At 70.3% G+C, this 55,910-nt stretch carries 53 protein-coding genes and 5 pseudogenes (1 of these 58 running past the window's edge); 31 read left to right on the top strand and 27 right to left on the bottom strand.

What is annotated here, in order from left to right; all coding sequences use genetic code 11:
* On the bottom strand, positions 1-1,014 hold the 5' portion of the coding sequence (locus ACIRL2_RS47390) for an ABC transporter permease (RefSeq protein ID WP_395861813.1). It extends 585 nt beyond the left edge of the window; 1,014 of the gene's 1,599 nt are visible here — the first part of the coding sequence; the start codon lies at positions 1,012-1,014; its stop codon lies beyond the left edge, outside the window.
* Positions 1,011-2,012, bottom strand: a complete 1,002-nt coding sequence (locus ACIRL2_RS47385) for an ATP-binding cassette domain-containing protein (protein ID WP_402241360.1) — start codon at positions 2,010-2,012, stop codon at positions 1,011-1,013. Before ACIRL2_RS47385 ends, ACIRL2_RS47390 begins: the two co-directional genes overlap by 4 nt.
* A 68-nt stretch (positions 2,013-2,080) precedes the next feature.
* On the opposite strand from ACIRL2_RS47385, the gene ACIRL2_RS47380 reads away from it, so the two are divergent.
* A complete protein-coding gene (locus ACIRL2_RS47380) occupies positions 2,081-2,617 on the top strand; it encodes a GbsR/MarR family transcriptional regulator (RefSeq protein ID WP_395861809.1) in 537 nt (178 codons plus the stop codon).
* 836 nt (positions 2,618-3,453) lie between these two features.
* Here ACIRL2_RS47380 and ACIRL2_RS47375 read toward each other — a convergent pair.
* Entirely contained in the window at positions 3,454-3,612 is a 159-nt protein-coding gene (locus tag ACIRL2_RS47375; protein WP_402241357.1) for a hypothetical protein, read from the bottom strand.
* 189 nt (positions 3,613-3,801) lie between these two features.
* Between ACIRL2_RS47375 and ACIRL2_RS47370 the strand changes: the two genes are divergently transcribed.
* Positions 3,802-7,017 carry a tetratricopeptide repeat protein gene (locus ACIRL2_RS47370; protein WP_402241355.1) on the top strand — a complete coding sequence of 1,072 codons (3,216 nt, stop codon included), beginning with the start codon at positions 3,802-3,804 and terminating at the stop codon, positions 7,015-7,017.
* A gap of 121 nt (positions 7,018-7,138) precedes the next feature.
* On the opposite strand, the pseudogene ACIRL2_RS47365 reads toward ACIRL2_RS47370, so the two are convergent.
* The 5 genes and pseudogenes from ACIRL2_RS47365 to ACIRL2_RS47345 all read right to left on the bottom strand — a co-directional run.
* Positions 7,139-7,352, bottom strand: a pseudogene (locus ACIRL2_RS47365) (NAD(P)H-dependent glycerol-3-phosphate dehydrogenase); the annotation flags it as partial.
* 98 nt (positions 7,353-7,450) lie between these two features.
* The gene (locus ACIRL2_RS47360; RefSeq protein ID WP_402241352.1) at positions 7,451-7,837 is read right to left on the bottom strand and encodes a hypothetical protein; all 387 of its coding nucleotides are present in this window, start codon (positions 7,835-7,837) and stop codon (positions 7,451-7,453) included.
* 100 nt (positions 7,838-7,937) lie between these two features.
* Entirely contained in the window at positions 7,938-8,210 is a 273-nt protein-coding gene (locus ACIRL2_RS47355) for a hypothetical protein (RefSeq protein ID WP_402241349.1), read from the bottom strand.
* 1,130 nt (positions 8,211-9,340) lie between these two features.
* Positions 9,341-9,793: a hypothetical protein gene (locus ACIRL2_RS47350; RefSeq protein ID WP_402241346.1), complete on the bottom strand. Its 453-nt coding sequence runs from the start codon at positions 9,791-9,793 to the stop codon at positions 9,341-9,343.
* A 336-nt stretch (positions 9,794-10,129) separates the two neighbouring features.
* Positions 10,130-11,116 (bottom strand): serine hydrolase domain-containing protein, encoded by a 987-nt coding sequence (locus tag ACIRL2_RS47345; RefSeq protein ID WP_402241344.1) that lies wholly within the window; start codon positions 11,114-11,116, stop codon positions 10,130-10,132.
* Between the two features lie 19 nt (positions 11,117-11,135).
* Between ACIRL2_RS47345 and ACIRL2_RS47340 the strand changes: the two genes are divergently transcribed.
* Together ACIRL2_RS47340 and ACIRL2_RS47335 are read left to right on the top strand one after the other, a co-directional pair.
* Entirely contained in the window at positions 11,136-11,510 is a 375-nt protein-coding gene (locus ACIRL2_RS47340) for a hypothetical protein (protein ID WP_402241341.1), read from the top strand.
* Positions 11,511-11,786: 276 nt separating this feature from the next.
* Entirely contained in the window at positions 11,787-13,232 is a 1,446-nt protein-coding gene (locus ACIRL2_RS47335; RefSeq protein WP_402241338.1) for a phosphotransferase family protein, read from the top strand.
* Between the two features lie 73 nt (positions 13,233-13,305).
* Here ACIRL2_RS47335 and ACIRL2_RS47330 read toward each other — a convergent pair whose 3' ends face one another.
* On the bottom strand, positions 13,306-13,656 hold the full coding sequence (locus ACIRL2_RS47330; protein ID WP_402241335.1) for a DUF1876 domain-containing protein: 351 nt from the start codon (positions 13,654-13,656) through the stop codon (positions 13,306-13,308).
* A 1,733-nt stretch (positions 13,657-15,389) separates the two neighbouring features.
* On the opposite strand from ACIRL2_RS47330, the gene ACIRL2_RS47325 reads away from it, so the two are divergent.
* From ACIRL2_RS47325 to ACIRL2_RS47300, 6 genes are all read left to right on the top strand, one after another.
* Entirely contained in the window at positions 15,390-17,621 is a 2,232-nt protein-coding gene (locus ACIRL2_RS47325) for an MMPL family transporter (RefSeq protein ID WP_402241332.1), read from the top strand.
* A gap of 178 nt (positions 17,622-17,799) precedes the next feature.
* A complete protein-coding gene (locus ACIRL2_RS47320) occupies positions 17,800-19,044 on the top strand; it encodes a sensor histidine kinase (RefSeq protein ID WP_402241330.1) in 1,245 nt (414 codons plus the stop codon).
* A gap of 53 nt (positions 19,045-19,097) precedes the next feature.
* Complete coding sequence (locus ACIRL2_RS47315) at positions 19,098-19,790, top strand: response regulator (protein WP_402241328.1); 693 nt, start codon at positions 19,098-19,100, stop codon at positions 19,788-19,790.
* A gap of 941 nt (positions 19,791-20,731) precedes the next feature.
* Entirely contained in the window at positions 20,732-21,889 is a 1,158-nt protein-coding gene (locus ACIRL2_RS47310; protein ID WP_402241326.1) for a glutamate--cysteine ligase, read from the top strand.
* Entirely contained in the window at positions 21,877-23,661 is a 1,785-nt protein-coding gene (locus ACIRL2_RS47305; protein WP_395861777.1) for an N-acetylglutaminylglutamine amidotransferase, read from the top strand. The genes ACIRL2_RS47310 and ACIRL2_RS47305 overlap by 13 nt, the downstream gene beginning before the upstream one ends.
* A gap of 5 nt (positions 23,662-23,666) precedes the next feature.
* On the top strand, positions 23,667-25,727 hold the full coding sequence (locus tag ACIRL2_RS47300; protein WP_402241323.1) for a S9 family peptidase: 2,061 nt from the start codon (positions 23,667-23,669) through the stop codon (positions 25,725-25,727).
* A gap of 15 nt (positions 25,728-25,742) precedes the next feature.
* On the opposite strand, the gene ACIRL2_RS47295 is transcribed toward ACIRL2_RS47300, so the two are convergent.
* Positions 25,743-25,904 carry a hypothetical protein gene (locus tag ACIRL2_RS47295; RefSeq protein WP_402241321.1) on the bottom strand — a complete coding sequence of 54 codons (162 nt, stop codon included), beginning with the start codon at positions 25,902-25,904 and terminating at the stop codon, positions 25,743-25,745.
* A gap of 473 nt (positions 25,905-26,377) precedes the next feature.
* Between ACIRL2_RS47295 and ACIRL2_RS47290 the strand changes: the two genes are divergently transcribed.
* Positions 26,378-26,698, top strand: a complete 321-nt coding sequence (locus tag ACIRL2_RS47290) for a hypothetical protein (protein ID WP_402241318.1) — start codon at positions 26,378-26,380, stop codon at positions 26,696-26,698.
* A 417-nt stretch (positions 26,699-27,115) separates the two neighbouring features.
* On the opposite strand, the gene ACIRL2_RS47285 is transcribed toward ACIRL2_RS47290, so the two are convergent.
* From ACIRL2_RS47285 to ACIRL2_RS47265, 5 genes are all read right to left on the bottom strand, one after another.
* Entirely contained in the window at positions 27,116-27,613 is a 498-nt protein-coding gene (locus ACIRL2_RS47285) for a hypothetical protein (RefSeq protein ID WP_395861772.1), read from the bottom strand.
* 168 nt (positions 27,614-27,781) lie between these two features.
* Positions 27,782-28,024 (bottom strand): hypothetical protein, encoded by a 243-nt coding sequence (locus tag ACIRL2_RS47280; RefSeq protein WP_402241315.1) that lies wholly within the window; start codon positions 28,022-28,024, stop codon positions 27,782-27,784.
* A 267-nt stretch (positions 28,025-28,291) separates the two neighbouring features.
* On the bottom strand, positions 28,292-28,957 hold the full coding sequence (locus ACIRL2_RS47275) for a glyoxalase (protein ID WP_402241314.1): 666 nt from the start codon (positions 28,955-28,957) through the stop codon (positions 28,292-28,294).
* Entirely contained in the window at positions 28,957-29,478 is a 522-nt protein-coding gene (locus tag ACIRL2_RS47270) for a helix-turn-helix transcriptional regulator (RefSeq protein WP_402241312.1), read from the bottom strand. The genes ACIRL2_RS47275 and ACIRL2_RS47270 overlap by 1 nt, the downstream gene beginning before the upstream one ends.
* A gap of 307 nt (positions 29,479-29,785) precedes the next feature.
* Positions 29,786-30,196, bottom strand: a complete 411-nt coding sequence (locus ACIRL2_RS47265) for a VOC family protein (protein ID WP_395861761.1) — start codon at positions 30,194-30,196, stop codon at positions 29,786-29,788.
* 290 nt (positions 30,197-30,486) lie between these two features.
* Between ACIRL2_RS47265 and ACIRL2_RS47260 the strand changes: the two genes are divergently transcribed.
* The 3 genes and pseudogenes from ACIRL2_RS47260 to ACIRL2_RS47250 all read left to right on the top strand — a co-directional run.
* Entirely contained in the window at positions 30,487-30,666 is a 180-nt protein-coding gene (locus tag ACIRL2_RS47260; protein WP_402241309.1) for a hypothetical protein, read from the top strand.
* A gap of 296 nt (positions 30,667-30,962) precedes the next feature.
* A complete protein-coding gene (locus tag ACIRL2_RS47255; protein ID WP_402241307.1) occupies positions 30,963-31,769 on the top strand; it encodes a hypothetical protein in 807 nt (268 codons plus the stop codon).
* A gap of 43 nt (positions 31,770-31,812) precedes the next feature.
* A pseudogene (locus ACIRL2_RS47250) lies at positions 31,813-31,995 on the top strand (Tn3 family transposase); the annotation flags it as partial.
* A gap of 184 nt (positions 31,996-32,179) precedes the next feature.
* On the opposite strand, the gene ACIRL2_RS47245 reads toward ACIRL2_RS47250, so the two are convergent.
* The 5 genes and pseudogenes from ACIRL2_RS47245 to ACIRL2_RS47225 all read right to left on the bottom strand — a co-directional run bounded on the left by ACIRL2_RS47245 (position 32,180) and on the right by ACIRL2_RS47225 (position 35,106).
* On the bottom strand, positions 32,180-32,770 hold the full coding sequence (locus tag ACIRL2_RS47245) for a hypothetical protein (protein ID WP_402241305.1): 591 nt from the start codon (positions 32,768-32,770) through the stop codon (positions 32,180-32,182).
* Between the two features lie 213 nt (positions 32,771-32,983).
* Positions 32,984-33,567: pseudogene (locus tag ACIRL2_RS47240) on the bottom strand (site-specific integrase); the annotation flags it as partial.
* A gap of 313 nt (positions 33,568-33,880) precedes the next feature.
* Positions 33,881-34,105: a hypothetical protein gene (locus ACIRL2_RS47235; RefSeq protein WP_402241375.1), complete on the bottom strand. Its 225-nt coding sequence runs from the start codon at positions 34,103-34,105 to the stop codon at positions 33,881-33,883.
* A 151-nt stretch (positions 34,106-34,256) separates the two neighbouring features.
* Positions 34,257-34,406 (bottom strand): annotated as a pseudogene (locus ACIRL2_RS47230) (DUF4267 domain-containing protein); the annotation flags it as partial.
* Between the two features lie 43 nt (positions 34,407-34,449).
* Positions 34,450-35,106 carry a TetR/AcrR family transcriptional regulator gene (locus ACIRL2_RS47225; RefSeq protein ID WP_402241303.1) on the bottom strand — a complete coding sequence of 219 codons (657 nt, stop codon included), beginning with the start codon at positions 35,104-35,106 and terminating at the stop codon, positions 34,450-34,452.
* A 50-nt stretch (positions 35,107-35,156) separates the two neighbouring features.
* Between ACIRL2_RS47225 and ACIRL2_RS47220 the strand changes: the two genes are divergently transcribed.
* The 8 genes from ACIRL2_RS47220 to ACIRL2_RS47185 all read left to right on the top strand — a co-directional run bounded on the left by ACIRL2_RS47220 (position 35,157) and on the right by ACIRL2_RS47185 (position 41,249).
* Positions 35,157-36,182: a hypothetical protein gene (locus tag ACIRL2_RS47220; RefSeq protein WP_402241301.1), complete on the top strand. Its 1,026-nt coding sequence runs from the start codon at positions 35,157-35,159 to the stop codon at positions 36,180-36,182.
* Entirely contained in the window at positions 36,179-37,918 is a 1,740-nt protein-coding gene (locus ACIRL2_RS47215) for a TraM recognition domain-containing protein (protein ID WP_395861747.1), read from the top strand. Before ACIRL2_RS47220 ends, ACIRL2_RS47215 begins: the two co-directional genes overlap by 4 nt.
* 277 nt (positions 37,919-38,195) lie before the next feature.
* The gene (locus ACIRL2_RS47210; protein WP_402241299.1) at positions 38,196-38,786 is read left to right on the top strand and encodes a hypothetical protein; all 591 of its coding nucleotides are present in this window, start codon (positions 38,196-38,198) and stop codon (positions 38,784-38,786) included.
* Positions 38,779-38,925, top strand: coding sequence for a hypothetical protein (locus ACIRL2_RS47205; RefSeq protein WP_402241297.1), 147 nt, complete (start codon positions 38,779-38,781; stop codon positions 38,923-38,925). The genes ACIRL2_RS47210 and ACIRL2_RS47205 overlap by 8 nt, the downstream gene beginning before the upstream one ends.
* A gap of 36 nt (positions 38,926-38,961) precedes the next feature.
* Entirely contained in the window at positions 38,962-39,312 is a 351-nt protein-coding gene (locus ACIRL2_RS47200; protein WP_402241296.1) for a hypothetical protein, read from the top strand.
* A complete protein-coding gene (locus tag ACIRL2_RS47195; RefSeq protein WP_402241295.1) occupies positions 39,299-39,754 on the top strand; it encodes a hypothetical protein in 456 nt (151 codons plus the stop codon). The genes ACIRL2_RS47200 and ACIRL2_RS47195 overlap by 14 nt, the downstream gene beginning before the upstream one ends.
* A gap of 713 nt (positions 39,755-40,467) precedes the next feature.
* On the top strand, positions 40,468-40,929 hold the full coding sequence (locus tag ACIRL2_RS47190; RefSeq protein WP_402241293.1) for a hypothetical protein: 462 nt from the start codon (positions 40,468-40,470) through the stop codon (positions 40,927-40,929).
* Positions 40,926-41,249, top strand: coding sequence for a transcriptional regulator (locus ACIRL2_RS47185; protein ID WP_395861738.1), 324 nt, complete (start codon positions 40,926-40,928; stop codon positions 41,247-41,249). Before ACIRL2_RS47190 ends, ACIRL2_RS47185 begins: the two co-directional genes overlap by 4 nt.
* A 220-nt stretch (positions 41,250-41,469) precedes the next feature.
* On the opposite strand, the gene ACIRL2_RS47180 is transcribed toward ACIRL2_RS47185, so the two are convergent.
* Positions 41,470-42,078: a TetR/AcrR family transcriptional regulator gene (locus ACIRL2_RS47180; protein ID WP_395861736.1), complete on the bottom strand. Its 609-nt coding sequence runs from the start codon at positions 42,076-42,078 to the stop codon at positions 41,470-41,472.
* A gap of 210 nt (positions 42,079-42,288) precedes the next feature.
* Between ACIRL2_RS47180 and ACIRL2_RS47175 the strand changes: the two genes are divergently transcribed.
* From ACIRL2_RS47175 to ACIRL2_RS47165, 3 genes are all read left to right on the top strand, one after another.
* Positions 42,289-43,116: an EamA family transporter gene (locus ACIRL2_RS47175; RefSeq protein WP_402241291.1), complete on the top strand. Its 828-nt coding sequence runs from the start codon at positions 42,289-42,291 to the stop codon at positions 43,114-43,116.
* Positions 43,117-43,690: 574 nt separating this feature from the next.
* A complete protein-coding gene (locus tag ACIRL2_RS47170; RefSeq protein ID WP_402241290.1) occupies positions 43,691-43,897 on the top strand; it encodes a hypothetical protein in 207 nt (68 codons plus the stop codon).
* Entirely contained in the window at positions 43,894-44,475 is a 582-nt protein-coding gene (locus tag ACIRL2_RS47165) for a TnsA-like heteromeric transposase endonuclease subunit (protein WP_402241288.1), read from the top strand. Before ACIRL2_RS47170 ends, ACIRL2_RS47165 begins: the two co-directional genes overlap by 4 nt.
* Positions 44,476-44,757: 282 nt before the next feature.
* On the opposite strand, the gene ACIRL2_RS47160 is transcribed toward ACIRL2_RS47165, so the two are convergent.
* Both ACIRL2_RS47160 and ACIRL2_RS47155 read right to left on the bottom strand, forming a co-directional pair.
* A complete protein-coding gene (locus ACIRL2_RS47160; RefSeq protein ID WP_402241286.1) occupies positions 44,758-45,720 on the bottom strand; it encodes a GNAT family N-acetyltransferase in 963 nt (320 codons plus the stop codon).
* A 116-nt stretch (positions 45,721-45,836) separates the two neighbouring features.
* Positions 45,837-46,127: pseudogene (locus tag ACIRL2_RS47155) on the bottom strand (N-acetyltransferase); the annotation flags it as partial.
* A 527-nt stretch (positions 46,128-46,654) separates the two neighbouring features.
* Between ACIRL2_RS47155 and ACIRL2_RS47150 the strand changes: the two are divergent.
* Positions 46,655-47,107, top strand: a complete 453-nt coding sequence (locus ACIRL2_RS47150; protein WP_402241285.1) for a hypothetical protein — start codon at positions 46,655-46,657, stop codon at positions 47,105-47,107.
* Between the two features lie 142 nt (positions 47,108-47,249).
* Complete coding sequence (locus ACIRL2_RS47145; RefSeq protein ID WP_395861725.1) at positions 47,250-47,813, top strand: transposase; 564 nt, start codon at positions 47,250-47,252, stop codon at positions 47,811-47,813.
* Here the strand turns inward: ACIRL2_RS47145 and ACIRL2_RS47140 are convergent.
* Positions 47,749-48,090, bottom strand: a complete 342-nt coding sequence (locus tag ACIRL2_RS47140) for a hypothetical protein (protein WP_402241372.1) — start codon at positions 48,088-48,090, stop codon at positions 47,749-47,751. The genes ACIRL2_RS47145 and ACIRL2_RS47140 overlap by 65 nt on opposite strands.
* Before the next feature lie 5 nt (positions 48,091-48,095).
* On the opposite strand from ACIRL2_RS47140, the gene ACIRL2_RS47135 reads away from it, so the two are divergent.
* The 3 genes from ACIRL2_RS47135 (at position 48,096) to ACIRL2_RS47125 (ending at position 50,486) form a co-directional block, all read left to right on the top strand.
* Positions 48,096-48,530 (top strand): DUF6892 domain-containing protein, encoded by a 435-nt coding sequence (locus ACIRL2_RS47135; RefSeq protein WP_395861724.1) that lies wholly within the window; start codon positions 48,096-48,098, stop codon positions 48,528-48,530.
* 584 nt (positions 48,531-49,114) lie between these two features.
* Entirely contained in the window at positions 49,115-49,360 is a 246-nt protein-coding gene (locus ACIRL2_RS47130; protein WP_402241280.1) for a hypothetical protein, read from the top strand.
* A 457-nt stretch (positions 49,361-49,817) separates the two neighbouring features.
* Positions 49,818-50,486, top strand: a complete 669-nt coding sequence (locus ACIRL2_RS47125) for an alpha/beta fold hydrolase (protein ID WP_402241278.1) — start codon at positions 49,818-49,820, stop codon at positions 50,484-50,486.
* Positions 50,487-50,682: 196 nt separating this feature from the next.
* Here ACIRL2_RS47125 and ACIRL2_RS47120 read toward each other — a convergent pair whose 3' ends face one another.
* Positions 50,683-50,874 carry a hypothetical protein gene (locus ACIRL2_RS47120; RefSeq protein WP_402241277.1) on the bottom strand — a complete coding sequence of 64 codons (192 nt, stop codon included), beginning with the start codon at positions 50,872-50,874 and terminating at the stop codon, positions 50,683-50,685.
* On the opposite strand from ACIRL2_RS47120, the gene ACIRL2_RS47115 reads away from it, so the two are divergent.
* On the top strand, positions 50,873-51,292 hold the full coding sequence (locus tag ACIRL2_RS47115) for a transposase (protein WP_402241275.1): 420 nt from the start codon (positions 50,873-50,875) through the stop codon (positions 51,290-51,292). The two genes, ACIRL2_RS47120 and ACIRL2_RS47115, sit on opposite strands and share 2 nt — an antisense overlap.
* A gap of 811 nt (positions 51,293-52,103) precedes the next feature.
* Here ACIRL2_RS47115 and ACIRL2_RS47110 read toward each other — a convergent pair.
* Together ACIRL2_RS47110 and ACIRL2_RS47105 are read right to left on the bottom strand one after the other, a co-directional pair.
* On the bottom strand, positions 52,104-53,234 hold the full coding sequence (locus tag ACIRL2_RS47110) for a heparin lyase I family protein (RefSeq protein ID WP_402241272.1): 1,131 nt from the start codon (positions 53,232-53,234) through the stop codon (positions 52,104-52,106).
* Positions 53,235-54,134: 900 nt separating this feature from the next.
* On the bottom strand, positions 54,135-55,910 hold a 1,776-nt coding region (locus ACIRL2_RS47105), incomplete at its 5' end, for an RICIN domain-containing protein (RefSeq protein ID WP_402241269.1).

The raw sequence follows: 55,910 nt of genomic DNA, 5'->3' as shown, positions 1-55,910 counted from the left end.
CTGCGAACCGCCGAGTTCGGACATGATCCGCTGCACCCGGTCACTGCCGGTGAGCACGTCCACGTCCCGGACGAAGGAGCCGAACACCAGCGCCGCCGTCAGGACGCCGATCGCCCAGCCCAGCAGGGCGCCGCGGTGCATCCGCCAGGCCAGACCGAAGGTGCCGCGGGTGTCGGCGCCCCCCTGGGCGGGTCCGGGTCGGGCGGGCAGTACACCGGAGCCGAAGTCCCGCCTATCCAGCAGCCGTAGCGCCAGCGCGATCAGCCCGGCGGCCGCGGCCGCGGGGACCGCCAGCACCTGCCAGCGGTCGCCCGCGTACGGCCGCACCTGCTCGGTCCAGCCGATCGGTGAGGCCCACAGCAGCCCGGTGGCGCCGTGACTCATGTCGGCCACCGCGCGCACCAGGTAGCAGACGCCGAGCAGAGTGAGCGCGACCGTGTTCGCGGTGCGCGAGGCCTCGAAGAGCTGGGCGCAGACGGCGGCGACGCCGGTGAAGACGATGCCGCACGCCGCCATCGAGAGGCCGAGGGCGAAGGCACCGGCCACCGGCAGGCCGAAGACGGGCAGGATCGCGCCGATCACCACGCCCACGCCGAGATTGACCGAGAGCACCAGCCGGAGCGCGGCGACCAGTGGCGCCTTCCGGTCCACGATGCCCGCGGCGACCAGTTCCTGACGGCCCGTCTGCTCCTCCGCCCGGGTGTGCCGGACGACGAGGAGGATGGACATCACCGCGGCCAGTACGGCGCCGAGCACCGCCGAGCGCCAGGTGGTGATGGCGCCGAGCGAGGTGTTCGTGATCCGCCCGTAGAGCGCGGCCGCTCCGGACGCGGCTCCGATCCCGTCGACGAAGGTCTGCCGCGACGCCTGGTCGGGGAACAGCCCCTTGATGCTGTACGCGGTGGAGGCCACGCTGCCGATCAGGGCGTACGCCCACAGGGGCAGGATGATCCGATCGCGGCGGGAGGCGAGCTTGGACAGCTCGCGCAGGCCGGCCAGGCTGCCGCCGCTCACTGCTTGACCTCGGACTGCTGCTCGCCGCGCTGCTTTTCGACGGACTGCCGTTCCTCGGACTGCCTTGCCCCGGGCTGCCGTTCGCCGGGCTGCGCCTGACCGGACCGCTGCTCCCCGGAGTAGTAGCGCATGAACAGCTCTTCGAGCGTGGGCGGCCGGCTGACCAGCGACCCCAGACCCGCGTCTGTGAGCACGCGCAGCACCTTTTCCAGCGCGTCCGGGTCGACCTGGCAGCGCACCGAGAGCCCCTCGAGCCGGAGGTCGTGCACGCCGGCGATGGTGTCGAGGCCGCTCACCGGCCGGGACACGGTCGCGGTGATGGTGGTGCGCGAGAGGTGGCGCAGCTCGTCGAGCGTGCCGGTGTCGACCCGGCGGCCTTCGCGGATGATCGAGACCCGGTCGCAGAGTTCCTCGACCTCGCTGAGGATGTGGCTGGACAGCAGGACGGTCGCGCCGCGGTTCTTGGCCTCGGACACACACGCGCCGAAGACCGCCTCCATCAACGGGTCGAGGCCGGAGGTCGGCTCGTCCAGGATGAGCAGTTCGGCCTCGGAGGCCAGCGCCGCGACGAGCGCCACCTTCTGGCGGTTGCCCTTGGAATAGGCCCGGCCCTTCTTCCTCGGGTCCAGCTCGAACCGCTCCACGAGCGCGTCCCGCCGCCCCTTGTCCAGACCGCCGCGCATCGAGCCGAGCAGGTCGATCGTCTCGCCCCCGCTCAGGTTGGGCCACAGGCTGACATCGCCGGGCACGTAGGCGAGTCTGCGGTGCAGCGCCGTGGCGTCCTGCCACGGGTCGCCGCCGAACAGGGTGGCGATGCCACCGTCCCGGCGCAGCAGGCCCAGCAGGACGCGAATAACGGTGGACTTGCCCGCGCCGTTGGGCCCGAGCAATCCGTGCACCTCACCCGGTGCCACCTGCAGGTCCAGGCCGTCGAGGGCGACCGCCCGTCCGAAGTGCTTCCGCAGTCCTGAGGTGTGGATCACATCGATTGCGTTCACGCCCCGGATGCTACAGTTACTTCACGTGTTTGTGAAGCTTCATAATGTAATGCACACAGGTCATCCGGATGGGTGTGCGAGAGTGGCGCACCACGACGGCGGAGGAGTTGGTGAGCGTGGCGGACGGCCGCGACGAGGAGGCCGCACGGCACTTCGTCGAACAGATGGCGATGCTGTTCGCCGACTGGGGCTTCCCCAGGATGAGCGCGCGCGTACTGATCACCCTGATGGCGGCCGAGGAGCGCGGGCTGACCGCCGGCGAGCTGGCCGACCGACTGGCCGCGAGCCCCGCCGCGATCTCGGGCGCGGTCCGCTACCTCACCCAGGTCGGCCTGGTCGCCCGCGAATCGGTGCTGGGCTCACGCAGCGACCTGTACCTGTTGCCCGACGACTCCTGGTACACCGGCACCGCGACCAAGCAGCACCTTTTCGCCCAGCTCATCGCCGCGACCGACAAGGGTATCGAACCCCTCGGCGGCCCCGACACGAAGGCGGGCGCCCGGATGGCGGAGATGCGCGACTTCTTCGCCTTCGCTCAGCAGGAGATGGCGGGCGCCCTGGCGAAGTGGAAGACCCTGCGCGGCCGGCCGCCGGCGCGGCCGTGACCCGACCGACCCCGCACGCGCACCGGATCGCCGATGCCGGGGCGACTCGATATGCACCAAGGCCCGGGACCGGTCCTTGTGTTCGTCCGTTGAGGTCGAAGCCGACCCGCGCCGGCTGCGAGGGTCGTCTCCTTGAACTTCGTCGAGCCGGTCTCCTCGGACTCCTCGAACTCGGTGCGTGGGCCACGCCTCGACGTCGGTGCCCATGGAAAATCGCCAGGTGGCGCCATACGCCTGGAGGGGTGAATCGACCGCCGATCGGTTTGTTGTTTGCTTCGGTGCGCGGTAGGAATTCCGCCCGGGGCGCGGCGTGTGGGACTCCTCCGCAGGCGCGTGCCCATATGAGGGGACGCGCTCGTGCCGAACTCGCCCGTGCGAAGCGCCGGTACAGCCTTGGAGGACGGGACGTTCGCGTTCTCGTTTCGCGGCGTGGGGATGACCGACGGTGCGGGCGAGTCCGCGTCCGTGCACCGATCCGGTCCTGGTGTTGAACAGCATCTGAGCAGTTCCTCCCACAACCGGGCGCTGGCGGAGGGAATCGCCCGATGGTCCGACGTGATGAGCCTGGTTGCGCGCCGCCGGCCGTCGACCACAGCGTTCCGTCACCGGCCCGCTCGCCGGGAACCGGCACCGGCACACACCCCGGAACCCACAAACCGACGACGAACGCGACCGGATCGCGGGGGACCACCGGCCACATCCGCCAACGACAGCTCGGTGCGATGGTGAAGGTGTGAGGTTCGGGGTGAGATCGCGAGCCGGGGCGCGGGGTCGATTCCCCGCGCCCCGGCTCCCTCACCGCGTCGATACCGGTTCGACGGTGGTTCGGCCCCGGATCAGTGGTGGGTGATCCACCAGATGATCCAGGTGCCGGTGGCGCTGCCGGCACCAGTGGCAAGGCCGCGGGTGGCGCTTGCGGCGAGGGAGCGGGCGGCGCGCATCAGGCGGCTTCGGGTCGCGACGGTGGGGGCGTTGGTGGGTTGGTCGTCGTTCACGGTGGTCTCCCCGAGTGGGTGTGAACCCCGGGCGGGTTCATGTCGCCCCATCGAGCACTCACGGACGTTTATCCGGCGACGGTCCCCGGGCCGGTCGTCCGTCTCTAGGCTGCTGAGGCCGGGTGCGCGGGTTATCCGGTGGTCGTCCGGACCGGATCCGGACCGGACAACGCGAGAAGGTCGGGGTTCGTGGCGGGCGATGCGGGAGGCAAGGCGACGGAACTGGCGCGGTCGCTGTGGGAGTTGTGGAAACGGGCCGGGTCGCCCACCTACGAGAAACTCGTCCACCAGGGCGCCCTGCAACAGCCCGAGGTGGAGTTGAACACCACCTCGCTCGGGGACTGGTTCAACGGACGCGCCGTGCCCGCCGATCCGGTGCGGTTCGCGTTCCTGGTGACCTGGCTGGAGCACGAGGCCCGCCGGCGCGACCGCGCCTACGTTGCGACACCGGTCGCGGCGTGGGAGCGGCGGCGCGGCGAGGCGGTGCGCGAGCGCCGTCCCGCCGGACGCCCCCACACGACGCGCACCGTCGAACCTGCGTCCGGGGGCGGGGGTTTCGTGGGTCGGCCGGTTCGGGATTTCACGGACGCGTTCGCGTTGGAGGTGCACCGGGCGATCGACGCACCCGAGCACGCGCGGGATCGGTTGCCGGTGTTGCCGGCGTACGTCGCGCGCGACCACGACAGGGTGCTGGGCGAGGCGGTGCGGCGCGCGGCGGGTGGGGAGAGCGTGATGGTGACGTTGGTGGCCGGGTCCTCCACCGGCAAGACCCGCGCCTGCTGGGAAGCCTTGCAAGGTGTGCCGGACGGGTGGCGGTTGTGGCATCCCATCGCTCCGGGCCGTCCCGAGGCCGCCGTGGCCGAACTGTCCGCCGTAGGGCCGCGCACGGTCGTGTGGCTCAACGAGGCCCAGTTCTACCTGGAACCGGCCGGGATCGGCGAACGCGTCGCGGCCGAACTACGCGAACTCCTGCGCGACCGCTCTCGCGCGCCGGTCCTGGTCCTGGCGACGCTGTGGCCGGACCCGTACTGGATCACCCTCACGACCCGGCCCCCCACCGACCGGCCGGACCCGCACGAGCAGGCACGAGCCCTGCTCGAGGGCACCGACCTCCACGTCCCCGAGACGTTCACCGGTGCGGACCTGGCGGCCCTCCGCGCAAGAGCGAGCCAGGACCCGCGACTGGCGAACGCCCTCACCAGCGGGGACGACGGACGCATCACCCAGTTCCTCGCGGGCGCCCTTGCGCTGCTCAAGCGCTACAAGCTCGCCCCGGCCGGCGCGCGGGCCGTGATCGAGGCCGCCATGGACGCCCGCCGCCTCGGCCACGGACCCGCCCTGCGCCAGGCGTTCCTCGAGGACGCCGCCGACGCCTACCTCACCGACCACCAATCCGACGCCCTCACCGACGACTGGTTCGAACAGGCCCTCGCCTACGCGACCAACGTCGCCGGCGTCCACGGCGCGAGGGCGCCGCTGACCCGCATCCGCCCCCGACGCCGCACCCGCGACACCGCCGACGAAGGCGCGACCTACCGCCTCGCCGACTACCTCGAACAACACGCACGCCACACCCGCAGCCGCCTGTGCCCGAGCGCCTCGTTCTGGACCGCCGCCCACGACCACGCCCACACCACCGACGACATACGCAACCTCGCCGACGCCGCACGCGAAAGACTCCGGCTGCGCCACGCCGAACGCCTGTACCGCAAAGCCGCCGACGCCCGAGACCCACACGCTCTGGAACACCTGACCCAGCTGCGGGAGCAGGCCGGGGACCTGGACGGCGCCGAACGCATCGCCCACGAAGCCGCCGACGCCGGAAACACCACCGCGCTGACGCGGCTGGCCGCACTGCGGGCGAAAGCGGGGGACCGGGACAATGCCGAACGCCTGTACCGCAAAGTCGCCGACGCCGGAAACGCCTACGCGCTGACGACCCTGGCCCAGCTGCGAGAGCAGGCGGGCGACCTGGAGGACGCCGAACGCCTGTACCGCAAAGCCGCCGACGCCGGAGACACCTACGCGCTGACGCACCTGGCCCGGCTGCGAGAGCGGGCGGGGGACCGGGACGGCGCCGAACGCATCGCCCACGAAGCCGCCGACACCGGAAACACCTACCCGCTGACGCGGCTGGCCGCGCTGCGGGAGGAGGCCGACGACCTGGACGACGTCGAACGCATCGCCCTCAAAGACGCCGACGCCAAAGTCACCGAGGCGCTTACGCGGCTGGCCGTGCTGCGGGAGCAGGCGGGCGACCTGGACGACGCCGAACGCCTGTACCGCAAAGCCGCCGATGCCGGAGACGCCGACGCGCTGGCGTACCTGATCGGGCTGCGAGAGGCCGCGGGAGACCGGGACGGCGCCGAACGCCTGTGCCACGCAGCCACCGACACCGGACACCCCTACGCGCTGGCGTACCTGGCCAAGCTGCGGGAGGCTGCGGGAGATCGGGACGGCGCCGAACGCCTGTGCCACGAAGCCGCCGACGCCGGAGACACCACCGCGCTGACGTACGTGGCCGAGCTGCGAGAGAAGGCCGGCGACCGAGACGGCGCCGAACGCCTCTATCGCGAAGCCGCCGACACCGGGGACACCGACGCGCTGACGCACCTGGCCAGGCTGCGGGAGGAAGCGGGGGACCTGGATGGCGCCGAACGCCTGTACCGCGAACTCACCGACACCGAAGACGCCGAAGACACCATCACGCTGGCGCACCTGGCCGGGCTGCGGGAGAAGGCCGGGGACCGGGACGGCGCCGAACGCCTGTACCGCGAAGCCGCCGACGCCGGAGACACCACCGCGCTGACGAACCTGGCCCGGCTGCGGAAGAAGGCCGGGGACCGGGACGGCGCCGAACGCCTGTGCCACGAAGCCGCCGACGCCGGAGACACCACCGCGCTGGCGGGCCTGGCCCGGCTGCGGGAAAGGGCCGGGGACCGGGACGGCGCCGAACGCCTGTACCGCGAAGCCGCCGACGCCGGAGTCACCAGCGCGCTGATGAACCTGGCCCGACTGCGAGAGCAGGCCGGCGACCGAGGCGGCGCCGAACGCATCGCCCACGAAGCCGCCGACGCCGGAAACACCACCGCGCTGACGAACCTGGCCCGGCTGCGGGAGGAGGCCGGGGACCGGGATGGCGCAGAACGCCTGTACCGCGAAGCCGCCGACGCCGGAGACACCACCGCGCTGACGAACCTGGCCCGACTGCGAGAGCAGGCCGGCGACCGAGGCGGCGCCGAACGCATCGCCCACGAAGCCGCCGACGCCGGAAACACCACCGCGCTGACGAACCTGGCCCGGCTGCGGGAGGCGGCGGGAGGCCGGGACGGCGCAGAACGCCTGTTCGTGTTGCTTCGTCGCGGTCTCGACGCCAACGACGACGTGCCACCCGTCGGCGGGTAGACCAGCGGACCGGGAGGGGGTGCCGTGGGGACTCCGGTCGAGACCCGATCGTCGGGGACAGCGAACCGACAACAGGCACCAGGAGGTGTAGGGCGGCCCCGACGCTCTCCGCCGGATCCCACGTACACCAGTCGGCGAGGTGGTGGCCGAAGGTCCGGTTACGCGACAGGGGCGAGGAACAGGTGGCGACCAGGTCGCCCAGGCCGGCGAGTCCGGCGGGAGTGGGCGCCCATATCGACGGCGAGGCGGGTGATCTCGGCGAGTCCGCGGGTGATGAGCATCGCGGTGGCGTCGTGGCCGGGGGCCATGCCGGAGGCAATGTGCACCGCCGGCGCGCAAGCCGGTTGTCATCGTGATTTGGCGGATGAGCGCTTCAGCCGGCGAACGGCCTGGCCCATCTGTCCGCCACGCCTTCTACCCTCTCCGCCATGCGCTACCTGGCAGATCCTTCGCCTGCGGTGCTTTGCGCCGCGGCCGGCCCGTCGAGCAGTTCCTCGGTCCGGTTCGAGCCGCCGACCGTTTGGGCATCCACTACGTCGAGATCCGGCCCGTCCGGTGTCGATACGAGATCATCCTTCACGCGTGTGAGGACGTCGGCCACGAGAGCTTTTGTGATCCGGCGGAGTTCCCGTCGTTCCACGGCGAGGACGGCGAAGAGCACTTCGGGCTCGTGCTCGCCACATCCGACGAGCCTCTCGACGCGCTGAGGACCGCCGAGAACCTCACCGGTGCCGTTCGCGGCCGGTGGGTCAACGAAGGACTGATCCAGGACGAATACCACGACTATCCACAAGCGGGACGCCCCGTGGACGCCGCGCACGACGGACACCCCTGGCCGAAACCACCGGCCGCTCCCCCGACACCTGTGACACGGACTTCGGGCACTTGAGACATCCTCGGCAACCACCACTTCACGATCGCTACTCCAATAGGGGACTTTCCAAAGGGATTTCGACCCAGCGGTTCGGCGGTCCCGTCACCTGGGCGGCCTCATAGATGGTGACGCCGCCCATGAAGGCCGCGTACGCGAGTTCGCAGGCCGGCCACATCCCGGGTTCGAGCCCCCGGTCCCAGAAGCGATGGAGCCAATGGCCCTCGGGCGACAAGTCGTGTACGGAACGGCCGATCTCCTCGTCCAGCGACCGGACTCCGTCGACAGCCAGGTGGCCGGAGGAGCCGCTCACGAAGTCCACGTGGATCCCGTAGGCCCGCGTGCCCGCCCTGGCGCCGGGTGCCGGGCGCCGGGGAGGGTCGCGGTGCGGTGCCCGCCCGGTGGGCGGGAAGGGCGGGGGTGTTGACGGCGACAGCCTCGAAGAGCAGGGCCTTGGCCACCTCACGGGTCGGTCCAGGCATGGCGGTTAGTACCGCTTTCCCTGTTTCATCCTGCGAATTCGCCAGATCCCGATCGACAAGCTGATGACCGTGATGACGGTGAGGATGATCGCTCCCACCGGCCAGAAGGGAGTGGGGTCGTCGGCGGCCAAGTGGAGGGGCGGCATGGCGTGACCTCACTCGTCAGTCGTGCAAACGGCGCCGCCGGATGCGGCTCCCGGCGGACGACTGCCCGCGATCGACCCGGGCATGCTCGGGCTGCCCGTGCGAAGGTCTGCGGGTTGGTGCGCACCGACCGACGACGCGTGCGAGCGCACCCGGCCCGAGTGCGTGCGGTTCCCGATGCGCGCCGCGCCTGTCCGCAGCCGGATCACGGTGGGTGGTGTTCAGGCCGATGTGGGTGGTGTTGGGTTTTCCTGCGCGGGTGGACCAGCGCCGGGTTGTTGGAGTTGGTGTTGGCGGTCCGTAACCGCGAGGTGGAGGCTCCCGATCCGCTCCTACGTCGTGGCCCACGCCGAGCGGGAGGCGCGGCGCCGCCACCTCACCCCGAACCGCTGCCGCAGCCGCAGCCGCAGCCGCAGCCGCAGCCGGGCGGGATACGGACGGTACGCACCGATCGGCAGGTACGGTCCGACGAATTCCCGCTCCGTATCGGTCGGTTGTCCTCACGTCACCACAGACGATCCACCGGATCAGGACTGCCCGGACGATGAATCCCACGGATTGTCCACAATCGGATACAAGTCGTGTTCGTTTCGGATTTGGTTGGCGCCTTGAGTGAACGCCGCGGCGAACTGGGTGTCCCCCCAGGGCCGCCCGGGTGGCGGCCGAGATCCTGTCGATGTCGCCGCGCTCTCCGGGTGGCAATGGTGCCCTCACCGAAGCCCGGGTTTCGGTGGCCGCCCCAAGGAGCCGCGCTGCGTGCCCGTGTCTGCCGGCGAGTGCCGACGCGCCCGCGAGCCCCTCCAAGGCCAGGGCCACGGCTCGCGGATCACCCGTGCGGCCGGCTGCTTCCAGACCTTCGCTGTGCAACTTCATGGCCTTCTCGGCGTGCCCGCGCAGTTCGGCGACGAAGCCGAGTTCGGCCGGAAAGCAGGGCTGTGCCGTTGTCGGCGTCGAATCGGTGGTTCCATTCCAACCGGGTCCGCAAATACTTTTCCGCGTCGTCGAGTCGCCCCTGCCGCCGAGCTCCCAGCGCCGGCCCCACTTCGGCGAATTCCTGGGCCGGTTTGTCGCCCTGTTCGAGGGCGAGCAGTCGGCCACGTTCGTGATGCTGCTCGGCCAGTGCGTAGTTCTGCGTCAGCAGGGCAATTCTGCCGAGTTCGGACCATCGGGTCGACGCGTCGGTCCAAAGGCCGAGGTTTTCGGCGATCCGCAGCCCTTCGCGATGCCACCGGCTTGCCTCGGAGTAGTCACCCGCGACCTCCGCGAGTCTGCCGAGCATCCCCATCGCCTGGAGCTGCCCCCACTCGTCGCCGATTTCCCGAGAATGCGCGAGGCTCTCGTGGCCGTCGCGCCGGGACGCGGCGAGGTCGCCGCAGATGTAGCTCTGCGTGCCGGGTGGCCATGACCACGACGGTGCCCCGGTGGCCGGTGTCGGGCGCCAGGACGTTGCTGCCGCCGCCCAGGACCCAGAGGTGGTCGGGGAGTTCGGCGGCGAGGTCGGGCCAGGCGGTGGGGTCGGTGTGGATGCGGAGACGGTCGGCGGGGCCGCCGAGGCGCAGAGTGGTGTGGTCGGCGAGAAGGTCACCCATGGTGAGCCTCCGAGGTGGTGAAGGGGTCAGGTGGTGGTGAGGGTCTTGCGGGCGAGGGTGCGCAGTGGGGCGAGGCGGGGGCTGGGCGGGCCGTGGTAGACGGCGTTGGTGCAGATGGCGATGTAGCGGCCGGTGGTGGGGGCGAGGTACAGGCTCGTGCCGGTCCACCCGTGGTGGTAGACGACGTCGCCGTCGTCCGCGATGAGCCACGCGAGTCCTCGGTCGAGGCCGGGTTCGACCGGTGCCTGGGGGGTGCTGGAGGCGGTGAGCCAGGCGTGGAGTGGGTGTTCGGGGTCGAGGAGGTGTTCGGCGTAGCCGGCGAGGTCGGCCGCTGTGGTGAAGACGCCGGCGTGGCCGGCGATGCCGCCGAGGAGAGCGGCGTTGTCGTCGTGGACGCCGCCCCAGATCCGGGGTGCCCCGGTGAGGCGCTGTTCGGTGGGTGCGACGTGTGGGCTCCGGGTGACGGGTCCGTAGGTGGTGTCGGTCATGCCGAGGTCGGTCCACAGTTCGGCGGCGAGTTCGTGCAGGGGTCGCCGATGAATGTGGGCGAGGGCCGGGCCGAGGAGGATGAAGCCCCGGTTGAGGTAGCGGTGGCGGCCCGGGGGTTCTTCCAGGGGTTCGCGGCACAGGAGTTCGGCGAGTGGGGCGGGGTTGCCGCGGTAGCGGTCGAGGTGGGTTTCCGCGCGCAGTCCGCTGGTGTGGGTCAGGAGTCGGCGGATGGTGGCGCCGGCGCCGGGGGCGTCGCCGGTGATCGGGGGCAGGTAGGCGCGTACCGGGGTGTCGAGGTCGAGGAGTCCGGTGTCGAGGGAGCGGCCGATCAGCGGCCAGGTGGCGACGACCTTGGTGAGCGACGCGGCGTCGTAGACGGTGTGTTCGGTGGGTGGGGCGTCGCCGCATTCGGGGGCGACGACGCCCGCGGTTGCCGTGTGCCGCTCCCCCGCGGCGGTCCCGCAGGCCTGGGCACGCGTCGGCGATCCACCGGCCACGGCGACCGCGGACCCCGCGCGGGACACGCTCCCGAAACTCGAACCGGTGGCCAGTGACGCCGATGGAGGAGCGGTGCTCGCGGATCCCGGCGACCCGGCACGCTCCACGTGCGCGCGGTACGCGGCGTACATGTCCATCCCGGACACCGGCGCCGCGCCCGAGGACGGGCGGTTCGCGCCCGGCGCCCACACCACGGTGCTGCGTCAGGAGATCATCGGCGACCGGGACGCGCGGATCAGGCGGTCCGTCACCGTGACGGCGCGCGAGAATCGAATCGCGCCGGTCTTCCGCACCACGGCGGGCAGTTCGTTGGTGCCGTGTGCGCTGAACAAGATCGTCGAGACCGCGGTGGCCGATCCCGAGGTGAAGCCGAATGCGGAGGGCCCGGACCTGGTGGCGTTGTTGGGGCTCCCCCGCTAATCTGCTCTGCTGGTTCGTGCGAATGGGCCGCCGACACGCCGGTCCGGGCGGGCGACCGCGGAGTCCAGATCGGAGCATCTCACGCCGTGCAGCCCGTCGATCCAGCCAATGTGAGAGCCCGGGTTACCCGGTTTCCGCTCTGCCCTCGGCCCACCATGCTGTCGTCGCGCACACCGCGCGCACCGCGCACACCGCGCGCACCGCGCCGGCGGGTGCCATTGTGCCTCCGAGGCCTGCCCGCCCACGTCGCACCCGCGCATGGGTTCGGTGGCCACGATGGCAGGTGATCAGACGGCCGGGACCGGTCGGGGCGGCAGCGCGGGAGAGCGGTCGGGTGCGCACACCGGCACAACGACCGTTGAATGGCACAGTGCGTTGTCGGAGGCCGACATCGAGTCGATACACCGGCAGATCGATCAGGCGCGGACGCGCTGGTCGCCGGGACTCGACCGGGGAGCGGACGCGTCGACGTTCTTCACGCAACTACTGGACCGCTCGACGCTGCCGTCGAGCGTCAAGGACGCTGCGTACCGACGCGTGAGTCGGCGAGGAATTTTCCTGGACGGCTTGCGTCTCGGGCGCGGCGCCCAAAGCGCCGGCATTGTCGGGATGACCTCGATCGGTCCGGTTGTCGCACAGGTCCGCGCCGAGTACCACGAGCCCCGTGGACCGGTGCTCGCACCCTTCGAGATTCTCTCCACCCCGAACGCGCTGCGCCTGGTGAACGCTCAGTACCCAGGGCTGACGGCTCGGCTGCTCCACCACGAGGACGAACGTCTGATCGTCACGTCATATATCTCCGGTTCACATGCCGCAAGCAACGACGGAATGCGAGTCGACGCCTTGGCGCGTGCCACGATATTGAACAACTTGCCGCGCGCCCTCGCGGACTTGTCCACGCTTCGCGTACCGGCGGAGGTACGTCGACATGGTCGCGTGGACTCGGTGGTCTCGGTGCTCGATCGGGCTGCCCATGTCCGGGCGGTACGGTACCCCTCGAACGATCCGCGGCTCGCCGAGTTCGGGATGACCACCTCCTTGTTCAGTCAACTGCGTGACGACGCGCGGGCGTTCACGAGGCGCAGACCGGGGATTCTGCACAATGACCTCCATTACGGCAATGTGCTTGTGCAGTTCGACTCCGCGGGTGTTCGCCCGACGGGCATCAAACTGCTGGACTTCCAGGGCTTGAGCGAGGGTGATCCAATCCAGGATCTGGCTCTTGCGGCAGTGAAATTCGGCTGCACGCCGAGCGAGATGCGGAGTCTGTCGGACGCTTGGAAGGCCGAAGTCGGGAAATCCGTATCCGCCGATGTCGACCGAGACTTGCCCATCGCCACGGCGGCGTACGGGGCTTCCCAGGCGTCGGTGGTGCTTCCGAATGCCGACCACGCCGTGCGGGGTACCGCCGTCCACCATCGAGCGTCGCTCGACCAGGTCATCGCCCGAAGTACCAGCATACTGAAGCCTCTGATCGGTGCGGTTCTCACCTACGCCGGCGAAACCGCGGACGTGGGGCGCTGGGTCCAGCACCGCTTGGAACGCGCGATTCCACCCAACGCCGCCTTCATCGCTGTCACCGGGATGCAGCCCGCCGTGCAGACTCGGCAGCAGCGTCGTCAAACGCCCGTCCAAGGCCCCGCGTCGATGCCGCCTCATGTGACCGAGATGAAGCGGGACAGCGAGAAGTCATCAGTCGTGCGGCGCTCACGCGAAGTGTGAACACCTACCTACCTGCCGGTGGAACTTCTCCCCGCCGTGGGCGCGGCGCGGCGGGCCCCTCGGGGGATCCGGTTCACCGCGCGGGGTCGACCCAACTCGCCGCCGGCTGCCCCGCCGTGGACTTTCCGGTGACCGCCTCGATGTCCTCGGCAGCCGCGTGGAGCAGTTGATGGGCGAGGTCCGACAGGGCCCGTGCCGCGGCGAGTTCGTCGCCGATCTCCGGGACATCCGGGTCGGCGGGGTGTTTGCGGGCGGCGCCACGGCCCCCCGGTCCGGTGGTGTCGTTGGTGCGCAGCCGCGCCTCCGCATGCGTCATTGCCGTTCCACCACCGTCGGGGTCGTCGACGGCCTTCTCGCTCAGGTAAATGTCCACGGTCCAGTGCCTGGTGGTGGCCATGACGTCCGCCTCCGTCCAGATCGGCATATGACTCGAGAGTCCACCGCGCCGGCGTGGGCTGCCACCGCTCGGTGGTACGCCGAGCCGCCGATCCACTCGGACAGTCGGGATGGGAATCCGGATGGTGGGGCAGGTCTGCGGGCGCACAAGCGGGCAGGCCACAGCCGGAGTCGAGGATCACCGTCTGCCCGTCCGCCCGGTGGCACGCTTTCGGCCGTCGGAATCCCGGGATCCGGCACCGATATCGCGCCGAAGGGCACCCGCGACCCTCCCGTCCACCGAAGAGGTAGATCACGCTTCGCCCTCGTGGACCCTGTGTGCGGTGGCGCGTGCCACGGCAGACCGGTGCCTCGCAGCGGGCACGAAACGCGGGGCCGAGCACGCTCGCCGGCTGGGGCTGGGACGAGGACCGTGTCGCGGCGGTCGTCCTGGTCGTCTCGGAACTGCTGACCAACGCGCACCTGGCACACCGACGGAGAGGTACGACTGGCCCTGCGCCGGACCCGACGCGGCGTACGGCCGTCCGTCACCGACACCGTCACCGCATGCCGACGCGCCGCGACACCGGCCCCGACCACGAGGGCGGCTTCGGCCTGCACATCCTCGACACGGTCACCACCGGCTGGGGCGTCCGGGCACACCGAGCCGGCAAGACCGTCTGGGCCGACATCGACGACCCGACCCCACCACGGACCAGCGCCCCGCGGCCGGTGCGCAGCCGATCCGGCGCCCCTCGATCCGAGCGACCCTACGCCGGGGCCACCCGGCGAGCCTGGCGGCGGCCCCGCCGAGGGACACGACCACGTCGATCGGCGGTAGGGGTGCGACGGCGGGTCGCCCCATCGGCGCGCGGGTGGGCGCCGACGAGGAAGCGGCGGCGAGTGCGCGAAACCTGTCCGACCACGGCGTCGAGCGGCTCGCGCAGGACCTCGCCGTGGTCGGCGACAAACCCCGCGAGTTGACCGCGCTGTGCGAGCGGCTCGCCCGCCTTCCCCAACCCACCATCGTCGTCCGAGCCTGGGACGACCGATACAGCGGACCCGGTCGAGGACCCGGGCCCGAACTCGGCTGGGACCAGGGCGGCCGGGTCGCAGCCCTGGCCCGACTCGCGGTGAACCCACACACCCCGCGCGACGCCGTCATCGGCGTCCTCGAACGACTCCACCCCGCGGAGACCGCCGCCCTCGCCGAAACCGACACCGGGCCAACCAGGTCGGCGAGCTGGTCTCGGCCGTTGACCGAGATGATCTGCCGGGGGCGGAGCAGGGCGAGGGCCTCGTCAATGCGACCCCAGCCCTCCAGCAACTCGACCGCGGCAACAACGGCCGTCCACCGCCCCGTTGCCACATACGGAGCGAGCACCTCCCACGCATCGGCTTCGCCGGTCCGGTCCGGACCGCCTCGCACCACCCGAACCCGCACCACGCGACTCCGGCGGGATCAGCAGCAACCGGCACCGGCCCACCCGCTATCACCGCGGGCTTCAACGCGTCCTCTCGCGCTCGACGAAAGACATAAAGTCACCCCATTCCCACGGCTCCCCGCTCGCACCGCTACCGATCGGCCGTACTGACCCGGCTGTACCACGCGCCTCGTCGTAGTTCCCGGGGAGTACGGCCAGGTGCCATCCCGGGGCCGACGATCCACCGACCCCGATTCCGGGAATCTGGTGCCCGGCCCGGCAGCGCGGCCCCGCCCGAACCGCGAGTCCGGGCGTTTCGATCATCAAGCAGGTTGTCGCACAGGAGAGTTGGGTTTTCATGGCGCGAGGGAAGAAACAGCCTGCGAGCCGTGTGGGCGGTGGCCGGGCGATCGGCCGAGTGATCCCGTGGGCGGTCATAGGCCTGTGGGTGGCCGCGGTCGCCGTACTGGCACAGTTCGCGACCGGCCTGGACAAGGTCAAGTCCGACAAGGTCGTCGACTATCTGCCTTCCGGGGCCGAGTCCACCACGGTCGCCGCGCTGGAGGACAAGCTCCCCGGCGGCGGGGTCAACGACTTCGTCGTGGTCTACCACCGGGCTGCGGGGATCACCGCCGAGGACCGCGCCACGGCCGAGCGTCACCTTGCCGTCCTCGATCGGAAGTACCCCGGCCCACCCACCGACAGTGCTCCGGGCACCCCGGCCGGTGGGAACGGCGCGCAGACCCTCGGCGCCGACGGCGACAAGACCACCGGTGAGGGTGACGGTTCGTCCGGTCGGGTCCAGGGCTCCGGGGACGGCAAGGCCCTGCTGTTCGCCCACTCGGTGGGCACGGCGTCCGGGCAGCCTCCCGAGTACCTGCCCGCGCTGCGCAAGCTTCTGGAGGACCGGCCGGCCGGCCTGGAGACCAAGGTCACCGGCCCGGGCGCCATCGAGGGCGACGTCGACGCGGTCTTCGACGGCATCGACGAAAAGCTGATGATCACCACCGTGATCGTGGTGACCGTCCTGCTCATCCTCATCTACCGGAGCCCGGTGCTGTGGCTGCTCCCGCTACTCGCCGTCGGCTGCGCCACGCTGATCTCGATGGCCGCCGTCCATCTGCTCGCCAAGAACTTCGGCGTGGTCGTCAACGAACAGAGCGCGGCCGTCCTGGTGATCCTGGTCTTCGGCGTCGGCACCGACTACGCCCTGCTCATCGTCGCCCGCTACCGGGAAGTCCTCCAAGCCGAGGCCGACACCGGCCGGGCCATGCTGGTCGCGCTGCGCAGCGCCGGCCCTGCCATCATCGCCTCCGCGGGCACCGTCGCGGCCGGCCTGCTGTGCCTGCTTGCCGCCGACCTCAACAGCACCAGCGGCCTGGGTCCGGTCGGCGCCGTCGGCATCGCCTGCGCACTGACCGCCATGTTGACCCTGTTCCCCGCCCTGCTGCTGGTGCTCGGGCGCTGGGTGTTCTGGCCGAGAGTGCCCAAGGTACTGGCCGCCGGCGTCACCGGCGCCGTTGCCGGGCAGGCCCGCTGGGACAGGTTGGGCGCATGGATCGCCCGCCACAAGGACCTCGCCGCCGTCGGCTCGGTCGTCGTCCTCGGCGCGCTCGCGCTCGGCCTGCTCGGCGGACCCGGCCCCCTGCGCAGCCAGGACCAGTTCGTCAAGACGCCCGACTCCGTCAGCGGTTTCACCCTGGTCACCCGGCATTTCCCGGACATCGGCGGCCGGCCGATCACCGTCATCGCACCGACCGTCAAGAAGGACGCCGTGCTCGAGGCGGCCCAGGGCGTCAAGGGCGTCAGCCAGGTCGTTCCCGGGCGTTCCGGCGCCGAGCATGCCGAGATCACCGTCTTCCCCCAGGACGCTCCCGACAGCCCGGCCGAGCGGCGGACCATCAAGGCTCTGCGCGCGGCGGTCGACAGGGTCGACCCGGCGGCGGCCGTCGGTGGTCCGAGCGCGCAGAACCTGGACACCGCGACGACATCGGCCCGCGACGAGAAGATCGTCATTCCGCTGGTGCTGGTGGTCATCACCCTGATCCTCGGCGCGCTGCTACGAGCCGTCGTGGCGCCTGTGGTACTGATCCTCACCGTCGTGGTCTCCTTCGCCGCCGCGATCGGCGCCTCCACGCTGGTGTTCGAGCACGTCTTCGGCTTCAAGGGCATCGACCCCGGCCTTCCCCTGTTGGGATTCCTCTTCCTGGTCGCCCTCGGCGTCGACTACAACATCTTCCTGATGCACCGCGCCCGCGAGGAGTCCCTCCTGCACGGCACCCGCCGGGGCATCCTGGGCAGCCTCTCCTCGACCGGAGGTGTGATCACCTCGGCGGGCGTGGTGCTCGCCGCGACCTTCGCCGTGCTTGCCACCCTGCCGTTGGTGCCCATGGTCGAACTGGGCTTCCTGGTCGCCTTCGGCGTCCTGGTGGACACTCTGCTGGTCCGTTCGATCCTGGTCCCGGCCGTCGGCCTCCGGCTCGGCTCGAGCCTGTGGTGGCCGAGCGCCCTCGGTCGGCGTACGGACCCCGCGGACACCGACGGGCAGGCGTCCGCCCCGATCGGCCGGGAACGGCAGCTCCGGAACTGATCCGGAATCGAAAAGGCGGTCGAGGGCGTACTCCGGTGCCGCCCTCGATCGCCTTCGATCGCCCGAACGTGCCGGCCCCTGTCCCGAAGGCCCCACCACCGCACCATCCGCACCACCGAGAGCACCACACCACCCGCGTGCGCCGAGCAACCTGACCCGCCGACGGACGGAAGAGACGATGACCACCGACTGGACCGGTCTGCTGCGCACAGCCTTCCGGCTGCGCGACATCGCCGTGGCCGCGGTACTGCTCGCCTACGCGGCCACCGCCCTCGCACTGTCCGATGGCGCGGCCGGCGCAACCCGCGGGCCCGACGTGCTCGCGCTCGTCGTGGTCGGGCTGATGACCGGGGCACTGGCGGTCCGCCGGCGGTTCCCGTTGCCCGTCCTGGTGGTCAATCTCGCCTGCGTGGCGGTCTTCCAACTGCGCGGCTACGCGGACGAACCACCGGTGGTCGCGATACTGATCGCGCTCTACACCGTGGCCGCGGTGGGTGAGCGGCGCCGCTCGGTGAAGGTCGGTGCCGTGGTCGCCGTCCTGGTGCAGGTCATGCTGGTCGGCACCGAACCCCAGATGCACTTCTCGGACGTACTCGACGCGGCGATGATGGTGGTGCTGGCGCTCGCGCTGGGCGAAGCCGTCCGCTACCAGCAGGCCTACCGGGCGGAAGTGGCCGAACGACACGCCCGCGAGGAGGTCCACCGGGCCGAGGAGGCCGAGCGGCTGCTCGGCGAGGAGCGCATACGGATCGCGCGCGACTTGCACGACGTGCTTGCCCACAGCATTGCCGCGATCAACGTGCAGGCCTCCGTAGCCGCCCATCTGCTGGGCCAAGACGCCGAGTTGGACGCGCGGACACGCACACTGCTGCGCAGCACCATGGACACCATCACCGAGATCTCCCGCTCCGGCGTCGCCGACCTGCGGGCCACGCTCGCCGTACTGCGCGGGCACGGCCCGGCCTCCCACGGGCCGTTGCCGGGGCTGGCCCGGCTCGGGGAGCTGGCCGACATGGTAACGGCCACCGGCGCCCGGATCGACGTGGACATCGTGGGATCGGCCCCGCCGCTGCCGGCCGGACACGACGTGACGGCCTTTCGGATCATCCAGGAGGCGCTGACCAACGTCGTCAAGCACGCCAGGGCCCGTAGAGTGCTGGTCCGGATCGAGTACGGCCACGGGCAGGTCGACGTGAGCGTCCGGGACGACGGGGTGGGCCGCGTCCGCCGGCGGGCGGACGCGGGCGCGGGCTTCGGCCTGTTGGGCATGACCGAGCGGGCGCACAGCGTCGGGGGGCGGCTCACCGCGGCCGACCGACCCGATGGCGGATTCGAGGTGGTGGCCGTTTTGCCCCTGCCCGACCACGAGCGGTACCGACCGGCGGCGGCCATGCCGCAGGTCGGATCGCCCGCCGCCGAATGACGCACCGACGCCCGCCATCGGCCGGGCGCCCAACAACCGAGGAGAGGCACGGCATGGACACCATACGAGTGGTACTCGCCGACGACCAGGTACTGGTCCGCGGCGCGCTTGCGTTGCTGGTCGACACCGCGGACGGCATGACCGTGGTCGGTGAGGCGTCCAACGGGCGAGAGGCCGTCGAACTCGCCCGTGCCAACAGGGCGGACGTCGTCCTGATGGATCTGCGCATGCCCGAGATGGACGGCATCCAGGCCACCCGCCTGATCGCCGCCGACGAGGATCTGGCGGGCGTCCGGGTGCTGGTGCTCACCACCTTCGAGACCACGGAGAACGTTCTGGAGGCCCTCCGGGCCGGCGCGAACGGTTTTCTCGCCAAGGACACCAGACCGGCCGAACTCCTCGTCGCCATCCGGACGGTGGCGCAGGGCGAGGCACTGCTCTCCTCCTCTGCCACCGCCTTCGTGATCAACCAGTTGCTCAGCCGCCCCGACCACGCGGCCCATCAGAGCGATCTGGCCGCCCTCACCGACCGCGAGCGCGAGGTTCTGGGCCTCGTCGCGGGTGGTCTGTCCAACCAGGAGATCGCCGAGAGTCTGGTGGTCAGCCCGCTCACCGTGAAGACCCACGTGAGCCGGATTCTGGCCAAGCTCGGCGCCCGGGACCGACCCCAACTGGTCGTCGCCGCGTACGAGTCCGGACTCATCAGGCCCGGCTGGACCAGGCCGGACGCCTCCAGAACGCCTTGAGCGGAGATCGAGCCCCGCCATGGAGGCCATCCATGGCGGCCCCACCGCCCCCTGCCGCCGCACCGACTGCCCACACCACCCCTGCCCCCGGCCGTCCCCGCGGCGACCGGGCCAGGCGGCAGCCCCCGCGCCACCCGGATCCAGGCGCCGGTCACTCACGCGCACGGCGACCCAACGTGTCGCCCGCGCGCCGTCTTGCCCGGGCAGAGGCCGAATACGGGGCCGTGGACGCCGGGTTCTGGACCGGCATGACGCTGGTCGGCTACCTCGGCCGCGCCGTCGTCACCCTGACCCACCCCACCTGCGAGGGTTGGGCTACGACCTGAACGCACCCGTGATCGAGCCGTGCGGGCACTGCTGGGAATCCTGGGCTGGACCCAGCGCAGCGACGACCCTGGCGGATGACGGGTTCGGATTCGCCGGGGGTCCGGTCCGGCGCTCATCGACACCTGCCCGACGTGACACTCTCGGCATCCGGTCGAACGCACCCAACCACCCAGTCACAGGCGCTGATGAACTCGGTTGGAGCAGGGCACGGCCTGCACCTGAATCCCCCGAACTGCAAACCACCGGTGGCCCAACCAAATCTCACCCACGAATGACCCACGGTGCTTCCACCTCGCGCCCTATGCGCGTCGCAGCCCGTGAACGAAGCACCTTGCGTCGCACGGCCCGGCACCCTCCGATCGGCCATCCCCCATTCGGGTGAGGCCCACGCGCTTCGTCACCGAGCCGAGGAGCACCTCGCCCTGCGGCCCGCCCGGCGCTGCGGTGCAGGTCACACGACTGGCGTGCGAGCGGGAGGCTTGTTTCCGTCGGATGCGGGCAGCAGGCGCCCACCACGAATCGCGCAACGCGAGCCCGGCGCGCGCGGACCCGCGGGGTTTATGCGGACACGACCGCGGTGAATCGTGCCGGTTATTGATGGCAAGGAGCTTCTGGTGCGTGTTTCGTTGGGAGTCGAGGAAGAATTCCATATCGTCGGAGCCGACAATCGAAGCCTGGTGCCGGAGGCGCCCGCCCTACTGGGGAAGTTGTCGAGCGACACCTACACCCAGGAGTTCCGGCGGTCCGTCATCGAGACGAACAGCGCCGTCCATCCGACGCTGGACGCGCTGCACCGCGACCTCAGCGAAACCCGTCGCACCCTCGCCGACGCGGCCGACGCCCTCGGTCTGGCCGTCGTGGCCGCCGGCACAGTGCCGCAGGCCCGCGTCGAGGACATCCAGGCCACCGACGAGCGCCGGTACACCGACATGGCCCGGGACTATCGGCTCGTCGCCGACGAGCAACTCATCTGCGGGGCCCAGGTCCATGTCGACGTGCCCGACCGGGACACGGCCGTGCGCGCGGCGGCGCTCGTGTCACCGTGGCTTCCGGTGCTGCTCGCGCTCACGGCCAGTTCGCCGTTCTGGCTCGGCGCCGACACCGGATACGCCAGTTGGCGCACGCTGTTGTGGCAGCGCTGGCCCACGGCGGGACCCATCGGCCACTTCGCGTCGGCCGCCGCATACGACGAAGCCATCGCGGATCTCGTCCGGTCCGGGGTCATCAGCGATCCCGGCATGGTCTATTACGACGTCCGGCCATCCGCTCGGCAGCGCACCCTGGAACTGCGCATCACCGACTCCTGCCCACGCGTGGAGACCGTCGTCCTGGTCGCGGGCCTGTTTCGCGCCCTCGTCGTCGACGCGTGCGAGGCGGTTCGCGAGGACCGCACCGACTGGCCGACCGCCCGCACCGAATGGCTGCGTGCGGCAACCTGGCGCGCGGCCCGCTCCGGACTCGAAGGTGCGCTGATCGATCCGCTCACCCACGAACCGGCGGCCGCCTCCGATGTCGTACACAGCATGCTGACCCGACTGCGGCCCCGTCTGGAAGCCCTGAGCGACTGGACGACCGTGCACCTTCTGGCCCACGAACAACTCGCCTGCGGCAGTGAGGCCCATCGGCTGCGTCGCTACGCGCCCCGCGAGCGTTGGGCCGACGCCGTCGGCGATTTGATCGCCCTCACCCGCGGTGACCGCCCTCCGACCACACACCCGCGACCCGGAACCCGAGCGACCACGAACCGAGGAGACAAGCAATGTGCGGCCTGAGCGGCGAGATACGATTCGACGGCACCAGACCCGACCTCGCCGGCGTCCAGCGCATGACCGACCGCCTGGCACCACGCGGCCCCGACGGCCGCGGCATGTGGTGCCAGGCCGCGATCGCACTCGGCCACCGCCGCCTCCGGGTGATCGATCTGTCCGAACGCGGCGCGCAACCGATGACCGACCCGGAGACGGGCCTGACCGGCGTGTTCAACGGCTGTATCTACAACTACCGCGAACTGCGGGACCGGTTGCGCGGTTTGGGCCACCGCTTCTTCTCCACCTCCGACACCGAGGTGGTCCTCAAGGCGTATCGCGAATGGGGCACCGATTGTGTCGAGCATCTGTACGGCATGTTCGCGTTCGCGATCGCCGAGCACGCGAGCGGTCGCCTCGTGCTGGCCCGCGACCGCCTGGGCATCAAACCGCTCTACCTGGCCCAGGAGCCCGGTCGCTTGCGATTCGCCTCGTCCCTGCCCGCACTGCTCGCCGCCGGCGGCGTCGACACCTCGATCGATCCCGTCGCCCTACACCAATACCTGAGCCTGCACGCCACCGTGGCAACGCCGCACACCATCCTGACGGGTGTGCGCAAGCTCGCCCCCGCCACGATCCGCGTCGTCGAGCCCGACGGCGAGTATCGCGACCACCGCTACTGGCAACCGGACTACACCCGCCGCGCCGAGCACGCCGGCATGAGCGCCGCCGACTGGCGCGACGTTCTCCTGGACTCGCTGCGAACGGCCGTACGACGACGCACCGTGGCCGACGTGCAGGTCGGCGTCCTGTTGTCCGGCGGCCTGGACTCCAGCCTGATCGTCGCGCTCCTCGCCGAAGCCGGCCAGGAAAACCTGGCCACCTTCAGCGTCGGCTTCGAATCCGAGGGAGGTCAAAACGGCGACGAATTCCACTACTCCGACCTCGTCGCCCAGCACTTCGACACCGATCACCACCAACTGCTCGTCCCGTCCGACCGCTTGTCCGCCGCCCTGGACGGTGCCATCGCCGCCATGAGCGAACCGATGGTCAGCCACGACGTCGTCGCGTTCCACCTGCTCTCCGAACAGGTCGCCAAATATGTCAAGGTGGTGCAGAGCGGGCAGGGTGCCGACGAGATCCTCGCGGGCTACCGCTGGTACCCCGACCTCGCCGCCGTACCGCGTGACCACGAACCGCAGACGTACGCCGACGTCTACTTCGACCGATCACACGCCGACCTGTCCCACATGGTGCAACCGCACATGATGGCCAACCACGACGTCTCCACCGAACTCGTCACCACCCACATGGCCACACCGGGCGCGGAGACCGCACTCGACGCGGCCCTGCGCCTGGACACGCACGTCATGATGGTCGACGACCCGGTCAAGCGCGTCGACAACATGACCGCCGACTGGGGCCTGGAAGCACGCGTCCCCTTCCTCGACCACGAATTCGTGGAGCTCGCCGCAGCCTGTCCGCCCGAACTCAAGCTTGCCCAAGGCGGCAAGGGCATCCTCAAGGACGCCGGGCGCCGCGTTCTCCCGGTCGAGGTCGTCGACCGGCCCAAGGGCTACTTCCCACTTCCCGCCATCACCCACATGGCGGGCCCCGTGCTCGCGCGGGTACGCGACGCGCTGTCCTCGCCCCAGGCCGTCGAACGCGGCATCTTCCGTCCCGAATTCGTAGCCGAGCTGCTGACCGCGCCCGACACCCATCGTGCCCGTCGCGGAGCGAACACGCTGTGGCAGGTGGCCCTGTTGGAGATGTGGCTCCAGACCCACGGAATCGAGTGAACACGATGCCCGACCCGCACCGGCCCCGCCCAGGCGAGCGGGGCGGCGACCGGCTTGCCGGGCACGCGCCCGTCGCCATGGCGTTGCCCGACGCGGTCGGGGCACGCGACACCGCTCACCGGTGGACGCGGGCGCACGCCTGCGGCGGCCCGTCAGGTGACCAGACCGGCGAACACGTGGCGTTCGTGTGCGATCGGGCCGGGGTGCCCCAGGTGTGGACCGCGGCCGCCGACACCGACGAGCCGCACCTGCTCGACACCGGCTTTGACCCGGTGAACGAAGTGTCGTGGTCGCCGGACGGACGGTGGATCGCGTACACCGCGACCACCGGCGGAGGTGGACGCACGCGCGTGCTGTGCGTACGCCCGGACGGGTCGGGTCGCCGGGTGCTCGCCGACGCGCCCGCCGGCGGCTCCGCCTACCTGGGATGTTGGACACGCGACGGAAAGGCGGTAGCGGTCACCACCGAATCCGCCACCGCCGACACCCGGGCGGCCTCGGCCGCCTCGTCACCGGCCACGTCCCCCGGTGCCCGCCGCACCGGCGCACGACCGGCGCCCGGTCGGCTGATCCGGGCTCCCGCCGCCGAGCGGGGGGCAGGAGAACGAGCGGGTGAAAGCCTGTCGACCGCCTACCTCGTGGACCCCGACGGCGTCCGCTCGCCCACCCTGATCACCGCCGAGCAGAACGCGGCGACCCTGCGCGTATGCGACGTGTCGCCCGATGGACGCCTGGCCCTGCTGCGCCGCGGGCCGCGCGGGCGGCGCGAAGCGGCGATCGTGTCCACGTCCCGCGCCGAATCGGTGTGCGTCCTGCGTGCGGCGGACGGAGACCCGTGGATCGGCCGGTTCGCCCCCGACGGCCGCACCCTGTGGCTGCGCAGCGACGCCGACCGGGAGTTCGCGGCTTTGCTCCGCGTCGAACTCACCGCCACCGGTTCGCTCGCCCGTACGCACGTCGCCGCCGCACGCGAGGACGCCGACCTGGAGTTGCTGTCGGTCTCCAACGACGGCCGGACGGCTGCACTGTCCTGGAACGAGGGTGGCCGCAGCGAAGCCGAGATCGTCACGCTGCGACGATCGGGGGCCGTCACGCGCCTTCGCACCCTGCCCCTGCCGCACGAAGTGATCACCCGACTGGCACCGGCCGGCACCGACGGTTGGTGGATCGCGCTCTCCGGATCGCGGCGCCGCCCCGGCGTGTGGCGGCTTCGCGCCGAGGCGGTCGGCCCCACCCGCACTCCGTGGTCCTCGCGCGGTGCCGACGTCACGGGGCACGGCACGGCGCCGGTCGTGCCCCAACCGGTGCGGGTGCGCTCCCGGGACGGTCTCTCCTCCACCGGCTGGTACTACCGCTCCCCGGACCGCGACGAGGCCGGCGCCGCGCCGTGCGTGGTGTCGCTCCACGGCGGTCCCGAAGAGGAGGCGCGGCCCGTCTTCGACCCCCTGCATCATCGCCTGCTCGCCCGCGGCATCGACGTGTTCACGCCGAACGTGCGAGGTTCCGCCGGAGCGGGCCGCCGCTTCGTCGACGCCGACCTCGGCCGCGGACGATTCCGCGCCTTCGACGATGTCGCCGACTGCGCGGCACACATCGTCCTGGCCGGATGGGCGGACCCCAACCGGCTTGCGGTGATGGGTCACTCGTACGGCGGATACCTCACCTTCGCCGCCCTGACCTGGTATCCGGAACTGTTTCGCACCGGCATCGCGATCTGCGGCATGTCGGATCTGACGACCTTCTTCGCAGGCACCGAGCCGTGGCTCGCTCGCTCGGCCGCCGTCAAGTACGGTCACCCGCGACACGACCGAGAGCTCCTGCGGGAACTGTCCCCGATGAACCGCCTCGACGCCCTGCGCGTGCCCTTTCTCGCCGTTCACGGCGAACACGACACCAACGTCCCGGCGGACGAATCCCGTCGGATCGTGCGTGCGGCGCGCGAACGCGGCATCCCTGCACGGATCCTGCTCCTCCCCGACGAGGGCCACGAGTTCCTGCACACGGACAGCCGCTTGCGCGCGGGCAACGCCATCGAACACTGGATGTCGCGCCACCTGACGGCCTGAACGCCACCCGGAACGTCACGTGAGGAAAGGTCGCGAACCGGCGTGGACAATCCTGATCACTGAACCAATGACTTCAGGAGACTGCGGCACTGAGCGCGAATCGACGACGCTCTCGTAGCCGTCGTAGCCGTCGTAGCCGTCGTAGCCGTCGTAGCCGTCGTAGCCGTCGGAACCCATGACCTCCCGGCCCGGACTCGGCGCGGACCCAACGGGCGCATGCATCCGTCAAAACGGCGCCACGCACCGCTCCCGAATCGCACCGGGATCCGCCTCTAGCCGGCGGTGCCGGAGAAGCCATCCCGACGGGGCGCTCAGCCTCATGTGGCCACTCGTCCTGCCCACTGTCGCCGAGGCGAGCCCCAGCGGGTGGGATGCGATATCGGCTTCCCGACGCCGGAGCTCGTGGGTTCCGCTACTTCCCATCGTGTCGGTGTTGACGTCGAGGACGCACTCGGTTCCGCGTTGAGTCTCGTGGTCCAGGATGGTGATCCCGGGTGGTGCCGGTCGAAGGCGGAACTTCGGAACCGGTCCGAAGCATGTCCGTGACTTGTGTGGCGGGGTGGGCAAAATGTCGCCCACTCAAGGAAGCGTCCGTAACCCCACGGGTCGTCGGCGGTGACCTTCTTGAAGACGCCCTGCGCGAGGCGGCGATGACACTACCGGTCAGCGACCTCGTGCTTCTGGCCGACCCGCTCAGCAACCCCACCCACGCCGATCAAGGCAGGCGCCGCGCCGAAAGAGGCGACCCGCACCGTCCGGACGTGGCGGCCGACCCGGGGAACACCGGCGCGTGGCCGCCCCCACCGCCCGCGTCCACCGCCCAGGCGTCACCGGAACGGACCTCCTCGACGGCCACGGACAAAGGCATGGCCGCGGGTGCGGGTCTGCGGTGGGCCACCGGGGTCGGCCCGGCCGTATCCGGGCTCGCGCCGGGCAGCGCGATTCCCGCGAGCGTCCGCACACCCCCGTAAGGGCAGCACCCGTGTGACCTGCAGCGGGTGGATCACCGACTACGCCTGATCGGAACCGCTCCGGACCCGCTCCGGCCGCACGCCGGCCGGAGCATCAGGACGCATCCCGCCGAGCGCGGACGCCGTCACAGGCGAACAGTTCCTCCACCGACTCCGTAGCCGGAAAGTCCGGGCATCGAGGGCCGTTGCAGTACGACAACCACCCATTGCCCTGCTTCGCCCGGGAGAAGCTCACATCGGCGGCGAGCACCCGGCGCGCGGCGGCTTACAGTGCCGCGAGCGGACGAGTCCGGGTCCCGAGGCGCCACCGGACACGAGGGGTCCTGTAACACCGGTTGTTGAAGGCGGGCCATCCCGCTTTTTCCATGCCCGGTGGCGCTCTCGTGCGCTCCGCCTCGCTGCGTGGCAGCGAGCGCGTTACGCGACGCTGTACGGCCGTGGACCGCCGATCGCCTCGTTCATTCGCGCGGCCTCGTCGAGCGAACGCTGGACTCCCTTGCGGCTGAACACAGCGAGTTGGAGGGCGAGGCTGTAGACGGCCACGGTGTGGATGCGGTCGCGGATCTCCGTCGTGTTCGCGACCTCCTGCATCTTCACTTCGCCGTTGGCCAGGCGCAGGGCGGTGACGGCGACGGCGAACTCGTGCTCGGCCGGTGCGAGGCAAGCCACCGCCTCGACCTCCCGCCGCACGGTCGCCGGGTTGCACGGGCGCTCGGTGTCGTTCAAGACCTGGCGGGTGTCGTTGTACATCGTGATGAGCACGCCCGCGGCGTACTCCAGTTGGTCCGGCTCCAGGTTCGCGAGGTGCTCGATGATCGCGGCGCGGTCGCGGGCTGCGTAGGCGCGCATCAGGTCGAGTGCCCGCCACGCGGCCTCGTTCATCCGGGGGTCGGTGAGGTGCTGGAAGTGCTGCATCGTGTCTCCGTACGCGATCGGACGTCGGTGTCTGCCGGGGTTCGGGGTCGGGGCACGGCGGCGGTCCGCCCCGGGGCGAGGCGCTCGTCCGTGTCGAGGCGGAAGGTTCCGTACGGGTTGACGTTGGACCGGGACAGCGCGGCGGGGTCGCGCCGCGCTCCTCGTCGCTCAGCTTTTTCGCCCGGCCGGTTCGGCCGCGACCTGCTGCACCGGCAGGATGTCGACGCGCGCGAGCGCGCACCGGAGCGGATCCAGGGGCGGCAACGACGTCTCGGCGTGCTCCTTGCCCCGTCCGGTCAGGGCGCCGTCCCAGCCGTGGTGGAGCACAGCGTTCGCGTTGTTCCGGCTCTCGACGACCTGGAGCCCGCCGTGGATTGGCGGCGCGGGCCGGGGCCGGCCGGATAATCGCACGCGAAGCAGATCATCACGCCGTTGCCTCCGTAGCGGGCGTGGTACTCGGTCGATCATGAGGTCCGAGGACCAGGACCCGAACCTCTTCGAATCCGACGCGCAGACGGCGCCCCGTCCCACCAAGCGGTGTCGCCGGCGACGAAAGTGCCGTTGACCGGCCTGATGACGGCGGCCAAGTCCGGCGCAAGCTCGCTTCTCGGGTTTCAGCCCCGCAGGGTGGCGATGGCCTTCTCGATGCGCCGTCGGCGTGCGGGTGGGGGCCGGGGGTCAGGACGGTGCGGGGGCGGGCGACGCGGCGGCCTCCCAGGCGAAGTCGTCCGCATCGGTGAAGGCGTCGGCGGTGCTGCCGAGGACGATGCGGTGCGAGCCGGTGCCATCGGCGGGGACACCGAGGTCCTTGGCGAGGGCACGGCGCTTGTACAGCGCCAGCGTGAGGGGACCGGCCCCGCCGGGGGTGAACTGGACGTACTTGCCGCCGAAGCTCTTGGCCACGGTCATGCCCCGGCCGACGTAGTCCCGCCTGGTGGCCTTGACGTTCTCGACGCCGATCAGCAGGACGACGTCGTCGACCTCGCGGGTGGCGGGGCCGGTGTCCTTCCTCGCCGAGGTCGCGATCTTCCAGATCGTCCCGTCCGGGGCCTCGACGACGCCGCTGTAGCCCCACAACGACTTCGCGGCGGGCTTCAGCACCGCGGCGCCGGCGTCCACGGCCGCGCCGACGAACGCGTCGACGGTGGACGGCCCGGACACCGTGAGCGCCAGGGTGAAACCGCGGAACCCGGTGGAGTACGCATCGGACGCCCGCAGGCGAATGTACGAGTCCACATCGAACGCACTGTAGAAGCGGCGAGCGGCCTCGAGATCGGCCACCTCGAGGGTGACGGACGCCAGGGACGTGTCGGCTGCGGGGGAAGCGGTGATTGCCATGACCATCACGCTAGGGGCCGCGCGGTGGCCGGGGCTTCTCGATTCCTGACCGGTCTCGCCACCTGCTTCGCCACACACGCCGGCATCCCCTCCACCACGAACGCCGACCCCCCGTCACCGACCGCACCCCCGGCATCGGCAGGGTCGGCCGCCGCATCCGCCGCCCGACGCCGAAAAGCCCCGGGCGGCATACCCACCAACTCGGTGAAACGAGTGGTGAACGTCCCCAGCGACGCACAGCCCACCGCGAAACAGACCTCGGTCACACTGACGTCACCCCGCCGCAGCAACGCCGCCGCCCGCTCGATCCGACGCGTCATCAGATACGAATACGGCGACTCACCGTACGCGGCCCGGAACTGCCGACTCAGATGCCCGGCGGACATGTTCACATCACGGGCGAGCGCCTCCACGTTCAACGGCTGCGCGTACTCCCTGTCGATCCGATCGCGGACGCGGCGCAACCGCGCGAGATCGGCCAGGCGCTGCGCTTCGACGCGCGCACGCCGCCATTCAGGCTTACACATCAGACCCTCCCCCTCGTTCTTTCATTTCCCGTTGCCATCGACGTCTTCGAGCGTTCGGGGTGCCCGCCGAGGGGGGCACCCCGAACGCTCGGTGGTGTGGACCGGCCCGCCGGACCCTACCGGCCGCCGGTCGGACGACTGCCCAACGGCGGCGCGACGCAGTCCGGGCTCATGACCGATTCAACGAGACCCGCACGTGGCCCCGACGGGCGACCGGCAGGGCAGGCACATCCGCTCCGGTGCGCCGCCGCGTTCCTTATGGGTGGTCGCGATGTCGGCCACACGGCCACAGCAATACCCCCACAGCTCAGCGCAGTTCCTGGATGCGGACCAGGTTGCCCGCGGGGTCGCGGAACGCGCAGTCGCGGACGCCGTACGGCTGCTCGGTCGGCTCCTGGACGACCTCGGTATCACCGGCCTGCACCTTCTCGAACGTGGCGTTGAGGTCCGGGGTGGCCAGCAGAATCCAGCCGTAGGTGCCCTTGGCCATCATCTCGGTGATCGTGCGGCGCTCGTCCTCGGTGACACCGGGATCGGCGGCAGGCGGCGCCAGAAGGATCGACGTACCCGGCTGACCGACCGGGCCGACCGTGATCCAACGCATCCTGCCCTGCCCCACATCGCTGCGAACCTCGAAGCCGAGGACGTCGCGGTAGAAGGCGAGCGACGCGTCCGGGTCGTCGTGCGGAAGAGAAGTCGTGTGAATGGTGATGTCCATGGCGAGCAGGCTAGAGCCGGCTCCGTGGACCGCGCTTCTCGATCCCTGATCGATCAGGACACACCTGGACGCTCATGTCACGCGCAGCCCACTCGCTTCCCGCGACGGTGCACCCGATGCCCCGTCAGCCGTCGGCAGCAAGCGGTCCCTTCGAGCCCCGACGGGATCTGATCGACGCGCGCCGCACCGCCGGCATCCCGACCGCCATCGCCTGGACGGCTCCCTCGACCACGAAAACGACTTCGCCAGCGGAGTCTGTTCTCATAGGAAGTGCTTTTTCGGCTCCGGGGTTGCTGTGCCTGGAGCAGCGGCCGATCCCGCTGCCCGGCGAGGACACCGCACCGACCGACGTCGACCAGGTCCTCGACGCCGCACGGCGCCTGGTCGCGGCCGGCGCGGTCGGCCACGACGACGAACACGGCGGGTACCTCGTCGCCCGCTACGACCTCCCCGCCGCGTTCAGGAGATAGTCCCCGGGGCGCGTCGCCGGATCAGTATCGCGGCGAGCGACCCGGGACCCGGACAGCGCGAGTTCGGGTCCTGGCCTGTCAGGGTGGTGAGCAGTTCGATGATCCGGGCGTTCGCGGCACCTGCGGAGCGAGGCGGCGCGTGCCGGGACGGTCCCGGATCGCGCGATCGTCTCGGGGAGGCACCGCCCCGTGGAACCCGTCACCGCGACCCTCGCCGTTCTGGGCGCCGCGGTCGCCCTCGCCGACCGGGCCCTGCGCGGCCGACTGGCCCTGCGTCCGGAACGACAGCGCGAGTCATGCCGGCAGGCGCGCACGTTGCCCGACGGCAGCAGGCTGGTGGATCTGAGCACCGGACTGCTGATCGAAGTCGGTACGCCGCACCCCGGGCCGTCACCGAATACTTCGCCTACGCCCGCGCCCACACCAACCCCCTCGACACCCTGTTCGCCCTGCACCCCACGGACCGCCCTTCGCGCATCCTGGATCCCGCGCCGTCCCGGGCGACCGCCGAAGCCTTCGACCACCGCGGCCAGGCGTTGCGGCTCCTCGGCTACCCCGCGAAGTACGCCCGTGCCCTCGACGCGATCGAGGATGCCTGGGACCGCAAGATCGGCCGCGCGAGCCGGATCGTCCTCGACGCCGGACGTCCCGTTCGCATCCTGCGGAACGGCATCGCGGGGGATGACCTCCGAGACAGAGCGGACGAGCCGGCGTTCGCCGAACTCGACTGGGCGGCGATGCTGTTCGACCACGTGGCCAAGCGGCGGAGCACCACCGAGGACCATCCCCTGGGCGTCCTGCGCGTTCTGGCCCGGCTGCACCGCCACATGACCCGTCTGCGCGATTCCGCGCAGCAGGCAGAGGGAATGGCGGCCAATCACGTTCGTCGGGCGTTCGAGCGGACCGTGGACGTCTCGGGCGAAGACCTCTCAGGGATGGAGTTCACCGACATCCGGGTGCTGGAGAACGTCCTCCGGAGGGACGACACCCGGTGGTCGCCCGTGGTCGCCCGCCTCGTCGGCAGGTCCTCCCGGCTCATCACCGAGGGCGTCTACCACGTGCAGTTCGACGGACTGCACGAATACGAACCCGCCTGGGCGTGACCCGACGAGCCGCCCACGCCTTCGCCTTGGGGTGGGGAACTCGGTGGACGCCGCCCTCACCCGGCTCCGCGCCGACGACTTCGAGGTCCGTGACGAAGACGTCGCCCGGCTCTCGCCGTTCGTGCGCCACCACATCAACGTGCTCGGGCGGTATTCCTTCCAACTCCCCGACCTGCCCGGCGGCCTGCGGTCCCTGCACGACAAGCACGCCACCGACGACGAGTGACCGCGGCCGGCCGGGGAAAGCCGCACCGGGCCTTCCCCGGGCCTGGCTCGTTGACCAGCACAGACCGCACGGTGAACAGGGCGTCGGCGAGAGCGGGGAGAGGGAGATGAGAGAACGCGGAGCAGGCGACCACGGAGGCCCTCGACCCGGCCGATCGGGCGCTCTGCTTCTGGCCCCGATCTACTCATCCGAATTCGCACGTGACGATGACCAGGCAATGGCCTGCTCCCCGGCCGACGATCGCCGCGTCGGTGTCGGCGGTGGTGACCGGCACGCACCATCCGGCCCAGTGCCCGCCGGACAAGGTCAGCGACTCGTCCTCGGGGACAGGCCTTCCGCGTGGATCATGACGCAGGCCATAGCCGCCGTTGGATCGCCAGTCGGCGTCAGGGCCCAGCAATTCCGCCAAGTCGTGCGCCAGCGCGCCTGCTCTCGCCGCCCTGGCGTCCCCGTCGTCCTTCGGCGGCTTGTTGATCAACGTCGCCTGGATCCACAGGGCGGCGTCTTCGACGGGGACCTTGCGGCCCAGTGCGGCGTTCATCGCGGCCGGGTTTCGCGGGCGGACGTCGTAGGGGTACTTGGACGGCGTGCACTGGAGCAGGCCGCTGGGTTGCAGTGCATCCCAGCACGCCTCGCCGTGCGTTCGCGGGCCGTCCGGAAGCAAGGCGACGATCCGATGCGGTTCGTCTGCCCATGCGTTCAACCGCTCGCCTATCGCGGCTGGGGCCAGGGGTGTGCTCGGCTTGTCCATGAGTTCATCCTCCACCGCGGGCATCGTGGTGGGTATCGCGGCGACGGGAGCCGGCCCAGTCCTGCGCGTTATGGATGCCGGACGGCTTGCTCACACCGGCCGCGACCACGGACGTCGTCGACCACGCGCGCATGTCCCGCATAGTCGCGGCACGGCGAACTCCGGCCGCGCATTCACAGACGGCTGCTGGTCCGCGGAGCTGATGGCGCTGCTCGACGAGGCCGAGCACCGGCAGGGTCAGCGGCGCGCGTCACCGGGCGCGTGCAGGCTCGTCGGTTCCGCGATCGCCTCGGGGGACGGCTTGAAGTAGCGGCGGACGTTTTTCGGCTTCTTGTGCCGGGACTTCGCCATCAGCATCAGCAGGGAGGCGCCCTGCTCACCGAGATGGGTCAGGGCGGAATGGCGGTACTCGTGCAGGTCCCAGCCCGTTCCAGGACCGCGCGCTGCCGGTGTGCTCGTCCAGCAGGGCGCGAGCCTGGCCGTAGGAGGGGCGAGCCAGGCCGGTGTCCGGGCACACGTCGCGCGGGTTGACGACCTTCCCCGGGCCGGGGCGGCGGTGGGTCACGAATACCGGGCCGTGGGTGCGGCCGCGCAGCGGCCGGGGCAGAAGCCGGGCGGTGCCGGCGTCCCAGGAGACGGTCTCCAGCACACAATCCTCGCGTGCCTGGCCCCGGCGGCGAGCCTTGCTTCGGGCGCCCTTGGCCTTGACGGGGCAGCGGCGAGCGGCGAGGTCCAAGTCCTCGATGTCCGCACCGAGGATCTCCTCCGCCGGCGGTTTCGTAGAGCATCCGCCACAGCGTCTTCTCCCGCAGATGGACCTCGCCGCCGCCGCGCTCGAAGACGGCCGGATCGACGACCACCTGCCACACGTCGCCGCCTACCTCACCGGCGTGGCCCTCGGCATGACCATGGAGGCCACGGGCTGGTTCGCCGACGGATCCCCTGCGGCCGAGCAACTGGTGATCGAGGCCCGACGGTTGCAATACACCGCCGCCCGACTTCGCGAACTCGCCCCCCCCGGGCCGCACACGACGGCCACCGGGCCTGACCGCGACCCCGCGACCCCGCGGCCCGCCGAATCCTCGGCGCGGGCCGCGCGGCGGGACGTCGGTCGACCACCCGTGCCGAGGACCGCTATACGGCACAGCCGCAGTGGGCGTACTCCCGAACGTCCCGAACGCCGGCGAACTTCCGGTCGGCGTCCGCGACGTCCCGTCCGGTGATCGACGCGCCGGCGTCGAGGGAAAGCGTCAACGGCGGCGGTGGTTCGGCCGGCCGCCGGGACGGAAGGCCCGTCACCGCGTACGCATCGACCATGAACGCGTACCCGCCGGGATCGCGCACCTGGTCCGATTGCACACGTATCCGCTCCTCCCAGCGTTGCACCTTGGGAGCCTGGCCCGGGGGGGGTCAACGTGTGGGCCGGGACGTTCACGCGCGGGGTGGTCGGGGTGGGCGCGGGGGTGGTTGCCTGGGCCGGGCGTTCGCGCAGCGGCAGGCCGGCGGTGAGTGCCACCAGGCAGGCGGTCGGGCCGTGGACGCCGAGGGCCGTGGCGGCGGAGCCGTCGTTGCTCAGCACGATCGTCATGTCGCCGGCCGGGATGAAGGTCATGGCGAGCATCGTCCAGCCCAGTGCCCAACGACTTCCAAACCCAACCACCAGGGGTCACATCGTTCTCTTTTACAGACCCCGGGGCGCCGGGTCAGCGGCTTGAGTGCGGGGCCTGTGTGCGCGTTGCCGTGGGGAAGGTGTCGGTCAGTATTTGGAGGAGATCGCGTCCGCGGGCGGGGCCTCCTTTCATGCGGCCGTCGAGCATGAGGCTGACGAGGCCGTGCATCTGGGCCCAGAGCAGGTCGGTGGCCGCGTCGTCGTCGTAGGCGGTGGCGGGGTGGTCCGCTGCCGCCGTCTTGACCGCGGTCTTGAGGACCTCGAAGCATCGGGCCGCCGAGGGTGGGGCGTCCGGGGTCCCGAACGGGACGTCGGGAAGGCTGTGCATGAGCCGGTACAGGTGCGGGTTGCCGGAGGCGAACTCCCAGTAGGCGGCGGCGATCGGGCCCAGTGCGCTCGTGCTGCCGTGTGGGAGTTCGGGGCTTTGGGCTCGGCCCAGGCGGTCGGCCAGTTCGGCGAAGCCGACGTCGAGGAGTCCGATCAGGAGCGCCTGCTTGTTGGCGAAGGACTGGTAGAGGATCGGTGCGGTGTAGCCGACCCGGTCGGCGACCGCGCGCATGGTCACCTTCTCGAAGCCGCCGGACTCGTCTGCGATCTCCCGGGCAGCCGTCAGCAGTTCGGTACGCAGTTGGTGCCTGGCCCGGGCCCGCTGGTCCGCCGTGCCCTTGATCCTGTACTGCCCCGCCGGCATTCGCTGCTCCTCGTCCTCGCTTTCCAACGATGTTAGACAAGCCGGAGAGGATGATCTACTCTCGAAATCTAACGTTGTTAGAAAACGGGGGAACCATGCGTGCACTCGTCACCGGTGCGTCCGGAACGATCGCAAGCGCGGTCACGCGGTCACTGCTGCGGCAGGGCCACGCAGTCGTCGGGACCACCACCTCAGGTGGCCGTTCCCCCACGCCGGAGGGCGTCGAGACGTTCGCCGCGGACCTCTTCGAGGCCGGTGCGCCGACCGATGGGCAGCGTGGACGCCGCCGTGCACGCGGCGTCGAGGAACGACGAACGGGCGGGCGAACTCGACCGAATAGCGGTCGGCGCCCCGGTCGAGGCGTTCACGGGAACGACAGGCCGCTGGTCTACACCGGCGGCCTGTGGCTGCGCGGGAATGTGGGGTCGACGCCGTTGACCGCGGACTCTCCGCTCGCCCCGCCGATGGTGGTGGCCTGGCACCCGGCGCTCGAGGAGATCCTCGTCGAGGCTGCGTCGAGGCGAGTGCGTACCGTCCGGATCCGACCCGGCCTGGACTACGGCGGGGCGGGCTACGTTCCGCTGCTCCTGCCTCCCCAGGACACAGACGACGGAAGGGTCGTGCGGCACTTCGGCGACGAGTCGAATCGATGGGCGGTGGTCCACGCCGACGATCTCGGCGACCTGTACGCCCCGGCGGTGGAGCGCGCCCCGGCCGGCTCCGTCCACCTCGGCGCGAACGAAGAACCCGTGCCGGTGCGGGACGCCGCCAAGGCCGCGGCCGACAAGCACGGCGCACAGGTTCAGCACTGGAACCCGGCCGACGCACAGCGGTGTTGGAACGTCATGGGCGAGGCACTCATGGTGGACCGGGCCGCGAGCAGCGCCAAGGCGCGCGCCGAACTCGCATGGGACCGACCCGGCACAGCCTCCTCGACCAACCCACCGCGGCATGACCACATCCACACCCTGCCGCCGCGACCTGCGTCCCGTGCCGACCGCGGAAAGGCGACACGACACATGAACCACCGACCGGTACCGCCATCGCCGCATTCCGGATCAAGGGGTAACGCATGAGCGCCACACAAAGGCGTAGAGGGCCCAACATCGAACTCGAGGCGTTGGTCTTCCTGTTCGGCATCGTCATGTTGGTGGCGCTGCACGTGATGGCGTGGTTGGCGGCGTCGTGGGGTGGGGGGCCGTCCGAGCATCCCGGTCCGAATCCGCTCGTCCTGGGCGTGCGTCTGATCATCGGCGACTACCGATGGCCGGGTGCCCTGGCGACTGTCTTCCTGCTCGTCGAGGTCCTCGGAGCACTCGTCCTGGCGATGATCGGGTGGTCGGTGCGGAGCAAGTCCAGGGGCAGTCGCGAGCGGATCGACATGGCCAACCGCTACCTGGCCTCGCCCAAGGAACTACGACCGTCCCTGACGCCTCAGGTGAGGCGTACGGCGGAGAAGCTCGGCGTCGCCAAGGGGACCACGCCGGGTGTGTTCATCGGCCGGACGGTGCGGGGCGGGGACGAACTGTGGGGTTCGTGGGAGGACATGCACGTCGACATCTGGGGTCCGCGTACCGGTAAGACCGCAACCAGGGCCATCCCGAACATCGTCGCGGCGCCGGGCGCGGTGGTCGTCACCTCCAACAAGCGCGACGTGGTCGACGCCACGCGTGGCATTCGCGAGGCCAAGGGCACGGTCTACATCTTCGACCCGCAGAACCAGGCGGGCGGCAAACCGGTGTTCTGGTGGAACCCGCTGTCCTACGTCGAGGACAGCATCGTCAAGGCCGTCAAACTCGCCGCCCGCTTCGTCTCCGCCAACCGCCAGGACCACGCGCGCAGCGACGCCTACTTCGAACCCGCCGCCCAGGACCTGTTCGCCAACCTGCTCCTGGCGGCCTCGATCGACAGGCGTCCGATCACCCAGGTGTACGTGTGGTTGACCCGCCCCACCGACGACACACCGGTACGGATCCTGCGCGACGCCGGCCACCGTCTCCCGGCGGAGGCCGTCGAGTCCGTGATCGGCCAACCGGACCGGCAGCGCGCCGGGGTCTACGGCACCGCGATCCAGATGGCCTCGTTCCTGGTGGCCGAGAACATCAACGAATGGGTGACACCGGGCAGCGACCCCTCACGACCCGAGTTCGACTTCAAGGCGTTCGTCCGCTCGCCCTCGGACACCCTCTACCTGCTGTCCGAGGAAAGCAACAAGATCGCCTCCCCGCTGGTGATGGCGCTGACCACGATCCTGGCCGAGGAAGCCGGGAACTACTCCCGCGACTCGCCCAACGGGCGGCTCCCGATCCCGGCGCTCTTCGTCCTGGACGAGGCCGCGAACGTCTGCCCCTGGAAGGCGCTTCCCGACAAGTACACCCACTTCGGTTCGCGTGGCGTCATCGTGATGGTGATCCTCCAGTCCTGGGCCCAGGGGGTCTCGGTGTGGGGCGACAACGGCATGCAGAAGTTGTGGGGTTCGGCGAACATCCGGGTCTACGGAGGCGGCGTCTCCGACGTGTCGTTCCTGGAGAACCTGGCCAAGTCCGCCGGTGTCTTCGAACCGCGAACGACCAGCACCAGCCACAAGTTCGGCGACCACCGCGGCATCAGCCGGGCCTCCCGGCCGGAGGCCGTGCTGGACGCGGCCGACCTGATGTCGATGCCCCGCGGCCGGGCCTTCGTCCAGATCAGCGGCTCGCGCCCCACACTGGTGCGCACCGTGCCGTGGTGGGAGACCGAGTACGCGGACGACATCCGCCGCTCCATCGCCACCTACGACCCGGCACACGCACTGGCCACCACGCCGGCCTAGTGCCAGGTTCCGCTTTGGGCAGGTAAGTAGGTTTCAAACAGTGGTATTTCGGCTGCCCGGGGGCGAGTGTGGTGCCGAAGTTTCTGATGGCCCGTCGACCCGTGGACGGGGACGAGGAGAAGAGGGTCCAGCGGTTGGGCCCGCTCCGGCGCCCCGAGTTCACGGTCTCGGCGGCGTATGGGTCGGACCGGGGAGGTTGGACACACCTGCGTCGGGCGCGTGGTGGGATCGGTGCGGGTCCTGTTGCTACGTCCCGACGCGCTGCGCCACGCCGCTCATGACGTTCCACGAACACCTTCGACGTTCAGCCGGCCAGGCAATCGCCGCCGTCCCCATCGCCGAGACACGCGAGATCTACGCCGTCTCCTTCTACATCGACCACGAGCGGGACGATCCCCGGCGACCGATCCTCACGATCGGCTACAACACCGAGACCCAGGTCGAAGCAGTCAGCAATCAACCAGCCGGCCGCCCCTCCGACTTGGCCGAAGCACGCTGGAACTATGCCTTCTGGCTCCAGAACGAGCTCGCCGTGATCGGCGACAGCTCCCACGATCCCGCTGGGGCGCGTGCGCGCGAGGACTGGATCAGGGAAGCCGGACTTTGGTACGCCGAACCCGCCGTCGCAGCTGACTGGACGACCGCCGCCGAGCGGCTCGCCCAGCAGATCGATGCACGCTTCAACGAAGCCTGCATCGACCTCGCCGCCGAACTCCACGCCACCGGCGTCATCCAAGAGTCTCTGGGCCGCCCAATGCCCATCCTCATCCACGAACTGGAGTACTACGACGACGTTGCGCGGTGGACGGAACACGCCAACCCTCCCGACCTGGCCAACGAGTTCACCAACTGGGTCCGCAATGGCTGAGGTATTCGAAGAGTTCCAATATCTGACTCCACCGTTAGCCGTCTATCCGGCCGAGTCGATCAAGGCGCACCGGGCCTTCATCGCCCGCCGTCGGGCCACCCGGCCCAGCGAGGAGTACCGGATTCCCACCGAGGAATAATGGGACGCCTTCCTCACGCACTTCGAGAAGCGCACGGTGTCCATCGGTACCTGCGTCCGCGCATTTGCAACCCCTTGTGTTCATGAGCACGCATGTGTCAAATGTTCACTCCTCCGTCCGGACCCAGCCCAACGCGGCCGGCTGGTCGAGATCCGCGACAACCTCACCGACCGCATTGCCGAGGCCGAACGCGAAGGCTGGATCGGCGAGGTGGAAGGTCTCCGTGTCAGCCTGGCCGGCGCCGAGGACAAGCTCACTCAAATGGACCGACGCACTGTCAACGCCACGGCGATCAACATCGGCATGCCACGCAGAACCCCAGCTCAGCCAATCCGGGCGGAGGAAGGAACAGCTGCGCCGGGACAATCAGTGGATGACCACCAATGAGATCCGGTTCGACTGCCGACGAAAGCAGCGTGGCGATGGCAGCGTGCTCGTGATCGTCCCCCGCATCGACGGAGCACCACTCACCGAGCTGATCGACAGCTTCGAGATCGCGGCCGGGATGACGCCCGCAGGGAACGCATACGGTGGTCTGATTCCGCAGTTCTACCGGTTCGGGCCGATGGAGGACCACTTCCGCGGACTGTCCACCGACGCGATGGGGCCGGGGACGCCTCTGCTCGGCTGTGAATGCGGAGAGTGGGGCTGCTGGCCACTCATGGCCCGCATCACCGTGACAGCAGATCTCGTGATCTGGGACTCCTTCGAGCAGCCCCACCGCAAGACCCGCGACTACACGGCGTTCGGCCCGTTCCGGTTCGAACTTCGCCAATACGATGCCGCCTTGGACGCTCTAATATCGGCAATCGGCTCCGACACCACATGATCTGGACCTACCAGCGCCAGCGGTGGTTTGTTGACAGCTGGTCGGGTCGCGGTAGGCCGATGGGAGAGGACATCGCCTGCGCCTCGGGGGGCGATGGCCAAGCGTCGAACACCGCCGTTCCTCTTCGGTCAACGCCGCGAGTTCGGCGTCGAGCCCGGGGGTGGGCGTTGCCGGGTGGCCTGAGTGCCGACACCATCCAACCTCCGACGTCGTCGGACGATCCCTCGGCGACGAGGCTGTAGTACGCGAAACTGCGGAAGTAGTACCGGAAGGCATCGGGTCGCAGAGTGTTGATGTCGATGCGGATTCTCTGAAGTTCCCCGGGCCGGCCTCCCACCACGCGTCGGAAGCCGCGGACGCTACCCGCCCGTCCCGACACGAGGCCCGCGTCGGGACGTCGACGGAACCGATGGGCGCGGCATCGGTTCTCGGGATGAGACGACCCGCCTGTCGGTTCGGCGGCGCGAACCCGCCACCGAGGCCGGGACGCTCGTCGTGCCGACCGCGGAGGTCCTGGCGCCCCCCGTCGCCGACCCACATCACTCCCGACGTTCCATCCCCGAGCCACCGGAAGCGGGAACGAGCGGCGCCGATTGCGCGATACCGGGGCCGCCCGGCGGCCTCGGACGCCGATTCGCCCGTCTGATGGCCCTTGACTTTCCCAGTGGGAAAGTCGGATGCTTACTTTCCCACCAGGAAAGTGAGGTTCCATCATGACCGACACCGCTCCGGAGCAGGCCCGCGCCGCGCTGGACGTCGTCGACCGTGCCCAGCGCCGCGTGGCCGACGAAGTCGGCCTGCCCCGCGGCTACTGGTGGGCGATGGCCGCCGCTTGGACCGTGCTGGGTGTGCTCGGCAGCGTATGGCAGTGGCTGGGCGGAATCGCAGCCGCGGCCTTCGGCACGGGTCACGCGATCGTCGCGACGCGCCTGCTCGGCGGACGCCGACGCACCGGCCGAGTGCAGGTGAGCGCGGCCGTCGCCGGGCGCCGCACCCCGCTGGTGGTGATCGGCATGCTGGTCGTGCTCGTCGGCTCCACCATCGCCGTCGCGCTTGCACTGGACGCCGACGGCGCGGAGCACGCCGGCATCTGGGCTGCGGTGCTGGTCGCAGCCGTCATCGGCTTCGGCGGACCGGACATCCTGAGCGTTCTGCGCCGGTGGGCACGGGCATGACGGCGCCGCGGTTCGACGAACTGATCCACCCCAGCACCCGGTTGACGCTGGTGGCGACGCTGGCCGCCGCCGACTGGGCGGAGTTCGCCTACCTCAAAGACCGACTGGGGCTCTCCGAATCGGCGCTGTCCAAGCAACTCGCCACCCTCGAAGAGGCCGGGTACGTAACCACCGAGCGCCGCCTCAGCAGCGGTCGCCGCAAGGTGCGCGCCCGCCTGACCGGTGCCGGCCGGGACGCCTTCGACGGGCATGTCGCCGCGCTGCAGGCCATCGTCGCCGGCGCCACAACGCCCACCGAGAGTCCCGCTACCCGCTCCTGACGCGGGCGCGGCCACGTATTCGGCGCACCACGCGCCCGACGCACGCCCTGTCGAACGGCTCCGGTCGAACGCGCACCCGAGTCCGGCGGCCGTGGGCGCGGTGGATGAGCCTGGAGGCCATGGCGTTCCCGCGTCCTGCCGCGACCATGGCGCTCTCGTCCGGCACGACGCGCAAGGCGTCGCTATCCGCGCGCCGGCCGCGCGCCGGCTCCGCTCGCCATCAGCGGCCGTTCGCGATCAGTCGGGCCGCCACGGCTCGGCCGTGGGCGAGCGGGTCCGTTTCCCACCCGCGCAACAGGCCGGCCATTGCGCCGTCGTACACGAGCAGTACATCCGCGGCCAGGGCGGTGGGGGCCGGGCCGCCGACCGCGTTCGCGAGCAGGGTCAGCCTGGTGCGGAGCAGCGCCGACTCTGCGGCGAGTACCGCATGGGCCGGGTGCTCCGGCGACGGGAGTTCGGTGCCCGTCGCGAGGAAGGCGCAGCCGCGTGCGGGGATGTGGCGGTTGCGGTAGGTGGCGACGGCGTCGAAGAGTGCCAGCAGCTTGCCGGTGGGCGTCTCCGCGGCGTCGACGGCCTCCTGCCAGATCCGGTCCCAGCGGTCCAGGCGGCGTTGCAGTGCGGCGGCGATCAGACCGTCCTTGCCGCCGAAGTGTGCGTAGAGCGTGCCGGGTGAGACGTGCGCCTGCTCCAGGACTCGGTCGACGCTCGTTCGAGCGATGCCGTCGCGGTAGAAGAGTTCGTCGGCGGCGTCGAGCAGTCGGGTTCTGGGGGGCGCGTCCGGTTTCGGTGCGGGGTCGAAGGCGGGGTCGGGCCGGGAGTCCTGTGCCATGCCTGTACCATAACGCTCGTTACACTGAAACGATCGTTACAGTGGCAGGGCGTCGATGTCGGGTCGGGTCGTCGCACCGGCCGAGGGGTGGATATGGCCGGCACCTCGGGAGCGGAAACAGGCGCGGGAGCAGGAGCGGGGTCGGGATCGGGATCGGGAACGAGGAGGTCGCGGTCGGGTTCCGCTCGGCGGGGTCCGTTCGTCGGCGCCGTGTTGGTGCTCGTCAGCTGTCTGGGAGTGCAGACCTCGGCCGCGCTGTCGTCGGGGCTCTTCGGCGCGTTGAGCGTGCCGGCCGTGGCGGGACTGCGTCAGGCGACCGCCGCGCTCGTCCTGTGCGTACTGGTGCGGCCGAGGGTGCGGGGGCGTGGTCGGGGCGAATGGGCGGGGATCCTCGCGTACGGATCGGCGATGGCCGGCATGAATGTGGCGTTTTACGGTGCGGTGGACCGGCTGCCGCTCGGCGTCGCGGCCGCCTTGTTGTTCCTGGGCCCGTTCGCGGTCGCGGTCTCGTCGGTCCGGACTCGGCGTGACGCGTTGTTTCCCCTGGTCGGCCTGGTGGGCGTCGTACTGGTCACTCGGCCCGGCGGGAGTGTCGAGTGGCTCGGGATCGGTTTCGGGTTGCTCTCGGCACTCGCGTTGGCGCTGTACACCGTGTTTGCGCAGCGAGTCGGCCGGGCCGACGCGGGATTGCACGGCCTCGGCCTGTCCGTGGCGGTCTCGGCGGTGTTGTTGTTGCCCTTTTCCGGGCCCGCCGTGCCGCGGGTGGAGGCAGGTCAGTGGGTCCTGGTCGGCATGTCCGGCGTCCTCGGAGTGGCTCTGGCCTTCACTCTCGACTTCACCGCCGTCAGACTCGCCGGCGCCACGGTGGTGGCAGTCCTGTTCGCCCTCGATCCGGTGGTGGGGACCCTGGTGGGCGTCATAGCCCTCGGCGAGGGCCTGCCCCCGTCCGCACTCGCCGGTATCACGTTGATCGTCGCGTCCGGTGCGGCGGTCACCTGGCGCGCGGGGACACCGCCGTCGGCCGACGGGAACGCTTGACGGCGCCGCCCGCAACCGTCCCGTCCGCCGCTATGGCGAGCGCCGCGACGTCGAGTCAGCGGTCTGTGGCGGGTGTGCCCTGTGCCGGTCGGGTGCGGAGGGCTTCGGCGAACTCCTCGGCGCGGCCGAGTTGTGCGTGGAGCTTGTCGACCTGTGGGTGGTGGTCTGCTCGTAGGTGCGTACGCGTTCGAATGCGCCTCGCGGTCGTCGGCGCCCGTGGTGTCGGCGTGGCCGTTCGGCGTCTGGGCGGTCGGTGGCCTCCAGCAGGTCGCGCGTCTGTTCCGGAGCCGGGCCCAGCGGCTTCGTCCGACGGATGACCGCGCGGCGGGTCCACCGCCCGGGCCGGCGTCGGGTCACCAGGTGACGGGCAGCATCAACCCCGGAGCCGGCCTCACACGAGCATGCGAACCTCACGCGTCCGCGCACCGGCACTTCGGCCCACCGACACGACGCTCTCGCCGCCATCGCCCGAGAACCCGAGAACCCCGCCCCATGATCGGGAGGAGCGGTGGGGGCTGTGATGGTCGTCGACCACGGGGCGGCATGCGTCCGCGGGGTCGAACGCGATGCGCACGTGGTTGATGACGCCGGCCGTGATCCGCGGGTGGTGGGCATGGAGGGGCGGCCCGTGCGGCTGCCGTGGCGCGACGCGGCGGACGGGCGGGTGCGGTCGTGGGTCCCGCAGATGTTCGTCCGGTACGTGGACGGCACCGCACTGTTGGCCGACTGCCCGAGCCAGGCCAAGGCCGGAGGGGAGCGGGTGTCGAAGCCGCAGCGGTGACAGCAGCGGCGTACGAGGCCGTCGGCTGGTCGTATCGGCGGCTCGAGCCGTCGGATCCGGTGTCGGCGGCGAACCTGCGGTGGCCGGCCGGGTACCGGCATCCCCGCAACGGGAGTCGGCCCCGGCTGACGGCCTCGGTACTCGAGGCGTTCACACGGGCGCGGCCGCTGATCGAGGGCGTCGAAGCCGTCGGCGACCCGATCGAGGTCCTCCCCTGCGTCTTTCACGCCCTGTGGCACTCGCGACTGTCCGTGTCCTTGGACGAGCCGTTGCCCGAACACGTCCTGGTGCGTATGTCGGTGGCGGGCGCCGAGGGCACCACTGCGTTGTGGGGAGGCGGGGCGAACGGGGCACGGCGGGGCGGCCGGTGGTCGCGGTGGGGGCTGGGGGCGCGTGTGCGGTTCCGCGGAGCGCGGCGGCAGGTCGTCGGGCTGTCCGGGCAGTGCTGCGTCCTGGTCGGCGAGAACGGGGTCGACAAGGTGGTGTTGGCCGGGTTTCTGTTCACCGATCCGGACTTCGCGGTCTTGGGCGCGGAGGTTCGGGTCGCAGGCGGTGCCGCGGTGGGGCTGCCGGCATGAACGCGGATGGGTTCGTCCAGTGGTGTCGGCCGGACGGTAGGTGATCGCCGATCGCCGACGCCGCCGGGCGTCGTGGCAAACGGATCCGTCGCCCGCCGCGTACGGCTCGGCGGATTCCCCGAGCGGGGGACGGCGACCCGCCGGCTTTCGGAGCAGCGTTCTGGTCGGGTCAGGTGAGCAGTACCCGTTTGTGTGGCGGTTTGGAGCCGGCACGGCCGAACAGCCGGTGCCTTGAGCAACTCGGGGATGCCGTCGCGTTCGATCCGGCGGGCCGTTGCGGCGTCAGGGAGAGTCGATGACCTCGTGGCCCGCGGCGCGCAGGGCGGCGAGGGCTTGTGTGCGGTGCGGGTCGGGCACCAGGAGGAGGTCCGCGTGGTACGTGGAGCAGACGAACACCGGCACCGCGGCCTCGGCGAGGGGTTGGACGAGGGAGGCCAGCAGCCCGGGCACGTCCAGGCCGTGCTGTGCGTCGGCGTCGTACAGGCCGATCCAGCGCTGTGCCGCGGGGGTGTCGGCGGAGGCGTTCCGCACGACGGTCAGCCCCTCGGGCGCGCGGACCAGGGCGTGCCACGCGTCGTCGCGGGGTTCGCGGTCGTCGGCGAGATGGTCCAACGCGAACACGTGGTCCAGGACGGTGAGCCGAAGTACGGGACGGGGGCGGATGTTCGCGTCCGTCTCGGCGGTGTTCGCGTCCGTCTCGGCGGTGTCGTCGCCGGTGCTGCCGGTTTCCCGGTGCCGCGTCAGGTCCAGGGTGAACGCGACCCGGTCGAGACCGGGGCCGTCGTAGTCGGGTTGGACGGGTGAATCGCCGGCGTCGGACAGTGTCTCGAAGCCGAGCCGTTCGTGGAATCGTCGGGAGCCCTCGTTGCCCGGGCTGGTGACACTGTGCACATGCCGCCGCCCGCTTGCGCGGGCTTGGTCGAAGAAGCCCAGGTACAGGGCCTTCGCGATCCCGCGTCCGTGCCAGGCGGGGTCGACGCCCACGAAGTGGATGTACGCCACATCGGGTCGGCTCTGCGAGTGGAACCCCACAAGGAACGCCACCGGTTCGCCCTCGCGTTCGACGAGGTAGCTGGTCGTGGCGAAGTGCTGGAAATACAGCCGGGGCAGGAGCAGGGCGCGTTCTCGGGAGCCCGCCTCCCCCTGGAAGCCGCCCCACCAGGCATCGAGCACCGCCAGGATCCGTGGTTGATCCTCGGCGACCGGATGACGGACGGTCAATCCCCTTGGCAAGTCGTCGATCATGGTCGAGATGATGTCAGGACGTCGTCGGTCGGCCCAGCGAATTGTTCGCGGCCGTTCGCCCGCCGCGTCGGCGCGGCACGCGTCGTATTCGACGTGCGTGCCCGCTACTTGTCCTGGACGCAGCCGAGCAGGGCCGTGCCCACGTCGTCGAACAGCGCATGGTTGAACGACTTGTGGGCCGCGATCTCGTCCACGTGCCGGACCAGGTCCACCCGGTCCTGCTCGAACGTCACCGTGGCCACCGGCCAACCCCAGGCCGCGCCGCAGATGGACCACAGACCTTCCCGCGAGCCCATCACGGCCGGGTGGTCGAGCTCGGCGTCGGCACCTCTGATCGGACGCAGGTGATGATGGCCGGGCAGCGCCACACGGACCGGATGGACGAAGTCGACAGGCAGCCACGTCATGAGCCGCAGGTCGGCAGCCAGCGTTGGACGAACCGGGTGAGGACGTCGCGTCGGTGTTCGGTGGGGTGTTCGCCGCACAACCAGTCCGCGTATGAGGTTCGGTTGTGGTGTCGCTGGGATGTTCGGTTTCGTGTGTCACTGATGTGTGGATGTATCAGTCCGACACAGCCGATTCGCCCCGGATCGACCATGCTCGCCACGTCGGCCGTTGCCCGCCTCCGGCGAGGACGACGTTCGCTTCGGGGCGGCATTTGGATAGAGTGCCGCCGCCGACCGACCCCACGTTCCACGGAGGCAACTTGTCCAGCCAGCCGGGAAACCACGGGCCCTATGGTCCCCCTCACCCTCCGCACCCCAGGTGGGCCTGGTGGGTCGTGGGCATCGCGATCCCACTGATCGGCATCATCGTCACCATCGCCGTCGGTCGCGGCGGCGGCTCGGACGCCGGGTCCTCTTCGGCGAACACGGGCGGCGCGCCGGCCCCACAGCTTCCGCCGGCGAGCACATCCGTTCCACAGCTTCCGCCGGTGAGTACCCCCTCGGGGTCGGGGTCGGGAGCATCCGCGCCCGGGACGGCGGGGCCCGCCGCCCCGGCCCCCCGCATCGCTTTCGGCCCCGGTACGGTCACGGTCGACGTCTCGACCAGCTACCTCGACCTGGACACCAGCCCCCCGCTGGCCACCCAATCGAACAAGGCGGCGGACATCGTGTTCGCTTACAGCGTCGGCGCGCCCAACCTCCTGACCACCGGATCCACCCCGACCCTGGCCGTGCTCCCCGTCGACGCCGCCCCTCCCACCCCCGCCCAATGCAACGATGCGATCGGCAAGCGCGGCACACACACGGGAGGTAAATCCGTCCTGGGGTCGAGTTTTTGCGTCCTGACCGACGAAGGGCGCACTGCCTACCTCCGGCTGACCACACCCCCCGCCGTGGGCGCACCCCTACGCATGCAGGTCACCGTGTGGGAGGCCCCCTGAGCTTGTGCTCTATGGTCTGATCTCGAACGATGCCTCGAACGGGGTCACTCGTCCGGGAGTTCGCCGGACGAGTGACACGGCCTTCGTCTGATCGTGTGCTCCGACCAAGGACACACGCGATCGATACGAAGGCCGTGGGGGAATGAGTCTGCTGTACCACGAGGTTCGGAGCGAGCCGTTCGCGCAAGCGCCACACTTCCGGGAGGACTTCTTCGCGTGTCGGACCGCGCGGCGTGACGAACTGCGCGAACTCACGGGCGCGTTGCTGTGCGCGGACGGGCCGGTGACGACGCCGGTGGAATCGACGCTGCTTGCCGAGCACCGCCGCGGGCACGGCGCGCGGTACGACGCTCTCAACCGCGGCCGTCTCGACACCGGCAGGTTGCGGCGGAACGCTTGCCGCGCTGCCCCAGCCCAGGGCCGCCCACGACCGGCTCGTCCTGGCCGTGGACGTGGCAACTGGCTGCGGCCGGACGCCCCCACCAGCGCGGACAGGCTGTTCTGCCACACCTGTGGCCGCGGCCGGGACCAGCACCTGATGATCCCGGGCCGGCCGAGGCTGTTACAGAGCATCACCAGGACCGCCCGCCCCCGCCGAGGGCAGCGGACTGTGACTGCCGTGGTTCGCACGCCCGGGTGGACTACACATCCCGACAACGGTCGGGCCGTTCGACCCCGGCCCATTGCGGGCCGGGCACGACGGTGATGCCGAAGTCGAAGCCGTGGAGACGGCGTTCGTCATGCCATGGCAGGGCGGCATCGACCTCGTCCCACAGTCGGCGTGGCCCGCCCTGGACGGCCTTGCCGATTCCGGGTCGGTCGTCGACCAGCGCCCAGGAACGTCCTCGGTCCCAGAACTGCCACGCCGTCCCGACGAAGGCGGCGGGCCTGAGCGGGCCGGGCCGGGGGACGGCTCGGTCCGCCGCCTTTTCCACTCGGCCGGAGGCCGGGTGGGGCCCGTGTCGTACCTCCGTGGTACTCAAGCCCTATGAGTCAGTTCCGCGATTTCAACTTCAAGCTGCTCGTCATCGACAAGCTCATGTACGGCCGTGAGCGGCTTCTCCCGGTCTACGACCTGCCCGGGCGGCTGGCCGAGCGTGGGATCCGCGACGCCGCGTCCTACGTGCTGAGGAACGGCCTTTACGAGGAGGTGCTGCCGGAGTCCCGGGCTCATTTCGAGGCCCTGGAGATCCCGGCCGAGCTGCTCGCCCGCGTCGAGGAACTGTGCTTCGACGCCGGGGCGGACGTCTTCCGGCACTGTGCCCCCGCCTGGGACGGCGAGGACGATCTGTTCGACGTCCGTTCGCTCGACGACCTCGACCTGCTGCCCAACCTGCGGGCGGTCACCTTCGTGCGGGACGGCGTCCTGGCGGTGCCGGACGCGGCGGAGGTCTTCGCCGCGCGCGGCATCGACACCGACTGAGCCCGGCACCCATTCGTCGCCCGCCGCCTCGGCTGAGGCCCTCAAGGGCCCCAGCCGAGGAATACCGCGCACCGACGTCACGCGGGCGCCTACGGCCGCTCCGGCGCCCCCGACGGCCTCGGCCACGCCTCCCGGCCCGGCCGTGCCCGTGCGGCCGGTCGCGCCCGTGGCCGTGCGTGACACCGCCTCGCCCCCGCGCGGCGATCGGCCGCAGGACGTTGGACAGCGCCCCGGCGGACCACGCCCTGGCGGTCACGGCGACCGCGACCGCGTGTGCGCGCCACGGCCTGGGCCCAGTCACCGACTGGCAGGTCGAGGTCGCCCACCCCTTCGACAAACACAACCCGATCGCCGACGCCGTCGTGACCACCGACACCGGCTGGCCATCACGAACCAGGACGCGGCACTGGCCGCGCTGCCGGCGGGACCGTTGCGCATGCGGGTGCGTCACGTGCTGACCGAGAACGTGCGCGTCCTGCCCGCCGTGGCCGCGTTGCGAGCCGGCGACGTGCGCGCGATCGGTCCCGAACTGTGCCGACCGGTTCCGGTGCTCCCGAGCGGAACGGAGCGTCCCGGCCGCGACGATGCGCGACGACTACACCATCTCGTGCCACGAGTTGGACACCGCCGTGGACACCGCGCCGGCCGCGGGCGCACTCGGCGCCCGCCTGGTCGGCGGCGGGTTCGGTAGCTCGGCCATCGCCCCAGTCGAGGAGGACGACTCGGTTGCGGTCGCCGAGGCGGTGGAAAAGACTTTCGCGGCACGCGGGTTCACCACCCCGCGCTTCTTTGAGGCCATCCCGTCGGCAGGGGCACGCCGCTTTTCCTGAACCCGGACCTCACCGCGCCCGCTAGACGGGGTGAGGTCCGGCGTCGACCGCGGGTCGGTCGAACTCGAGGCCCTTCGCGATGGGGCGCGGGGAAGAGCGGACGCGCGAACGTCGTCCCACCGGCAAGGCCGCCCGGGTTCTCGAGGCTCGATCTCAGTTCTGGGGGAGAATGCCGCGAGCGCTCCGAGCACTGATGGGCCGCCTGCCGATCTCGTCCGCGCGGAGTTGTTCGCGACCCGTAGCGAATTCATCCCGCGGTTCGAGGTCGGGTCGACGTAGACAGCGGAGTGAGGTCTGTGCGACGGCCGGCGGCACCAGTACCGATTCCGCAGCCGCGAGTGCCATCCCCGCCTCGTACTTGCGTCGAATGATCTTGTTCCCGCAGAGTGGGGATTCGGTCCGTCCCGCCCGGTCGGCGACGGCCGAGGCACCCATCTCCTTTCCTGAGGAGCACGACTTGGCCACCTTCGTTCTCGTTCCGGGCATGTGCCACGGCGGATGGACGTTCGAGCCGCTCGCCCGGCGGCTGCGTGAACACGGGCACCAGGCGTACCCGTTGACCCTGACCGGGGTCGGCGCGCGTGCCCATCTGCTCTCCTCGACCGTCAACCTGGAGACACACATCCAGGACGTGGTCAACACGCTGCTGGACGAGCAGATCGAGGACGCGGTGCTGGTCGCGCACAGCTACGGCGGCATGGTCACCACCGGAGTCGCCGACCGCGTTCCGGACCGCGTCGACTCCCTCGTCTACGTGGACGCCCTCGTCCCGGGCGACGGCGACTCCTGCTGGAGCCTGGTCCCCGCCGAGCGCGAGTGGTACCTGGAGTCGGGCGAGACCGGGTACGCCGTCCCGCCGCTGCCGTTCTTCGACCCGCGCGCCACCCCCCACCCGTTGGCCTCGCTCATCCAGCGACTGCGGTTGACCGGCGACGGCGACCTGGCGCGTTTCCGGCGCCGGGACTACGTGTACGCGACCGGATGGGACGGCGAGTCTCCGTTCGAGTCCCTGCGCGAACAACTGTTGGCGGACCCGCTCTGGACGGTGCACGACGTCGACAGCAGGCACAACATCATGCGCGACGCACCCGACACCCTGCTGAAGATCCTGCTCGACTCCGTATAGCGAAACACCCGGAGAATCGAACTCGAACTCGAACTCAAACCCGCCCCGCAATCCCGACGGTTGTCCTTCGGTAGAGCCGGGGCACGGCCCTCGTGCTGCATGGTGACGCCTCTGCAGTCGTGCGGCGTTCGTGGGTGGGCGCCGAAGCGGGCGTGGGCGAGGCGTCGAAGAGCAATGAGCCGTGCGGCTGTCGTGGTCATGCGGTGGAAGCGCTCGATGTCGAGTCTGTGCCGCGCAGTTCCGCCAAGGCGGCGCGCAGGACGGAGATCTCTTGGTCGAAGTCGGCGACGTGCAGGTCATTGCAATGGATGAGGAGTTTGCGCCGGCCGCCGGACAAGTAGTCGTACGTGAGCCTTTCCGGCACGAGGAAGCTCGAGCTTTCGGCCATGGGCAAGTGGCGGCTCGCGCTCGACGTCCTGGACGAGGCCGCCGACTGGGACCTGATGCCGTCCGTGGTCGTGGCCGACGCCGGCTACGGACGGAACGCCCTCTTCCGGGCCGGACCGACCGAACGCGAACTCGACTACGTGGTCGCGATCCGGGCGACACCGTCGTGCATCCTGCGGCGGCCACGTCCGTCGCGCCGCCGTGGTCGGGGACGGGGCGCCGCCGACGGCGCGATATCGGGTACGGGCGGCGCGCATGGGCGCGCTCGCGACGGGGATCGGCCGGGGGGCTTCGTCGAGGTCGTGCGGCGTCGGGGTTCGCGTGGGCCGATGCGGTCGCGGTTCCTGCGTCTGCGGGTGCGACCCGCCGGGATAGCCGTTCCGATCCCCCGAGCCCTTTCACGCCGCCGTCACCCTTGATGCCTCGGATCATGCGGTCCGCCGCAGGCGGTTTGTCGTCGAGGCCGGGACGTTCCGGCAGCTGACGAGCGACACGAAGACCTCGTCAACGAGCGCACCCGCCTGACCAACCGTCTGCATGTGTTGCTGCGCGACCTGGTGCCCGGTGGCGCCACGACTCGGCTCTCGGCGACGGCACCGGATCGCACCAACTGCTGTGACACACAGGGGCACTCATCAGCGGTTAAGCGGTGCTCCGGGCCCGGTGGCACCACCCCAGGTCACGTGTGCTTCATGTGTGCGACAGGGGGCAATAGCCATGCCGGGCCCGGAGGTTAGGAGTTCCTTGCGGGGCCGAGGAAAAGTGGCTCCGTGGCTGATCGGTCACGGTCATGCGGATTCCGCGGCGCCGCGAGGCGCATAGGTCGTTGCTCCGCGTATGGGTGACGGGAGTCTTCGGCTGTTCAGATCGGCGGCAAATGTCGCGCTGTGCATTCCACCAGGGCGCCGGTGTACTGCGGGCGGGGCGGGCGGCCGCTGCGGGACGGCCGGACTTCCGACCCTGAGCAGCGGACGCGGTGCACCGGGGGTGGGCAGCCATGTCCGCGCTGGGACCGACACGTTGTCTGCCGGCACTGTGGGAGATCCGGACGACGGGGTCAACGCCGCGGGAGTTCACGCAGCGACACCTTCAACCCAGATCGAGCCTGGGCACCCCGAACGAGCCCTTCGATGGGGCCCGTTTCCACTGACCGCCCTTCGGCCCAACGCCATCCGCACGACGGGGGGCGTGCGCTCATGGACGGACCCGCTCGCCTGCACCGGCCTCGGGTTATGCCCTCCGGCCGCCCGCCCGGCGCCATGCCGCCCTGAAGCGGCCGCGGAAGGCGAGGACGAGGCCGGCGGCGAACAGTGCGCCGGCGAAGGCGAGGATGATCGGGGTTCGGCTGGAGGCACCGGTCTCGGCCAGGGGTTTGGCGTCGTTGTCGGTGTCCTTGTCGGAGCCGGTGTCCATGGGGATGTCGTCCGCGGCATCGGGTGCCGAGCCCGGCGTGGCCGGTACCGTCGCGAGGGCCGACGCGGTTGCCCGCGCCGACGGGGATGCCGATGCGCCGGACCGGTCGGGTGCGGAGGTGGCCGTGGTGTTCGCGGAGGGCGTGGCCGGTGGCGGTACGTCGGCTCCCGGGGAGATGGCGGCGATGGTGACGTCGTCGTAGTAGTTCACCACGGCTGCTGTGCCGCCTGCCTTGTGTCCCTTCCAGGCCTGCCAGTTGGGTCGGTACAGTCCGATCTTGTGGTAGGGGGCGGTGTCCTGGTGATAGCTGTTGGGGCCGCGGTGCGATCCCACCTCGGCCCCGTCGAGCCGCGCGGTGATGGAGCCGGTGGCGGCGGAGGAGGACCAGGTGATGTCGAAGGACCACTGGTTCCAGTGTCCGAGTCGTACCGGGCCGAGGTCGTATTTGACCTCGTGCGCCGGGTGCTTGCTCTCGTCGACCTGCTCTGAATCCGTCTTCCAGTGGACGATCATCATCCAGCGGTCGCCCTTGACGGCGAGGACGACCGCGGGGTAAGTGCCCGCCCCTCCGTGCCACTGGGAGACGATGGTCTGGGCGTCGTAGCGAATCCAGTCGCCGGGCAGGTAGTTGGCGAAGGTGTACCGGTAACTTCCGTACGGTACGCGCGCTGTGGCTATCTCGGTGCGGTAGGACTTCCCGTCGTCGGGCATGGCGAACCGGACGGCCTTGCCACCACGCCCGCCGGGCGCGGACTTGACGTCCACGGCGCCCGTGCCGTCGATGCCCTTGCGGGGAAACGCGGCGGTGGTTCCGGACTCGAACCCGTCCTTGAAGGGGACGGGAGTCAGCGCACGGTCGGCGACGGCGTCGGCCGCCCCGAGTCCCACCATCAACACGGCCGCCAATGCCGCGCCGACCCGACGTCTGCGGCTGTAACGCTGGAACATGAACCGTCCTTGAGATGAGGGGGATGCGGGGGTGACCTGCGGCGCAGCGACCGGTGTCCGCGGAACGAAGCGACAACGACTGCCGTCCACGGGCCGGCCGCGCACGACAGGTCTCAATCCATCAGAATCAAACACGTTCGCACGTGTTGGCACATGACATCCTCACTGGGCCCGTGGAGTCAAGTGCATGCGGAAGGATGAGCTCCGCTGGTGATGTTCGAGCGCAGCCGACCCGCGAGGAGGCGTGTGTCGGAAAGCGTCGCCGAAGGCTAGGGATCGTCCGAAAAGCGCCTGGTCGTCGGCCAGTTCCGGACGCGTGCGAATTTCCGTACGCGGGTGCGAATCACCCGTCGCGCATCCGTTCACCCGACTCCCGTTCCGGCCCGACGATTCGATCAGGCCCGGGAGCGACCGTGGCACTTGTGCAGATACAGCGCTCCGTCGCCGGCAGGAGCGTTGGGTGACGAGCTCCGCGGCAGTGCGGGACGGGTCGGTGTTGGGCGCATGCGTCTTATATGCGCAGACGCATGTCAGTGTGCATCACGGCTGCTTGATATTGCTTGAATTTATCCTGTTCGCTTACAACCAAGCATTCTTTTGCGTGTTTGGGCAGTCTTTCCGGATGTTCGAACACGCCTGCGAGCACACCTGCCCGGGATCGGATCGGGCCGGGCGCTCGGCATACGTCCTGTGCCCGGGCGAAGTTCGGCGTGCTCCGTAGCGGGGCCTGCGGTCGACCCGGGATGGCTGCTCCGGGCCGCCGTGCGGCGCCCTCGCAAAGGCCTTCGCGGACAACGGCCGCGGCCCCGTAGGAACGGGGCCGCGGCTTTTGCACCTGGCTGTGGTGGACGTCGGCGGCCTTCAAGCGTGCTGTGGTCGCTGCCCCGGTCTACCGGTAGGTCACCTCTGGATGCGGGCGGTCGGTGCCGCCGGGGTGAACTTCCATAGTTGGTTGGCGTTGTCGGAGTTCTTGCAGGTCCACTGGACGACCTTGGTGGGATCCGGTGCGTTGATACCGTGCGCGTCCATGCACAGCGAACTGTTGACGTTGGTGAGGGTGTACACGCCCGGTTCGGCGCCGGCCCCGGGCCTGGCCGTCCAGTGCTGATTGCGGCCGGAGTTGCAGCCGTACTGGACAAGTTGGGTATCGGGCGCGGTGGATCGTCCCGGGACCTCGAGGCACTTGTCGCCGATCGCGGACTTGATGGTGTACGAGCCGTCGCCGACCGGATCGACCCGCCATTTCTGCCCGGTGCCCGCGCCGGGAGACTGCTGGATGATCGGCGCCAAGTCCGTGGACGAAGCGTCTTGCACCGTCGCGTTCATGCCGCTGTGTTGCGCCGTCAGGGTGTACAGGCCCGGTTCGACGGTCGGCGCCGCGGTTTCGTCGAAGTGCACTGCGTCCAGGTCGAAGGTTGCGTCACTCCTCGTCTTGAACACCAGGTAGAGCTTGTGCGTGCCTGCGAGCGGAGCGAGGGGTCCACCCTGGACCGTTCGGTACGCGTCCCATCCGCCGGTGGCGGGGACGAGGGTGGTGCTCACCAGCGGTCCGCTCGGACTGTCCGCGTGCACCTCGATGGTTCCGCCACCCGTGGGTGAGGACAGTCGGTATCCGATGGCGGCGGTGTTGTGGAGGTTGGCCGGGTCGAACATGATCCAGTCGTTGTCGCTGATGTCGCCCAGCCGTTTGCCGTTTTCGGCGCCCGACTGTTCGACGACGCGCACCCCCGACTGTGCGGTGAAGAATTCGGCCTGCTTGTGCCGGGGGTGGAGCATGGCGCGGGTGTGCGAGGTCAGCGGGGGTGCGCCGGAGGCGCCCTTGTCGGTGTACTTGGCACTGACGATGTAGTAGAGGTTGGCGCCTTCGGGGTGCCCGCCCAGGTCGCCGGTGTCGATGGTGCCTTCGCAGCCGGGGATGTCGGTGGTGTGGTGCGCGTGGTCGTCGTGTCCCAGTGCGGGGTTGACGACGACCTCGGCGCAGTCGATCGCTCCGTCCTCGGGATCGGTGACCGTGACCTTGTAGGGCACGCGGTCGCCGAATTCGATGAAGCTGCCGTCGGCCGGGAGGTCCAGCTTGATCGTGGGCGCGGTGTTGCCCACGGTGACGGACACGTTGGCGAAGCCGGTGTCACCGGTGGTGTTGGTGACCTTCAGTTGCGCGTTGAAGGCGCCGACGGCGGTGTAGACGTGGGTGGGGTTCGGGTCGGTGGAGTCGACGGTGCCGTCGCTCTCGAAGTCCCACGCGTAGGTGATCGGGATGTTGCCCGGATCGTGCGTACCGTTGCTGTCGAACGCGACCGTCAGCGGTGCCGGGCCGTTGGTCGGCGTTCCCTTCGCCACGGCGACCGGCTGGCGCCGGCCCTGCGTGTAGTCGATGCGGTAGAGACCGGAGTCGTCGTTCCCGCCGCCGAAACCCCTGCCCCAGTCGAGCACGTACATCGAGCCGTCGGGGCCGAAGGTCATGTCCATCGGCTTGGCGAGCTGCGCCGTCGGCAGGAAGTCGTTGACCTGTAGAAGACCACCCGACGCGTCGGAACGAATCTCCTTGACGAACCCGCGTGCCCATTCGTAGAAGAACTCCGCGCCGTCGTAGTAGGCCGGGAACTTCGTGGGCGAGGGGTTGTTGGGGTCGTAGCGGTAGACGGGGCCGGCCATCGGCGCGCTGCCGCCGTTGCC

The organism is Embleya sp. NPDC127516 (genome assembly GCF_044765325.1).
In the GTDB taxonomy this organism is placed as follows: Bacteria; Actinomycetota; Actinomycetes; order Streptomycetales; family Streptomycetaceae; genus Embleya.
The sequence above is the reverse complement of the archived record's forward strand: the minus strand, read 5'-3'. Positions and strand labels throughout refer to the sequence as shown.

Excerpts from the sequence above, each read along its gene's own strand:
- ACIRL2_RS47325 (WP_402241332.1), top strand. The coding sequence starts at position 15,390 with ATGGCGCGAGGGAAGAAACAGCCTGCGAGCCGTGTGGGCGGTGGCCGG.
- ACIRL2_RS47225 (WP_402241303.1), bottom strand. The coding sequence starts at position 35,106 with ATGCCGGCGGGGCAGTACAGGATCAAGGGCACGGCGGACCAGCGGGCC.
- ACIRL2_RS47145 (WP_395861725.1), top strand. The coding sequence starts at position 47,250 with ATGAGTCTGCTGTACCACGAGGTTCGGAGCGAGCCGTTCGCGCAAGCG.
- ACIRL2_RS47115 (WP_402241275.1), top strand. The coding sequence starts at position 50,873 with ATGGGCAAGTGGCGGCTCGCGCTCGACGTCCTGGACGAGGCCGCCGAC.
- ACIRL2_RS47330 (WP_402241335.1), bottom strand. The coding sequence starts at position 13,656 with ATGCCGATCTGGACGGAGGCGGACGTCATGGCCACCACCAGGCACTGG.
- ACIRL2_RS47245 (WP_402241305.1), bottom strand. The coding sequence starts at position 32,770 with ATGCCCGCGGTGGAGGATGAACTCATGGACAAGCCGAGCACACCCCTG.
- ACIRL2_RS47190 (WP_402241293.1), top strand. The coding sequence starts at position 40,468 with ATGACCGACACCGCTCCGGAGCAGGCCCGCGCCGCGCTGGACGTCGTC.
- ACIRL2_RS47210 (WP_402241299.1), top strand. The coding sequence starts at position 38,196 with ATGACGTTCCACGAACACCTTCGACGTTCAGCCGGCCAGGCAATCGCC.
- ACIRL2_RS47185 (WP_395861738.1), top strand. The coding sequence starts at position 40,926 with ATGACGGCGCCGCGGTTCGACGAACTGATCCACCCCAGCACCCGGTTG.
- ACIRL2_RS47255 (WP_402241307.1), top strand. The coding sequence starts at position 30,963 with ATGCCGGCAGGCGCGCACGTTGCCCGACGGCAGCAGGCTGGTGGATCT.
- ACIRL2_RS47335 (WP_402241338.1), top strand. The coding sequence starts at position 11,787 with ATGGCAGGTGATCAGACGGCCGGGACCGGTCGGGGCGGCAGCGCGGGA.
- ACIRL2_RS47380 (WP_395861809.1), top strand. The coding sequence starts at position 2,081 with ATGGGTGTGCGAGAGTGGCGCACCACGACGGCGGAGGAGTTGGTGAGC.
- ACIRL2_RS47205 (WP_402241297.1), top strand. The coding sequence starts at position 38,779 with ATGGCTGAGGTATTCGAAGAGTTCCAATATCTGACTCCACCGTTAGCC.
- ACIRL2_RS47180 (WP_395861736.1), bottom strand. The coding sequence starts at position 42,078 with ATGGCACAGGACTCCCGGCCCGACCCCGCCTTCGACCCCGCACCGAAA.
- ACIRL2_RS47270 (WP_402241312.1), bottom strand. The coding sequence starts at position 29,478 with ATGTGTAAGCCTGAATGGCGGCGTGCGCGCGTCGAAGCGCAGCGCCTG.
- ACIRL2_RS47220 (WP_402241301.1), top strand. The coding sequence starts at position 35,157 with ATGATCTACTCTCGAAATCTAACGTTGTTAGAAAACGGGGGAACCATG.
- ACIRL2_RS47110 (WP_402241272.1), bottom strand. The coding sequence starts at position 53,234 with ATGTTCCAGCGTTACAGCCGCAGACGTCGGGTCGGCGCGGCATTGGCG.
- ACIRL2_RS47265 (WP_395861761.1), bottom strand. The coding sequence starts at position 30,196 with ATGGACATCACCATTCACACGACTTCTCTTCCGCACGACGACCCGGAC.
- ACIRL2_RS47300 (WP_402241323.1), top strand. The coding sequence starts at position 23,667 with ATGCCCGACCCGCACCGGCCCCGCCCAGGCGAGCGGGGCGGCGACCGG.
- ACIRL2_RS47305 (WP_395861777.1), top strand. The coding sequence starts at position 21,877 with ATGTGCGGCCTGAGCGGCGAGATACGATTCGACGGCACCAGACCCGAC.
- ACIRL2_RS47295 (WP_402241321.1), bottom strand. The coding sequence starts at position 25,904 with ATGGGTTCCGACGGCTACGACGGCTACGACGGCTACGACGGCTACGAC.
- ACIRL2_RS47130 (WP_402241280.1), top strand. The coding sequence starts at position 49,115 with ATGCGCGACGACTACACCATCTCGTGCCACGAGTTGGACACCGCCGTG.
- ACIRL2_RS47135 (WP_395861724.1), top strand. The coding sequence starts at position 48,096 with ATGAGTCAGTTCCGCGATTTCAACTTCAAGCTGCTCGTCATCGACAAG.
- ACIRL2_RS47285 (WP_395861772.1), bottom strand. The coding sequence starts at position 27,613 with ATGCAGCACTTCCAGCACCTCACCGACCCCCGGATGAACGAGGCCGCG.
- ACIRL2_RS47275 (WP_402241314.1), bottom strand. The coding sequence starts at position 28,957 with ATGGTCATGGCAATCACCGCTTCCCCCGCAGCCGACACGTCCCTGGCG.
- ACIRL2_RS47315 (WP_402241328.1), top strand. The coding sequence starts at position 19,098 with ATGGACACCATACGAGTGGTACTCGCCGACGACCAGGTACTGGTCCGC.
- ACIRL2_RS47215 (WP_395861747.1), top strand. The coding sequence starts at position 36,179 with ATGAGCGCCACACAAAGGCGTAGAGGGCCCAACATCGAACTCGAGGCG.
- ACIRL2_RS47195 (WP_402241295.1), top strand. The coding sequence starts at position 39,299 with ATGACCACCAATGAGATCCGGTTCGACTGCCGACGAAAGCAGCGTGGC.
- ACIRL2_RS47120 (WP_402241277.1), bottom strand. The coding sequence starts at position 50,874 with ATGGCCGAAAGCTCGAGCTTCCTCGTGCCGGAAAGGCTCACGTACGAC.
- ACIRL2_RS47160 (WP_402241286.1), bottom strand. The coding sequence starts at position 45,720 with ATGATCGACGACTTGCCAAGGGGATTGACCGTCCGTCATCCGGTCGCC.
- ACIRL2_RS47290 (WP_402241318.1), top strand. The coding sequence starts at position 26,378 with ATGACACTACCGGTCAGCGACCTCGTGCTTCTGGCCGACCCGCTCAGC.
- ACIRL2_RS47350 (WP_402241346.1), bottom strand. The coding sequence starts at position 9,793 with ATGCTCGGCAGACTCGCGGAGGTCGCGGGTGACTACTCCGAGGCAAGC.
- ACIRL2_RS47320 (WP_402241330.1), top strand. The coding sequence starts at position 17,800 with ATGACCACCGACTGGACCGGTCTGCTGCGCACAGCCTTCCGGCTGCGC.